At 31.3% G+C, this 46921-nt stretch carries 54 protein-coding genes and 1 pseudogene (1 of these 55 running past the window's edge); 51 read left to right on the forward strand and 4 right to left on the reverse strand.

The window, feature by feature from the left end:
• The 23 genes from rplE to HMPREF3125_RS10185 all read left to right on the forward strand — a co-directional run.
• Positions 1 to 345: the 3' portion of a 50S ribosomal protein L5 gene (gene rplE / locus HMPREF3125_RS10075; RefSeq protein WP_026083545.1), read on the forward strand. Its footprint begins 195 nt before the window's first position; the window shows 345 of its 540 coding nt (coding positions 196-540); its start codon lies beyond the left edge, outside the window; it ends in the stop codon at positions 343 to 345.
• 22 nt (positions 346 to 367) lie between these two features.
• Positions 368 to 553 carry a type Z 30S ribosomal protein S14 gene (locus tag HMPREF3125_RS10080; protein WP_001829713.1) on the forward strand — a complete coding sequence of 62 codons (186 nt, stop codon included), beginning with the start codon at positions 368 to 370 and terminating at the stop codon, positions 551 to 553.
• Between the two features lie 30 nt (positions 554 to 583).
• Positions 584 to 982 (forward strand): 30S ribosomal protein S8, encoded by a 399-nt coding sequence (rpsH, locus tag HMPREF3125_RS10085; protein WP_002450517.1) that lies wholly within the window; start codon positions 584 to 586, stop codon positions 980 to 982.
• 24 nt (positions 983 to 1006) lie between these two features.
• On the forward strand, positions 1007 to 1543 hold the full coding sequence (gene rplF / locus HMPREF3125_RS10090) for a 50S ribosomal protein L6 (protein WP_070453668.1): 537 nt from the start codon (positions 1007 to 1009) through the stop codon (positions 1541 to 1543).
• A 31-nt stretch (positions 1544 to 1574) separates the two neighbouring features.
• A complete protein-coding gene (gene rplR / locus HMPREF3125_RS10095; RefSeq protein WP_070453671.1) occupies positions 1575 to 1937 on the forward strand; it encodes a 50S ribosomal protein L18 in 363 nt (120 codons plus the stop codon).
• Positions 1938 to 1957: 20 nt separating this feature from the next.
• Positions 1958 to 2458, forward strand: a complete 501-nt coding sequence (rpsE, locus tag HMPREF3125_RS10100; protein ID WP_002450514.1) for a 30S ribosomal protein S5 — start codon at positions 1958 to 1960, stop codon at positions 2456 to 2458.
• A 16-nt stretch (positions 2459 to 2474) separates the two neighbouring features.
• Positions 2475 to 2654, forward strand: a complete 180-nt coding sequence (rpmD, locus tag HMPREF3125_RS10105) for a 50S ribosomal protein L30 (protein ID WP_002432330.1) — start codon at positions 2475 to 2477, stop codon at positions 2652 to 2654.
• Between the two features lie 16 nt (positions 2655 to 2670).
• Positions 2671 to 3111: a 50S ribosomal protein L15 gene (gene rplO, locus HMPREF3125_RS10110; protein WP_070453674.1), complete on the forward strand. Its 441-nt coding sequence runs from the start codon at positions 2671 to 2673 to the stop codon at positions 3109 to 3111.
• Positions 3111 to 4406: a preprotein translocase subunit SecY gene (gene secY / locus HMPREF3125_RS10115; RefSeq protein WP_017638508.1), complete on the forward strand. Its 1296-nt coding sequence runs from the start codon at positions 3111 to 3113 to the stop codon at positions 4404 to 4406. Before rplO ends, secY begins: the two co-directional genes overlap by 1 nt.
• 17 nt (positions 4407 to 4423) lie before the next feature.
• Positions 4424 to 5074: an adenylate kinase gene (locus HMPREF3125_RS10120; RefSeq protein WP_029055863.1), complete on the forward strand. Its 651-nt coding sequence runs from the start codon at positions 4424 to 4426 to the stop codon at positions 5072 to 5074.
• Positions 5075 to 5268: 194 nt separating this feature from the next.
• Positions 5269 to 5487, forward strand: coding sequence for a translation initiation factor IF-1 (infA, locus tag HMPREF3125_RS10125; RefSeq protein WP_001829792.1), 219 nt, complete (start codon positions 5269 to 5271; stop codon positions 5485 to 5487).
• 31 nt (positions 5488 to 5518) lie between these two features.
• Complete coding sequence (rpmJ, locus tag HMPREF3125_RS10130; RefSeq protein WP_000868342.1) at positions 5519 to 5632, forward strand: 50S ribosomal protein L36; 114 nt, start codon at positions 5519 to 5521, stop codon at positions 5630 to 5632.
• Between the two features lie 22 nt (positions 5633 to 5654).
• Positions 5655 to 6020 (forward strand): 30S ribosomal protein S13, encoded by a 366-nt coding sequence (gene rpsM / locus HMPREF3125_RS10135; RefSeq protein ID WP_002450510.1) that lies wholly within the window; start codon positions 5655 to 5657, stop codon positions 6018 to 6020.
• A gap of 23 nt (positions 6021 to 6043) precedes the next feature.
• Complete coding sequence (gene rpsK, locus HMPREF3125_RS10140; protein WP_002450509.1) at positions 6044 to 6433, forward strand: 30S ribosomal protein S11; 390 nt, start codon at positions 6044 to 6046, stop codon at positions 6431 to 6433.
• Positions 6434 to 6509: 76 nt separating this feature from the next.
• Positions 6510 to 7454: a DNA-directed RNA polymerase subunit alpha gene (locus HMPREF3125_RS10145; RefSeq protein WP_002450508.1), complete on the forward strand. Its 945-nt coding sequence runs from the start codon at positions 6510 to 6512 to the stop codon at positions 7452 to 7454.
• A gap of 16 nt (positions 7455 to 7470) precedes the next feature.
• Complete coding sequence (gene rplQ, locus HMPREF3125_RS10150; RefSeq protein WP_070453678.1) at positions 7471 to 7839, forward strand: 50S ribosomal protein L17; 369 nt, start codon at positions 7471 to 7473, stop codon at positions 7837 to 7839.
• Positions 7840 to 8170: 331 nt separating this feature from the next.
• Entirely contained in the window at positions 8171 to 8980 is an 810-nt protein-coding gene (locus tag HMPREF3125_RS10155) for an energy-coupling factor transporter ATPase (RefSeq protein ID WP_070453681.1), read from the forward strand.
• Positions 8977 to 9837 (forward strand): energy-coupling factor transporter ATPase, encoded by an 861-nt coding sequence (locus HMPREF3125_RS10160; protein ID WP_070453685.1) that lies wholly within the window; start codon positions 8977 to 8979, stop codon positions 9835 to 9837. Before HMPREF3125_RS10155 ends, HMPREF3125_RS10160 begins: the two co-directional genes overlap by 4 nt.
• Complete coding sequence (locus HMPREF3125_RS10165; RefSeq protein WP_017638503.1) at positions 9827 to 10633, forward strand: energy-coupling factor transporter transmembrane component T family protein; 807 nt, start codon at positions 9827 to 9829, stop codon at positions 10631 to 10633. The genes HMPREF3125_RS10160 and HMPREF3125_RS10165 overlap by 11 nt, the downstream gene beginning before the upstream one ends.
• A 5-nt stretch (positions 10634 to 10638) precedes the next feature.
• Positions 10639 to 11442: a tRNA pseudouridine(38-40) synthase TruA gene (gene truA, locus HMPREF3125_RS10170; protein ID WP_070453689.1), complete on the forward strand. Its 804-nt coding sequence runs from the start codon at positions 10639 to 10641 to the stop codon at positions 11440 to 11442.
• 268 nt (positions 11443 to 11710) lie between these two features.
• Positions 11711 to 12148, forward strand: coding sequence for a 50S ribosomal protein L13 (gene rplM / locus HMPREF3125_RS10175; RefSeq protein ID WP_029055868.1), 438 nt, complete (start codon positions 11711 to 11713; stop codon positions 12146 to 12148).
• A 19-nt stretch (positions 12149 to 12167) separates the two neighbouring features.
• Positions 12168 to 12560 (forward strand): 30S ribosomal protein S9, encoded by a 393-nt coding sequence (gene rpsI / locus HMPREF3125_RS10180; RefSeq protein ID WP_002450501.1) that lies wholly within the window; start codon positions 12168 to 12170, stop codon positions 12558 to 12560.
• 264 nt (positions 12561 to 12824) lie between these two features.
• Positions 12825 to 13556, forward strand: a complete 732-nt coding sequence (locus HMPREF3125_RS10185; RefSeq protein WP_070453692.1) for a MerR family transcriptional regulator — start codon at positions 12825 to 12827, stop codon at positions 13554 to 13556.
• A gap of 46 nt (positions 13557 to 13602) precedes the next feature.
• Here the strand turns inward: HMPREF3125_RS10185 and HMPREF3125_RS10190 are convergent, their stop codons facing one another.
• Positions 13603 to 14331, reverse strand: coding sequence for an NAD-dependent protein deacylase (locus HMPREF3125_RS10190; protein ID WP_070453695.1), 729 nt, complete (start codon positions 14329 to 14331; stop codon positions 13603 to 13605).
• Between the two features lie 272 nt (positions 14332 to 14603).
• Here HMPREF3125_RS10190 and HMPREF3125_RS10195 point away from each other — a divergent pair, with 272 nt between their 5' ends.
• From HMPREF3125_RS10195 to HMPREF3125_RS10260, 14 genes and pseudogenes are all read left to right on the forward strand, one after another.
• Entirely contained in the window at positions 14604 to 15359 is a 756-nt protein-coding gene (locus tag HMPREF3125_RS10195; RefSeq protein WP_070453698.1) for a DeoR/GlpR family DNA-binding transcription regulator, read from the forward strand.
• A gap of 285 nt (positions 15360 to 15644) precedes the next feature.
• Positions 15645 to 16073, forward strand: a complete 429-nt coding sequence (lacA, locus tag HMPREF3125_RS10200) for a galactose-6-phosphate isomerase subunit LacA (protein ID WP_017638472.1) — start codon at positions 15645 to 15647, stop codon at positions 16071 to 16073.
• Between the two features lie 17 nt (positions 16074 to 16090).
• On the forward strand, positions 16091 to 16606 hold the full coding sequence (gene lacB, locus HMPREF3125_RS10205; protein WP_070453701.1) for a galactose-6-phosphate isomerase subunit LacB: 516 nt from the start codon (positions 16091 to 16093) through the stop codon (positions 16604 to 16606).
• Between the two features lie 12 nt (positions 16607 to 16618).
• Positions 16619 to 17551: pseudogene (gene lacC, locus HMPREF3125_RS10210) on the forward strand (tagatose-6-phosphate kinase).
• Positions 17552 to 17554: 3 nt separating this feature from the next.
• Positions 17555 to 18526 (forward strand): tagatose-bisphosphate aldolase, encoded by a 972-nt coding sequence (gene lacD, locus HMPREF3125_RS10215; protein WP_070453704.1) that lies wholly within the window; start codon positions 17555 to 17557, stop codon positions 18524 to 18526.
• A 31-nt stretch (positions 18527 to 18557) separates the two neighbouring features.
• Positions 18558 to 18869, forward strand: a complete 312-nt coding sequence (locus HMPREF3125_RS10220) for a PTS lactose/cellobiose transporter subunit IIA (RefSeq protein ID WP_023373578.1) — start codon at positions 18558 to 18560, stop codon at positions 18867 to 18869.
• A gap of 5 nt (positions 18870 to 18874) precedes the next feature.
• Positions 18875 to 20596: a lactose-specific PTS transporter subunit EIIC gene (locus HMPREF3125_RS10225; protein ID WP_141738055.1), complete on the forward strand. Its 1722-nt coding sequence runs from the start codon at positions 18875 to 18877 to the stop codon at positions 20594 to 20596.
• Positions 20597 to 20614: 18 nt separating this feature from the next.
• Positions 20615 to 22027, forward strand: a complete 1413-nt coding sequence (gene lacG, locus HMPREF3125_RS10230; RefSeq protein ID WP_070453709.1) for a 6-phospho-beta-galactosidase — start codon at positions 20615 to 20617, stop codon at positions 22025 to 22027.
• A gap of 106 nt (positions 22028 to 22133) precedes the next feature.
• Complete coding sequence (locus HMPREF3125_RS10235) at positions 22134 to 22994, forward strand: alpha/beta hydrolase (protein WP_070453712.1); 861 nt, start codon at positions 22134 to 22136, stop codon at positions 22992 to 22994.
• Between the two features lie 226 nt (positions 22995 to 23220).
• On the forward strand, positions 23221 to 24228 hold the full coding sequence (locus tag HMPREF3125_RS10240; RefSeq protein ID WP_070453715.1) for an NADP-dependent oxidoreductase: 1008 nt from the start codon (positions 23221 to 23223) through the stop codon (positions 24226 to 24228).
• Positions 24229 to 24294: 66 nt separating this feature from the next.
• Positions 24295 to 25302, forward strand: a complete 1008-nt coding sequence (locus HMPREF3125_RS10245; protein ID WP_070453718.1) for a zinc-binding alcohol dehydrogenase family protein — start codon at positions 24295 to 24297, stop codon at positions 25300 to 25302.
• Positions 25303 to 25648: 346 nt separating this feature from the next.
• A complete protein-coding gene (gene amaP / locus HMPREF3125_RS10250) occupies positions 25649 to 26185 on the forward strand; it encodes an alkaline shock response membrane anchor protein AmaP (protein ID WP_017638481.1) in 537 nt (178 codons plus the stop codon).
• A gap of 12 nt (positions 26186 to 26197) precedes the next feature.
• Entirely contained in the window at positions 26198 to 26437 is a 240-nt protein-coding gene (locus HMPREF3125_RS10255) for a DUF2273 domain-containing protein (protein ID WP_002450482.1), read from the forward strand.
• An 84-nt stretch (positions 26438 to 26521) separates the two neighbouring features.
• A complete protein-coding gene (locus HMPREF3125_RS10260; protein ID WP_017638482.1) occupies positions 26522 to 27037 on the forward strand; it encodes an Asp23/Gls24 family envelope stress response protein in 516 nt (171 codons plus the stop codon).
• 138 nt (positions 27038 to 27175) lie between these two features.
• On the opposite strand, the gene HMPREF3125_RS10265 is transcribed toward HMPREF3125_RS10260, so the two are convergent.
• Positions 27176 to 29134: an IucA/IucC family protein gene (locus HMPREF3125_RS10265; RefSeq protein WP_070453721.1), complete on the reverse strand. Its 1959-nt coding sequence runs from the start codon at positions 29132 to 29134 to the stop codon at positions 27176 to 27178.
• A 102-nt stretch (positions 29135 to 29236) separates the two neighbouring features.
• Here HMPREF3125_RS10265 and HMPREF3125_RS10270 point away from each other — a divergent pair, with 102 nt between their 5' ends.
• From HMPREF3125_RS10270 to HMPREF3125_RS10300, 7 genes are all read left to right on the forward strand, one after another.
• Positions 29237 to 30409 carry an MFS transporter gene (locus HMPREF3125_RS10270; RefSeq protein WP_070453725.1) on the forward strand — a complete coding sequence of 391 codons (1173 nt, stop codon included), beginning with the start codon at positions 29237 to 29239 and terminating at the stop codon, positions 30407 to 30409.
• On the forward strand, positions 30409 to 32166 hold the full coding sequence (locus tag HMPREF3125_RS10275) for an IucA/IucC family protein (RefSeq protein WP_070453728.1): 1758 nt from the start codon (positions 30409 to 30411) through the stop codon (positions 32164 to 32166). Before HMPREF3125_RS10270 ends, HMPREF3125_RS10275 begins: the two co-directional genes overlap by 1 nt.
• Positions 32167 to 32169: 3 nt before the next feature.
• On the forward strand, positions 32170 to 33237 hold the full coding sequence (locus HMPREF3125_RS10280) for an alanine/ornithine racemase family PLP-dependent enzyme (protein WP_046467174.1): 1068 nt from the start codon (positions 32170 to 32172) through the stop codon (positions 33235 to 33237).
• Positions 33238 to 33495: 258 nt separating this feature from the next.
• Positions 33496 to 34494, forward strand: a complete 999-nt coding sequence (locus HMPREF3125_RS10285) for an ABC transporter substrate-binding protein (protein WP_070453731.1) — start codon at positions 33496 to 33498, stop codon at positions 34492 to 34494.
• An 11-nt stretch (positions 34495 to 34505) separates the two neighbouring features.
• Positions 34506 to 35537 (forward strand): FecCD family ABC transporter permease, encoded by a 1032-nt coding sequence (locus HMPREF3125_RS10290; protein WP_070453735.1) that lies wholly within the window; start codon positions 34506 to 34508, stop codon positions 35535 to 35537.
• Positions 35534 to 36499 carry a FecCD family ABC transporter permease gene (locus tag HMPREF3125_RS10295; RefSeq protein WP_070453737.1) on the forward strand — a complete coding sequence of 322 codons (966 nt, stop codon included), beginning with the start codon at positions 35534 to 35536 and terminating at the stop codon, positions 36497 to 36499. Before HMPREF3125_RS10290 ends, HMPREF3125_RS10295 begins: the two co-directional genes overlap by 4 nt.
• 288 nt (positions 36500 to 36787) lie before the next feature.
• Entirely contained in the window at positions 36788 to 38158 is a 1371-nt protein-coding gene (locus HMPREF3125_RS10300; RefSeq protein ID WP_070453739.1) for a YjiH family protein, read from the forward strand.
• Positions 38159 to 38265: 107 nt separating this feature from the next.
• Here the strand turns inward: HMPREF3125_RS10300 and HMPREF3125_RS10305 are convergent, their stop codons facing one another.
• Positions 38266 to 38586 (reverse strand): heme oxygenase, encoded by a 321-nt coding sequence (locus HMPREF3125_RS10305; protein ID WP_017638491.1) that lies wholly within the window; start codon positions 38584 to 38586, stop codon positions 38266 to 38268.
• Between the two features lie 169 nt (positions 38587 to 38755).
• Entirely contained in the window at positions 38756 to 39016 is a 261-nt protein-coding gene (locus HMPREF3125_RS10310; protein ID WP_017638492.1) for a SunI/YnzG family protein, read from the reverse strand.
• Positions 39017 to 39216: 200 nt separating this feature from the next.
• Here HMPREF3125_RS10310 and HMPREF3125_RS10315 point away from each other — a divergent pair, with 200 nt between their 5' ends.
• The 7 genes from HMPREF3125_RS10315 (at position 39217) to HMPREF3125_RS10345 (ending at position 46561) form a co-directional block, all read left to right on the forward strand.
• Complete coding sequence (locus tag HMPREF3125_RS10315) at positions 39217 to 39738, forward strand: metal-dependent hydrolase (protein ID WP_046467176.1); 522 nt, start codon at positions 39217 to 39219, stop codon at positions 39736 to 39738.
• A 69-nt stretch (positions 39739 to 39807) separates the two neighbouring features.
• The gene (locus HMPREF3125_RS10320) at positions 39808 to 40995 is read left to right on the forward strand and encodes a UTP--glucose-1-phosphate uridylyltransferase (protein WP_070453741.1); all 1188 of its coding nucleotides are present in this window, start codon (positions 39808 to 39810) and stop codon (positions 40993 to 40995) included.
• Between the two features lie 18 nt (positions 40996 to 41013).
• Positions 41014 to 41700, forward strand: a complete 687-nt coding sequence (locus HMPREF3125_RS10325; protein ID WP_070453743.1) for a PAQR family membrane homeostasis protein TrhA — start codon at positions 41014 to 41016, stop codon at positions 41698 to 41700.
• A 133-nt stretch (positions 41701 to 41833) separates the two neighbouring features.
• The gene (gene sdrM, locus HMPREF3125_RS10330; RefSeq protein ID WP_046467179.1) at positions 41834 to 43165 is read left to right on the forward strand and encodes a multidrug efflux MFS transporter SdrM; all 1332 of its coding nucleotides are present in this window, start codon (positions 41834 to 41836) and stop codon (positions 43163 to 43165) included.
• A 198-nt stretch (positions 43166 to 43363) separates the two neighbouring features.
• Positions 43364 to 43831, forward strand: a complete 468-nt coding sequence (locus tag HMPREF3125_RS10335; RefSeq protein ID WP_017638497.1) for a SepA family multidrug efflux transporter — start codon at positions 43364 to 43366, stop codon at positions 43829 to 43831.
• 69 nt (positions 43832 to 43900) lie between these two features.
• Entirely contained in the window at positions 43901 to 45349 is a 1449-nt protein-coding gene (locus HMPREF3125_RS10340) for an MDR family MFS transporter (protein WP_254388047.1), read from the forward strand.
• Positions 45350 to 45496: 147 nt separating this feature from the next.
• Complete coding sequence (locus HMPREF3125_RS10345) at positions 45497 to 46561, forward strand: P-loop NTPase (RefSeq protein WP_070453747.1); 1065 nt, start codon at positions 45497 to 45499, stop codon at positions 46559 to 46561.
• Positions 46562 to 46921: the final 360 nt, after the last annotated feature.

Raw genomic sequence — 46921 nt, forward strand, 5'->3', positions numbered from 1 at the left:
TTAGTAACTAAAGCTAAAAAATCAGTTGCAACATTCCGTTTACGTGAAGGTATGCCTATCGGTGCGAAAGTTACACTTCGCGGAGAAAGAATGTATGAATTCTTAGACAAACTAATTTCAGTATCATTACCACGTGTACGTGACTTCCAAGGTGTTTCTAAAAAAGCATTCGATGGTCGCGGTAACTACACATTAGGTGTTAAAGAACAATTAATTTTCCCTGAAATCGATTATGATAAAGTAAGCAAAGTAAGAGGAATGGATATTGTTATCGTAACTACTGCTAACACTGACGAGGAAGCTCGTGAATTGTTATCAAACTTCGGTATGCCATTTCGTAAATAATCTCTAAAAGGAGGCTAATTAAGTGGCTAAAACTTCAATGGTTGCTAAGCAACAAAAAAAACAAAAATTCGCAGTTCGTGAATACACTCGTTGTGAACGCTGTGGTCGTCCACATTCTGTATATCGTAAATTCAAATTATGCCGTATTTGTTTCCGTGAATTAGCTTATAAAGGCCAAATTCCTGGCGTACGTAAAGCTAGCTGGTAATAAAAAGAGTCTGAAAGGAGGCAACAATCAATGACAATGACAGATCCAATCGCAGATATGCTAACTCGTGTAAGAAACGCTAACATGGTTCGTCACGATAAATTAGAATTACCTGCATCTAATATCAAAAAAGAAATTGCCGAAATCTTAAAAAATGAAGGTTTCATTAAAAACGTTGAATACGTAGAAGACGATAAACAAGGTGTTATTCGTTTATTCTTAAAATATGGTCAAAACAATGAACGTGTTATCACAGGATTAAAACGTATTTCAAAACCAGGTTTACGCGTATATGCTAAAGCTAACGAAGTACCTAAAGTACTTAATGGTTTAGGTATTGCATTAGTATCAACTTCTGAAGGTGTAATCACTGATAAAGAAGCAAGAAAACGTAATGTTGGTGGAGAAATTATCGCATACGTTTGGTAATAAATAATAAGGAGGTGCCATAACATGAGTCGTGTTGGTAAGAAAATTATTGACATCCCTAGTGACGTAATAGTAACTTTTGACAATAATCATGTCACTGTTAAAGGTCCAAAAGGTGAATTATCAAAAACATTAAATGAAAGAATGACATTTAAACAAGAAGAAAACACAATTGAAGTTGTAAGACCATCTGATTCTAAAGATGACAGAACAGATCATGGTACAACTCGTGCTTTATTAAATAATATGGTACAAGGTGTTTCTCAAGGTTTCGAAAAAACACTTGAACTTGTTGGTGTAGGTTACCGTGCTCAAATGCAAGGTAATGATTTAGTACTTAACGTTGGATACTCTCACCCAGTAGAAATTAAAGCTGAAGACGGCATTACTTTCGCTGTTGAGAAAAATACAACTGTTAAAGTTTCTGGTGTATCTAAAGAGCAAGTTGGAGCTATCGCTTCTAACATCCGTTCAGTAAGACCTCCAGAACCTTATAAAGGTAAAGGTATTCGTTACCAAGGTGAATACGTACGCCGTAAAGAAGGTAAAACTGGTAAATAATAGATAACACTCTAAAGAAAGGAGTATTAAAATGATCAGTAAAATTGATAAAAATAAAGTGCGTTTGAAAAGACATTCACGTGTTCGTACTAAATTATCAGGTACAGCTGAAAAGCCACGTTTAAATGTATATAGATCAAACAAACACATTTACGCACAAATCATCGATGATGTTAAAGGCGAAACATTAGCTCAAGCTTCATCTAAAGATAAAGATATCGCTAGCGAAACAGCAACTAAAGTTGATTTATCAACAAAAGTTGGCGAAACAATTGCTAAAAAAGCAAATGATAAAGGAATTAAAGAAATCGTATTCGATCGTGGAGGTTACTTATACCACGGACGCGTTAAAGCATTAGCAGAAGCTGCTAGAGAAAACGGTTTAGAATTTTAATTTAAAGGAGGGACAAATACATGGCTCGTAGAGAAGAAGAAACGAAAGAATTTGAAGAACGCGTTGTTACAATCAATCGTGTTGCTAAAGTTGTTAAAGGTGGACGTCGTTTCCGTTTCACTGCATTAGTAGTAGTTGGAGACAAAAATGGTCGTGTAGGTTTCGGTACTGGTAAAGCTCAAGAGGTACCTGAAGCAATCAAAAAAGCTGTTGAAGCAGCTAAAAAAGATTTAGTTGTAGTTCCACGTGTTGAAGGTACTACACCTCACACAATCACTGGCCGTTATGGCTCAGGTAGCGTATTTATGAAACCTGCAGCTCCTGGTACTGGTGTAATCGCTGGTGGTCCAGTTCGTGCGGTATTAGAATTAGCAGGTATCACTGATATCTTAAGTAAATCATTAGGTTCTAACACACCAATTAACATGGTTCGTGCAACTTTAAATGGTTTACAAAACCTTAAAAACGCTGAAGATGTTGCGAAATTACGCGGCAAAACAGTTGAAGAATTATATAATTAAGGAGGGAAAATAAGTTATGGCTAAATTACAAATTACCCTCACTCGTAGTGTTATTGGTCGTCCTGAAACACAACGTAAAACTGTTGAAGCTTTAGGTCTTAAAAAGACTAACAGTTCAGTAGTTGTTGAAGATAACCCTGCTATTCGTGGGCAAATCAACAAAGTTAAACATTTATTAACTATAGAAGAAAAATAATTAAGGAGGTGCCGACATGAAATTACATGAGTTAAAACCAGCAGAAGGTTCTCGTAAAGAACGTAACCGTGTAGGTCGTGGTGCAGCAACTGGTAATGGTAAAACAAGTGGCCGTGGACATAAAGGTCAAAAAGCACGTTCAGGTGGTAAAGTAAGACCTGGATTTGAAGGTGGACAATTACCATTATTCCGTCGTTTACCAAAACGCGGTTTCACTAACATAAATCGTAAAGAATATGCTATTGTTAACTTAGACCAACTTAATCAATTCGAAGATGGTACTGAAGTAACTCCAGCTTTATTAGTAGAATCTGGTGTTGTTAAGAATGAAAAATCTGGTATTAAAATACTAGGTAATGGCTCACTAGATAAAAAATTAACAGTGAAAGCTCATAAGTTCTCAACTTCAGCAGCAGAAGCTATTGATGCTAAAGGTGGAGCACACGAGGTGATCTAATGTTTCAAACGCTTGTGAGCTTCTTTACAACTAAAGAAGTTCGAAACAAGATTTTCTTTACTCTAGCAATGTTAGTTATATTCAAGATTGGGACTTACATTCCAGCTCCTGGAGTAAATCCTAATGCTTTTGATCAAGCAGCAAAAGGTTCTCAAGGTGTCACTGATTTACTTAATACATTCGGTGGAGGAGCCTTGAAGAACTTTTCAATATTTGCGATGGGTATTATGCCTTATATTACTGCATCTATCGTAATGCAATTATTACAGATGGATATCGTTCCTAAGTTCTCAGAATGGGCGAAACAAGGTGATGTAGGTAGAAGGAAAATCAACAATGTAACACGTTATTTCGCTATAATATTAGCATTCATTCAGTCAATTGGTATGTCATTTCAATTTAATAATTTATACGGAGGACGCTTAATTGTAAGCCAATCTGTACTAACTTATTTATTGATTGCACTTACTTTAACAGCAGGAACTGCATTCTTGATATGGCTTGGTGACCAAATCACTCAGTTTGGTGTTGGTAATGGTATTTCACTTATCATCTTTGCAGGTATTTTATCAACTTTACCTTCAAGTATTATTCAAGCAGGTCAACAAGCATTTGTTGGTCAAGAAGATACTTCATTAGCTTGGTTAAAAATAGTAGCATTAATTGTAGCATTAGTATTGTTAACAGTAGGTGCTATATTTGTACTTGAAGCAAAACGTAAAATTCCTATCCAATATGCGAAGAAACAAACAGCTCAACGATTAGGTTCACAAGCAACTTATCTACCTTTAAAAGTTAACTCAGCTGGTGTTATTCCTGTTATTTTTGCGATGGCATTTTTCTTATTACCAAGAACGTTGACGCTATTCTTCCCTAAAGCTGAATGGGCTCAACAAGTTGCAGATACTGCAAATCCATCAAGTAACATAGGAATGGTAATCTATATTGTATTAATTATTGCGTTTGCATACTTTTATGCATTTGTACAAGTTAATCCAGAAAAAATGGCTGACAACCTTAAAAAACAAGGTAGTTATGTCCCAGGTATCAGACCTGGTGAACAAACGAAAAAATATATTACTAAAGTTCTTTATCGCTTAACGTTTGTTGGTTCTATTTTCTTAGCAGTCATTGCGATTTTACCGATCTTAGCTACGAAGTTCATGGGCTTACCAAGATCTATTCAAATTGGTGGTACTAGTCTTCTTATCGTTATCGGTGTTGCTATTGAAACTATGAAATCTTTAGAAGCACAAGTAAATCAAAAAGAATATAAAGGCTTTGGTGGTAGATAATTTGTAGGAGGGCACTTATGAATATCATTTTAATGGGCTTACCTGGTGCAGGTAAAGGTACTCAAGCGAGTGAAATTGTTAAGAAATTCCCAATACCACATATATCGACTGGTGACATGTTCAGAAAAGCGATTAAAGATGAGACTGATTTAGGTAAAGAAGCTAAATCATACATGGATCGTGGAGAATTAGTCCCTGATGAAGTTACTGTGGGTATCGTTAAAGAAAGAATTTCTGAAGACGATGCAAAAAAAGGATTCTTATTAGACGGTTTCCCTAGAACTATTGATCAAGCAGAAGCTTTAAATTCAATTATGGCTGAACTTGATAGAAGTATTGATGCTGTCATCAATATTGAAGTCCCAGAGGAAGAACTAATGAATCGTCTTACAGGTCGTCGTATCTGTGAGAAATGTGGTACGACTTATCATCTTGTATTTAATCCTCCAAAAGTTGAAGGTATTTGTGATCTTGATGGTGGTAAATTATATCAACGTGAAGATGATAATCCGGAAACTGTTTCAAATCGTTTGAAAGTTAATGTTAAACAATCTAAACCAATATTAGAGTATTACGATAATAAAGGTGTATTGAATAACATTGATGGTTCAAAAGATATTGAAGAGGTTACTACTGATGTCATTGATATCTTAGATCAATTACAATAGATCAGCTTTTACGATCTATGATGATGTGAATGTTTAATTAAACTGTAGTATAAAATTTAATATGAGTGACAAATGACGATAATAATTCCCGTAATTTTTGTTAAACTTATTAAAACTAGTCACAAATAGATTCGTATCGTTGAAGTTGTCTATTGACGATAACCTTACTATTGCAAAAAGGGGGAAGTTAATCAATGGCTAAACAAGATGTTATTGAATTAGAAGGTACTGTATTAGATACTTTACCAAACGCAATGTTTAAAGTAGAATTAGAAAATGGTCATGAAATTTTAGCACATGTAAGTGGTAAAATTAGAATGAACTACATTCGAATTCTACCTGGCGACAAAGTAACTGTTGAGATGTCTCCGTATGATTTATCACGCGGTAGAATTACTTATCGTTATAAATAATCGTCACTCCATAATATAGGGAGGTATTAAAATGAAAGTAAGACCATCAGTAAAACCAATTTGCGAAAAATGTAAAGTCATTAAACGTAAAGGTAAAGTAATGGTAATTTGTGAAAATCCTAAACACAAACAAAGACAAGGTTAATAAAAGAGAGGTGTAAATGTATATGGCACGTATTGCAGGAGTGGATATTCCACGTGAAAAACGCGTTGTTATTTCTTTAACTTATGTATATGGTATCGGTACTTCTACTGCGAAAAAAATCGTTGAAGAAGCTAACGTATCAGCAGACACTCGCGTAAAAGATTTAACTGACGATGAATTAGGTCGCATCCGTGAAGTAGTAGATAGCTACAAAGTTGAAGGTGACTTACGTCGTGAGCAAAACTTAAACATTAAACGATTAATGGAAATTTCATCATACCGTGGTATTCGTCACCGTCGTGGCTTACCAGTTCGCGGTCAAAAAACTAAAAACAACGCTCGTACGCGTAAAGGCCCAGTTAAAACTGTAGCGAACAAGAAAAAATAATCGGTAAAGGAGGCAAAAAATAAATGGCACGTAAACAAGTATCTCGTAAACGTAAAGTGAAAAAGAATATTGAAAGTGGTGTTGCACACATCCGTTCAACATTCAATAATACAATTGTAACGATTACTGATGAGTTTGGTAATGCATTATCTTGGTCATCAGCTGGTGCATTAGGATTCAAAGGATCTAAAAAATCAACACCATTCGCAGCGCAAATGGCGTCTGAAACAGCTTCAAAAACAGCTATGGAACATGGCTTGAAAACTGTAGAAGTAACAGTTAAAGGACCTGGACCAGGCCGTGAATCTGCTATCCGTGCGTTACAATCAGCAGGACTAGAAGTAACAGCAATTAGAGACGTTACTCCAGTACCTCATAATGGTTGTCGTCCACCAAAACGTCGTCGCGTTTAATTTATTGTTGTGTTGTTACAGGTCACTGAGCAAACATTATAAATCTAGTCGACGTATATAAGGAGGATATTTGTAAATGATAGAAATCGAAAAACCTAGAATTGAGACAATTGAAATTAGTGAAGATGCTAAATTCGGTAAGTTCGTTGTTGAACCACTTGAACGTGGCTACGGTACTACACTAGGAAACTCCTTACGTCGTATCCTACTATCTTCATTACCAGGATCAGCAGTAAAGTACATCGAAATTGAAGGCGTGTTACACGAATTCTCAGCAGTAGATAATGTAGTTGAAGATGTTTCTACAATTATTATGAACATCAAAAAATTAGCATTAAAAATCTATTCTGAAGAAGATAAAACTTTAGAAATCGATGTTAAGGATGAAGGCGAAGTTACTGCAAGTGATATTACTCACGACAGTGATGTAGAAATTCTAAATCCAGAACTAAAAATTGCTACTGTTTCTAAAGGTGGACATTTAAAAGTTCGTCTTGTTGCTAATAAGGGTAGAGGTTACGCATTAGCTGAAACAAATAATACTAGTGATTTACCAATTGGTGTAATTCCAGTAGACTCACTATATTCACCTGTTGAACGTGTAAACTATACAGTTGAAAATACACGTGTAGGTCAAAGTAGTGATTTTGATAAATTAACTTTAGATGTTTGGACTAATGGTTCAATCACTCCTCAAGAATCAGTTTCATTAGCAGCAAAAATAATGACTGAACACTTGAATATCTTTGTAGGTCTAACTGATGAAGCTCAAAATGCTGAAATCATGATCGAAAAAGAAGAAGATCAAAAAGAAAAAGTATTAGAAATGTCTATCGAAGAATTAGACTTATCTGTACGTTCATATAACTGTTTGAAACGCGCAGGAATCAATTCTGTACAAGAGTTAGCTGATAAATCTGAAGCTGACATGATGAAAGTGCGTAATTTAGGTCGTAAATCTCTTGAAGAAGTTAAATACAAATTAGAAGATTTAGGATTAGGATTAAGAAAAGAAGATTGATAAAGGAGGTTAACTCATGGGTTACAGAAAATTAGGTCGTACTTCTGATCAACGTAAAGCTATGTTACGTAACTTAGCTACAGCACTTATTGTAAGTGAACGTATTGAAACAACAGAAGCTCGTGCAAAAGAAGTTCGCAGTGTAGTAGAGAAATTAATCACTTTAGGTAAAAAAGGAGATTTAGCTTCTCGTCGTAATGCAGCTAAAATATTACAAAATGTTGAAATCTTAAATGAAGATGAATCAACTCAAACTGCTCTTCAAAAATTATTCGGTGAAATCGCTGAACGTTATACAGATCGTCAAGGTGGTTACACTCGTATTCTTAAAGTAGGCCCTCGTCGTGGTGACGGTGCTGAATCAGTAATTATCGAATTAGTATAATTTAATTATAAATACACTAACTACTTATATATAAAGCAAATGAGTGCAACGATAAAATCTGCCACATACAGATTTTGTCTAGCTCAGAGTACCCCATCAAACTAAATATTAAATTAAAGCGTGAACTCAACAAAACTGATGGGGTGCGCGCTTTTTTATTTTAAGCTGAGATACTATTTCTCAGCTTTTTTAATTATAAAATTATTTTAATTGGTCTTTAATCATTTAAATAAGAAAATGAAAATGTTAATAAACAAATTGTGGAAGTATACAAATGTTTATAAATCATGTAAAATATTAAAGGTAATTACTACATTGGGGAGGAATAAATGTGATGGATCAAGATAATATTATTGAATTTAGTAATGTATCATTTAAATATCAAAGTGATTCTGCCTTCACGTTAAACGATGTATCATTTAATATTCCTCGTGGCCAATGGACAAGTATAGTAGGGCATAATGGATCTGGTAAATCAACAGTTACTAAACTCATGGTAGGAATTGAAAACTGTGATGAAGGTCATATTATTCTAAATAACCAACGTGTGACTAAAGAAACGATTACACAAGTAAGAAAACAAATAGGCATTGTCTTCCAAAATCCAGATAATCAGTTTGTTGGTTCAACTGTTAAATATGATGTTGCATTTGGTTTAGAGAATCTGTCTATACCATATAATGAGATGCATGAAAAAGTAGACAAAGTTTTAAAACAAGTTGATATGTTTGATTTAGCTGATTACGAACCTCACTCATTATCTGGTGGTCAGAAACAAAGAGTAGCTATAGCTAGTGTGTTAGCTTTAAATCCTTCTATAATTATTTTAGATGAAGCTACTTCAATGTTAGACCCAGTGGCAAAGAAATCTTTACTTGATTTAGTAAGAGCATTACAACGTGAACAACACATAACTATTATTTCTATTACACATGATTTATCAGAAACAATGAGTGCTGATAATATTATAGTTATGAATCAGGGTAAAGTGTATAAACAAGGTAAACCTAATAAAATATATGATGATATAGTTAATTTAAATAAAATTGGTCTTGAATTACCGTTTTCAATGAAGATGAATCAACTGTTAACTGGAAAATCAACATTCGTTACATATGAAGGGTTGGTTGATTTATTATGAGTTTTAAAATGAATAATGTGAGTTATACTTATCAAGTTGGTACACCTTATGAATATACTGCTATAAAAAATATTTCAGTTGAATTTGAAAAAGGTCATTATTATACGATTGTCGGTCAAACTGGTAGTGGTAAGTCAACGTTAATTCAACATATTAATGCTTTATTAAAACCGACTAGTGGTGATATAAATTTTAATGGTATTTATATTAATCACAAATCAAAGGATAAAGTTTTGAGACCAATACGCCAGAATGTTGGAATGGTTTTTCAATTTCCTGAATCACAGCTTTTTGAAGATACTGTTGAAAAAGAAATTGAATTTGGGCCTAAAAATTTTAATATGAATATTCAGCAAGTTAAAGAAAAAGCATTTGATATGTTACTTGATTTAGGGTTTTCAAGAAATGTGATGTCGTTATCACCATTTCAAATGTCTGGAGGTCAAATGAGAAAAATAGCTTTAGTTTCAATATTAGCTATGGATCCAGATATTATAGTAGTCGATGAACCAACAGCTGGTTTAGACCCTAAAAGTAGACATCAAGTAATGTCATTGCTTAAAAAATTACAAAATGAACAAAATAAAACTATTATTTTAGTTACGCATGATATGAATGATGTAGCAAGATATGCTGATGAGGTCATTGTGATGCAAAAAGGTGAAATCAAGGTTAAAACAAGTCCTCGCAAGTTATTTAGTGAACCAGATAATCTAAAAAAGTGGAATATAACTATGCCTGATGTTGTCCGCTTACAGCAAGATTTTGAAACTAAATATCAAACTAAACTATCTTCAACCGCGTTAACTGAAGAAGAATTTGTTGATTTATATAGGGAGTGGCAAAATGAAAAATAAATTAATTATTGGACGTTATCTCCCTAGCAATTCATTTATACATCAGTTAGACCCAAGAGCAAAATTGATATTTGTATTTGCTTTTATTATATTTATTTTTCTATGTCACTCTTTCGGAACATATGCATGGCTTTTTGTTCTTATTTTAATCATTATGAAAATGGCTAAAATTAATTTTATGTTTTTGATTAAAGGTTTAACACCTATATTTATCTTTTTAATTTTTACATTTTTAATGCATGTATTCTTTACTAAAGGTGGTATCATTCTTTTTCAATGGAACTTTATAACTATTGAAAGTAAGGGGATATTGGAAGGTATTTTTATCTCTTTAAGATTGATATTTATTGTAATGATAGCTACAATAATGACTTTATCGACTAGTCCAATAGATTTAACTGACGCATTTGAAAAGTTATTAACGCCACTCAAATGGCTTAAAATACCTGTACATCAATTAAGTATGATGATGTCTATTGCATTAAGGTTTATACCTACATTAATGGACGAATTAGATAAGATTATTTTAGCTCAAAAATCTAGAGGTTCAGAGATAAGTTCAGGTGGATTAGTAGCAAGAATTCAGGCATTTGTACCGTTACTGATTCCATTGTTTATTTCTGCGTTCCAGAGAGCCGAAGAATTAGCGATAGCTATGGAAGTGAGAGGGTACGATGCTCATGCTGAGAGAACTAGCTATAGAATGCTCCAATGGCGTCTGAGAGATACATGTACATTATTATTACTCATTCCTATATTAGCTATCCTATTGTTAATTAAATATTTTGGAGTGTAAAAGCATTGCGTATATTAGTAGAAATAGAATATCAAGGTAATCAATTTTTAGGATTTCAAATTCAACAACAAGGTCGCACAATACAACAACAATTTGAAAAAATTCTTAAAAGAATGCATAAACGTCATGTAAGAATACATCCTTCTAGTCGAACGGATAGAGGAGTGCATGCTTATCAACAGTATTTTCATTTTGATACTGACTTAAATATTGAAAATAATAAATGGCAATATGCAATGAATAGTGCATTGCCGGATGATATATATGTTAAAAGCGTTCAACATGTAGATGAAGATTTTCATTGTCGTTATGATTGTGTAGGTAAAAAGTATAGATATAAAGTATATCAAGCCGAACATCGGAATCCATTTGAAAGTGGATTAAAAACGTATGTATCTGAAACATTAGATCTAGATAGCATGAATAAAGCAGCACAATTATTTATTGGAACTCACGACTTTACTGGTTTTTGTTCCCAAAAAACTGAAGTTCAAAGTAAAGTAAGAACATTATATGAAAGTAAAATTATTAAAACAGAAGATGGTTTTGATTATATAGTAACTGGTTCAGGATTTCTGTATAATATGGTTCGTGTATTAGTGGCATTTTTAATAGAAGTTGGAAAAGGTAAAAGAAAACCTGACGAAATACCGGTATTACTTGAAGAGAAAAACCGCAATAAAATTCCTTTTACTGCACCATCTGATGGTCTATATTTAGAGAAAATATATCTATCTGATTGTGAATTAATGGATGAATTTGGTAATCATATTAAAATCCATTATAAAAAATCATTACAAAATGATTGAATTGCATTGACAAAAGGTCTATGAAATTATAAGATTATTAACGGTATTGTTTTATATCCACCCCACGATAAGCCCCGGAATCTTATTGTGTTACAAGATATATAAGCAAAATAGAACAACAGTTAACAAAATAAATGAAATCTACGCTTTAAATCGTAACAAATTTTTAATTCAAACAAATAGAATTTAGACAATACAAAGTAACTTAGGTTAAGCAATTTTGTCTAGAGACTAAAACGAAGCATTTATTTTTAGGAGGACAATTATTATGCGTCAAACATTTATGGCAAATGAATCAAACATTGAGCGCAAATGGTATGTTATCGATGCTGAAGGCCAAACATTAGGTCGTTTATCATCAGAAGTAGCATCTATCTTACGCGGTAAAAATAAAGTAACTTATACACCACACGTTGATACAGGTGATTATGTAATCATCATCAACGCTTCAAAAATCGAATTCACTGGTAACAAAGAGCAAGACAAAATGTATTACCGTCACTCAAATCACCCAGGTGGTTTAAAATCAATCTCTGCTGGTGAATTAAGAAGAACAAACCCAGAACGTTTACTTGAAACTTCAATTAAAGGTATGCTACCAAGCAGCCGTTTAGGTGAAAAACAAGGTAAAAAATTATTTGTATATGGTGGCGCTGAACATCCACACGCTGCACAACAACCAGAAAACTACGAGTTACGTGGTTAATTAGAAGGAGGAAATTACATTGGCACAAGTTGAATATAAAGGCACAGGCCGTCGTAAAAACTCAGTAGCACGTGTACGTTTAGTACCAGGTGAAGGTAACATCAAAGTTAACAACCGTGACGTACGTGACTACTTACCATTTGAATCATTAATCTTAGACTTAAACCAACCATTCGATGTTACTGAAACTAAAGGTAACTATGACGTTTTAGTTAACGTTCACGGTGGTGGATTCACAGGACAAGCACAAGCTATCCGTCACGGAATCGCTCGTGCATTATTAGAAGCAGATCCTGAATACAGAGGTTCTTTAAAACGCGCTGGATTATTAACACGTGACCCACGTATGAAAGAACGTAAAAAACCAGGTCTTAAAAAAGCTCGTCGTTCTCCTCAATTCTCAAAACGTTAATATATACAAATTATTGCGAAGTTTTTCGCTATCAGATTTGTTTACAATTAATAAGAACGATAAATCAAGCACTTCTCGAATCTTCGAGAAGTGCTTTTTTTGTTGGGATAAAATAAATTTTAAATTAATACTTGAAAGTGACGTTACGTTATCCCTTATGTTTAATTTATGGAGGGATTAAGATGAATAGTACTAATCAAGTTATGAGTTATTTAGTTAGTTTAAAGGAAAAGAAAATAAAATTTTTAAGCGAGGTGAGAAATTTTGGAATTTCAATATAGTTTAAAACAAATTATGGATATTACTGGAGTAACAAAGCGAACATTACATTATTATGATGAGATTGGTTTATTAAAAGTACAAAAGAACGAAAATAATTATAGGGTTTATAATCAAAATGATTTAGTTAGACTTCAAAAAATATTATTACTTAAAAATTTAGATATGAGTATAAAAGAAATATATGAAGTTATTGATTATAATGATGAACAATTAAAATCTGTATTAGAAAATCAAAAAGTGAGTCTAACTCAAAAAATAAATAATTTAGAAAATTCGAGAATAGCAATTGAAAAATTCATTAATAATATACCAATTGTAGAAATTGAAGAATTGAATCATGTACCTTACAAACAATATCAAGAAGAAGCAAAGATAAAATATGAAAATTTAGATGTTTACAAAACGTATACTAATAAACATAATGATCAATTACTTTCAAATAAAGAAAATATAGAAAGATTAGATCAAATTTTTGAAAAGTTTAATGGCTTAGCATTAAATAAAGTTAATATTAGTGAAATGAAAGATGTTGTATATGAGTGGAAAGAACTGATGAATCTATATACTCATTTTGATAATGAATTACTATGTTTGATTGCTGACACTTATCATAACGATGTGAGATTCAAAAATTATTTCAAGAAATTTAATAATCCTCAGCTTACCCGTTTCATATCTAAAGCCGTCAATTATCATTTATCGCAAGTTCAATAATAAAATAAAAGCACTTCTCGAAAAAGTCGGGAAGTGCTTGTTAATTTTAACTATTCAGTTGGTCAATGACTTCAACCATATCCTCATTGATGACAAGTGAGGCATCATTGTCATAAGGAGTTGCATCTTTATTGATAATAACTAGATTGTCACCTTTAAAATTTGATACTAATCCAGCAGCAGGTTGCACAACTAGTGAAGTACCAAGTACAACCAACGCATCTGCATTTTCGATTTTTTGTAATGCATTCATAATCACTGATTGGTCCAACATTTCACCATACAGAACAATGTCAGGTCTAATAGTACTACCACATGCGTCACATTGTTTTAACTGTCTATCAAGCACGTCTTTTTTAGTGTATGACTTATGACATTTAGGACAATAGAATCTGTTTAATGTTCCATGTAATTCATCAACATGCTTACTGCCTGCATCTGAATGAAATCCATCAATATTTTGAGTAATAACCCCTAGAGATTGACCGTTGTGTTCTAAATGAGCAATCCATTCATGTACACTATTAGGTAATTTATCAGCATAAATTAATCTTTTATGACAAAAATTGATAAATCCATCAGGATCGTCTTCAAAATAATCATGGCTTAATAGATATTCTGGTGAATAGCCGTCTTTTGAAATTTCATCAAATAGGCCTCCCATAGATCTGAAATCTGGAACGCCACTTGCTACAGATACACCAGCACCCGTAAAGAATACAATTTTCTCAGAGTTATCAATTAGTTGTTTTAAACTTTCAATTTTATTATTCAAAAATACACCTTCTTGTAAAAAATAGATTATACAGCATATCACTTTTAACATATGACTTCTTTACATTTATATATTATAGTAATAATGTTAAAGATATTGAAGTGATTTTATACATACTATTAAAATACAGTTGAACAATGTATTTTGCATACAATTAAAATTAGTAAATGATTAGGTAGATTCAGTATTTTTACTATTGAATAATCATGAATATTGATAAAAGATGGAAATTGAATGATGACACTGGCCTAATGTAAGGAGGTATTTATTTAGTGAATAAGCACGAACGTTTAGATGAGATTGCTAAGCTAGTCAATAAAAAAGGAACAGTGAGGACCAATGAAATCGTTGAAGGTTTAAATGTTTCTGATATGACAGTAAGAAGAGATTTAGTTGAATTAGAAAACCAAGGTGTTTTAACGAAAATACATGGTGGAGCACGTAGTAATTCAAATTTTCAATATAAAGAAATGTCACATAAAGAAAAGCACACACACCAAATTGAAGAAAAAAGATATATTGCTAAAAAAGCAGCCAGTTTAATTGAAGATGGTGATACATTATTTTTTGGACCAGGAACGACGATTGAAGTTCTTGCCGAAGAAATAAACCATCATTCTTTAACGTTGATAACAAATTGTTTGCCCGTTTATAAGATATTATTAGAGAAACAAACAACCAATTTCAGAGTTTATTTACTAGGTGGAGAAATGAGACATTTAACAGAAGCGTTTGTAGGTGAAATGGCAAACTCAGTATTAGAGAAGCTTCGTTTTTGTAAAATGTTTTTTAGTAGTAATGGTGTTAATAAAGGTAGTGTTATGACGTCTTCTTTAGATGAAGCCTACACACAGCAACTTGCAGTAGAACATTCAGTTGAAAAATATTTACTAGTAGATCATACCAAAATAGGAAAAAATGATTTTACTTCAATTTGTCACTTGGATGATCTGACCGCAGTTATAATGGATAATCAAGATCAAGAGAAGCTAGAACAAATTAAAACATATATAGAAGTAGTAGAATAATATATTACTTTCAGAATAAATGACCTCGAATCAAACGATTCGAGGTTTTTTGTTTGAAATAATTACTTATTAAACGAATTTCAACATAATAAAACATTTTTCTGTGAAAAATCGAATATTTAGCTACAAATGTTTGGAAAAGTGTTTAATTCAAACAAAATACAAACATATTATGTTGAATTTATGTTGGTTTAAGTTTATAATTTAAACGTAAAGATTTGAAAGCCTTTTCTTTAAATATATATAAGATGCTTTTAATGACTATATTTGATAAGGAGAATTGCTATGACAATCATAATTGGATCAGATGTGGATGGTAAGCGTTTAAAAGATTTAATTAAAACATATTTAGTAGAAAGTAATTTTGATATTTTAGACGTTACTGAAGGTAAAGATTTAGATTTTGTAGATTCTACACTTGCCATTGCTAAAGAAGTACAAAAGAATGATGACAATTTAGGAATCGCAATTGATGCGTTCGGAGTTGGGAGCTTTATGGTTGCTACAAAAATTAAAGGTATGATCGCTGCGGAAGTGTCAGATGAAAGATCTGCATATATGACAAGAGGTCATAATAACTCAAAAATGATTACGTTAGGTTCAGAAATCGTAGGGGACACATTGGCACAAAATGTAGTTAAAGGTTTTGTTAATGGACACTACGATGGCGGGCGTCACCAAATACGCGTAGATATGCTTAATAAAATGTGCTAATTAGAGGAGGATTAACAATGAAAATAGCATTAGGTTGCGATCATATTGTAACTGATACAAAAATGGAAGTTTCACAGTTTTTGAAATCAAAAGGTCACGAAGTTATCGATGTAGGAACATATGATTTCGCGCGAACTCATTACCCAATTTTTGGTAAAAAAGTGGGTGAACAAGTAACAAGTGGGAATGCGGATCTAGGTATTTGTATTTGTGGAACTGGTGTTGGTATAAACAATGCAGTTAATAAAGTACCAGGTGTTAGAGCCGCACTTGTAAGAGATATGACTTCTGCCCTCTATGCCAAGGAAGAGCTAAATGCAAATGTCATTGGTTTTGGAGGTAAAATCATTAGTGAACTTTTAATGTGTGACATTATCGAAGCCTTCATTGAAGCAGAGTATAAACCTTCTGAAAAAAATGAAAAATTAATTGCGAAAATTAAACATTTAGAAACACATAACGAAGACCAAACGAACCCTAATTTCTTTAATGAATTTTTAGAAAAATGGGATAAAGGCGAATATCACGATTAAAGGAAGACACATATGATATTAACACTAACTTTAAATCCGTCTGTAGATATTTCATATGCTATTGAAGATTTTCAGCTTGATACTGTGAATCGAGTATCGAACATTGATAAAACTGCTGGCGGAAAAGGACTCAATGTAACTCGAGTATTGAATCAACTAAACGAATCAGTTATAGCTAGTGGATTAATCGGTGGTCAACTGGGCGAATTTATTGAACAACAATTAGAAGACTCACATATTAAACATTCTTTTTTCAAAATTAAAGATGTTACTAGAAATTGTATTGCTATTTTACATCAAGGTAAGCAAACGGAAATTTTGGAAAAAGGGCCAACTATTAGTAAAAAAGAAGGACAAAACTTCTTAGAACACGTTGATGAATTGATTCGACAAACTAAAGTGGTTGTTATTTCAGGAAGTCTACCTAAAGGTTTAAATAACAATTACTATTTGAAGATTATTGGAAAATGTCATGATGAACAGGTTCCATTAATACTAGATAGCTCTGGAGAAACATTAGTATCTTCTTTAAAAGGATTACATAAGCCAACTGTTATAAAACCCAATATTGATGAACTATATTAGTTATTAGGTCAACCTGTTGATGAAAGTATAGATGGGCTAAAACAAGCAGTAAATGATTCATTATTCAAAGATATAGAATGGGTCATTGTTTCATTAGGAGCAAAGGGTATGTTCGCTAAGCATCATAATCAATATTACAAAGTCAACATACCTTCTATTAAAGTATTAAATCCAGTTGGTTCTGGAGATTCTACAGTTGCCGGTATAGCTTCTGCATTGTTAAACAATGAAAGTGATGATGAACTTCTCAAAAAAGCTAACACCTTAGGTATGCTCAATGCTTAAGAATCACGTACAGGATATGTCAATATCAAAAACTATGACGAATTATATCATCAAATTGAATTATTAGAGGTGTAAATAATGGTAAAAACTCAAAATAAAACGACAGCAATTTCACAATTAAGTAATGAAAATGGTGTTATTTCAGCATTAGCATTTGACCAACGTGGTGCTTTAAAGCTAATGATGTCTAAATTCCAAACAACTGAACCAACAGTTGAACAAATTGAAAAATTAAAAGTACTTGTAGCTGAAGAACTTACACAATATGCATCATCTATTTTATTAGACCCAGAATATGGTTTACCAGCTACTGAAGCTAGAAATAAAAACTGCGGATTATTATTAGCATATGAAAAAACAGGTTATGACGTAAATGCTAAAGGTCGCTTACCTGACTGTTTAGTTGAATGGTCAGCTAAACGTTTAAAAGAACAAGGCGCGGATGCAGTCAAATTCTTACTTTACTACGACGTTGATGATGATGAGTATATCAATGTTCAAAAACAAGCATATATTGAAAGAATTGGTTCTGAATGCGTTGCAGAAGACATCCCATTTTTCTTAGAAGTTTTATCATATGATGACAATATTTCAGATAATAGCAGTGTTGAATACGCAAAAGTTAAACCTAGAAAGGTTAACGAAGCTATGAAATTGTTCTCTGAACCACGTTTTAACGTGGACGTACTAAAAGTTGAAGTACCAGTAAATATGAAATATGTTGAAGGATTTGCTGATGGAGAAGTTGTTTATAGCAAAGAAGAAGCGGCTCAACATTTTAGAAATCAAGAAGCATCAACGAATCTTCCATACATTTATTTAAGTGCAGGTGTTTCTGCAGAATTATTCCAAGAAACATTAAAATTTGCACATGAATCAGGGGCTAAATTTAATGGTGTACTATGCGGCCGTGCAACATGGGCTGGTGCAGTTCAAGTATATATTGAACAAGGTGAAGCCGCTGCACGTGAATGGTTAAGAACAACAGGATTTAAAAATATAGATGATCTTAACAAAGTACTAACTCAAACAGCGACATCTTGGAAATAACATAATTTAAATTGAGGGGAGTATATCGCTCATGAATAGAGAAGAAGTACAATTAATTGGTTTTGAAATAGTTGCTTTTGCAGGAGATGCACGGTCTAAATTTTTAGAAGCATTGACTGCTGCACAAAATAAAGACTTCGATAAAGCTGAAGCTTTAATTGAAGAAGGAAAAGGTCTTATTGCAGACGCGCACAAAGCACAAACAAGTCTTTTGGCTAAAGAAGCCCAAGGAGAGGATATCGCATATAGTGTGACAATGATGCATGGTCAAGACCATTTAATGACAACTATATTATTAAAAGATGTGATGTCACATTTAATTGAATTATATAAAAGAGGGTGAAGACCTTGATGAAAAAGTTAATTGCTCAAATTGAAAAGGGTAAACCATTTTTTGAAAAGTTATCGAGAAATATTTATTTAAGAGCCATTCGTGATGGCTTTATATCAGCAATGCCTGTTATTTTATTTTCAAGTTTATTCCTATTGATTGCATTTGTACCGAATGTATTTGGCTTTAAGTGGGATAAAGAGATGGAAGGCATTTTAATGAAGCCTTATAACTACACAATGGGTCTTGTAGCATTATTAGTTGCTGGAACAACTGCCAAATCTTTAACAGATTCATATAACCGCAAGTTAGAAAGTACGAATCAAATTAACTTTATTTCTACTATGCTTGCGTCAATTTGTGGATTTTTATTCTTAGCAGCAGATCCTGCTAAAGAAGGTGGATTCTTAAACGCATTTTTAGGAACAAAAGGTTTATTAACAGCGTTTATTTCTGCATTTGTAACTGTTATTGTTTATAACTTCTTTATTAAACGTAATATTACTATCAAAATGCCTAAAGAAGTACCTCCAAACATATCTCAAGTATTTAAAGATATTTTTCCATTTTCAGCAGTCATTTTAATTCTTTATGGATTTGATTTAACTGTTAGAGCAACAATCGAAACTAATGTTGCAGCAGCGGTTCTTAAAGTATTCGAACCATTATTTACTGCAGCAAACGGATGGATTGGAATCACAATTATCTTTGGTGCATTTGCTTTGTTCTGGTTTGTTGGTATACATGGTCCATCTATTGTAGAAACAGCTATTGCAGCTATTACATATGCAAACATTGAAGCAAACTTTAAGTTAAATCAAGGGGGTGAACACGCAGACAATGTTATTACCTCTGGTACTCAAATGTTTATCGTAACTATGGGTGGTACAGGTGCAACATTAGTAGTTCCATTTATGTTTATGTGGATAGCAAAATCTAAACGAAACAGAGCTATTGGTCGTGCGTCAGTGGTACCTACATTCTTTGGTGTTAACGAACCAATTTTATTTGGTGCACCTTTAGTATTAAACCCTGTATTCTTTATTCCTTTTGTTTTAACACCAATTGTTAACGTATGGATCTTTAAATTTTTCGTAGATGTATTAGGGATGAATAGTTTTTCTGTTAATTTACCGTGGACTACACCGGCACCTTTAGGTATCGTCATGGGTACACAATTTGCATTATTATCATTTGTCTTAGCATTAGTATTAATTATTGTGGATATTATTATTTATTATCCATTCTTAAAAGTTTATGATAATGAAATTTTAGAAGAAGAAGCTGGTAATAAAGAAAGTAATAGCGAATTACAAGATAAAGTAGCAGCTAACTTTGATACTAAAAAAGCAGATGCAATATTAGCTTCACATTCTAATAGAGAAGCAGAGTCAACACCTGACTTAACTAATAATATTACAGAACAAACGAATGTATTAGTCCTTTGTGCTGGGGGAGGAACAAGTGGATTACTAGCTAATGCACTTAATAAAGCAGCAGAAGAATATCATGTTCCAGTTAAAGCAGCTGCTGGAGGATATGGTGCACATAACGATATTATGAAAGATTATCAATTAATCATTTTAGCACCTCAAGTAGCATCCAATTTTGAAGATATTAAACAAGACACTGATAAATTAGGTATTAAATTAGTTAAAACTCAAGGTGTCGAATACATTAATTTAACACGTGATGGACAAGCAGCATTAGCATTTGTACAAAAACAATTTGAAAATTAGATAGGAGCGTTTTTCATAATGACTAAACAATTACCTGAAGATTTTATTTTTGGTGGAGCGACTGCCGCATATCAAGCAGAAGGAGCAACTCAAACTGATGGTAAAGGACGTGTTGCATGGGATACTTATCTAGAAGAAAATTACTGGTATACTGCTGAACCAGCAAGTGATTTTTATCATCGATACCCAATTGATTTAGAATTAAGTGAAAAGTTTGGTGTTAATGGTATCCGTATATCAATTGCATGGTCAAGAATTTTTCCTAAAGGATTTGGCGAAGTTAATCCAAAAGGAGTAGAATACTATCATAATTTATTCAAAGAATGCCATAAACGTCATGTAGAGCCATTTGTTACGTTACATCATTTTGATACGCCAGAAGTATTGCATAAAGATGGTGATTTTTTAAACCGTAAAACCATTGAATATTTTGTAGATTATGCTGAATATTGTTTCAAAGAGTTTCCAGAAGTAAAATACTGGACTACTTTTAATGAAATTGGACCTATTGGTGATGGACAATACTTAGTTGGAAAATTCCCACCAGGAATTACATACGATTTCGGAAAAGTATTTCAATCACATCATAATATGATGGTTGCACATGCTAAAGCAGTAAAGTTATTTAAAGATGGTGGTTATAAAGGAGAAATTGGTGTTGTACATGCATTGCCGACTAAATATCCATTAAATCCTAACAACCCAGAAGACGTTAGAGCAGCAGAATTAGAAGACATCATTCACAATAAATTTATTTTAGATGCAACATATTTAGGTAAATATTCAAGAGAAACTATGGAAGGTGTTCAACATATTTTAGCTGTTAATGGTGGTAAATTAGATATTAAAGAAGAAGATTATCAAATCTTAGACGCTGCTAAAGATTTAAATGACTTTTTAGGTATCAATTACTACATGAGTGACTGGATGAAAGCTTATGATGGTGAATGTCTCATCACACATAATTCAACTGGAGATAAAGGTGGATCAAAATACCAATTAAAAGGTGTTGGTCAAAGAGAATTTGATGTCGATGTACCTAGAACGGACTGGGATTGGATGATTTATCCTCAAGGTTTATATGATCAAATTATGAGAGTTGTAAAAGATTATCCGAATTATCATAAAATCTATATCACTGAAAATGGATTAGGCTATAAAGATGAATTTATTGAATCTGAAAAAACAGTTTATGATGATGCTAGAATTGACTACATTAAGCAACATCTAAATGTTATTGCTGATGCAATTAAAGATGGCGCTAATGTAAAAGGTTATTTCTTATGGTCATTAATGGATGTATTCTCATGGTCAAATGGTTATGAAAAACGATATGGATTATTCTATGTAGATTTTGACACACAAGAACGTTATCCGAAGAAAAGCGCATATTGGTATAAACAAGTAGCTGAAACAAGAGAAATAAAATAACCTATAAGAACAAGGTGTATTTAAAATAATGCGCCTTGTTTTTATGTGCGGTGGTTGTAAAAATACTATATACTAATAGAATATATAAAATAGAAGAGGTAATCTAATGAAAGCAAAATGGCTATTAATTATAAGTATTTTAATCATCGCATTCATTGCAATTGCTACAGTGATGATTACACGTCAACATCATTCTACTAAAGTAAACGATCAACGTTTTATAAAAAGTCATACGGCTACTATCTTTTTACATGGATATGGTGGAAGCGAAAAGTCTGAAACGTTTATGGTAAAACAAGCAACTCAACAGGGTGTAACCCAAAATGTAATTACAGCTAAGGTAGATAGCAATGGTGAAGTTAACTTCAAAGGACATATGAAGTCAAAAGCTATAAACCCTATTATTAAAATAGAATTGGAAGATAATAAAAATGGGGACACATCACAAAACGCAAAAAATATTAAAAATGTTTTATCCCAATTAAAGTCAAAATATGAAATAAAGAAATACAATTTCGTAGGTCATTCAATGGGCAACTTATCCTTTGCATATTTCATGAAAATGTATGGTACAGATAAAAAGTTACCACAATTAAATAAAGAGGTTAATATAGCAGGTACTTTTAACGGCGTATTAAATCTAAATGAAAAAGTAAATGAAATTAGCGTTGATAAAAATGGTAAGCCAAACAAAATGACTGATAATTTTAAAGAATTATTACCGCTGAAAAATATTTATAAAAATAAAGATATCAAGGTATTGAATATATATGGAGATTTAAAAGACGGCACACATTCGGATGGACGTGTCTCTAATAGTTCATCAAAGTCACTTCAATACTTAATTGGTAATAGTGTTAAAAGTTATAAAGAATCTAAATATACAGGTAAATCTGCTCAACATAGTCAATTACACGAAAATAAAAAAGTTGCCGATGAAATCGTAGAATTTTTATGGGCTAAATAAAAAAAGGTACAGTTTCTAACTGATATGAATTCGTACTTAATTGTTAGAATTAAACGGTTAAGTCGAAAACAGCTAGAGATTGTACTTTTTTATATTTTTTAAGAAATCAGTAACACGATTCATTCTTAATTTAAAATTTTATTTTCTTATACAATTAAGTTGGCATGATTTAGACATCTTGAATTGAGGTATTTAAATATTATCAATAATTAAAAAGGATGATTTCATGGATAATAAACAAATTATTTTTAATAAATACCCTGAAGGTATGCCACAAGATGATACATTCAAATATGAAGACATAGATATTACTGAGCCTAAAAATGGTGAAGTACAACTAAAAACATTATATATTTCAGTGGATCCATATATGCGTGGAAGAATGTCTAAAGGAGATTCTTATGTTCAACCATTTGAAATAGGACAAACTATAGAAAGTCATGTTGTAGCACAAGTAACTGCATCACAAGTAGATGGATTTAAACAAGGTGATATTGTTACCGGCGTATTACCATGGAAAAAATATAATACTGTAACTAGTGATAAAGTACGAGTTGTACCATCTACAGAGGTACCGCTAGAATTATATTTAAGTGTATTAGGTATGCCAGGACAAACTGGTTATCATGGGTTATTAGATATCGGTCGTCCACAAGAAGGTGAAACCGTTGTTGTATCAGCGGCATCTGGAGCGGTCGGTTCTGTTGTAGGTCAAATTGCTAAAATTAAAGGATGCCGCGTTGTTGGTATTGCTGGTGGATCAGAAAAAGTATCTTACCTAACAGACACATTAGGATTTGATGCAGGTATTGATTATAAAGACAATCAATTTTCAAGTAATCTAGAACAAATATTACCTGATGGCGTTGATGTATATTATGAAAACGTTGGCGGCCAAATTAGTGATGAAGTATTCAAACATTTAAATCGTCATGCGCGTATACCTGTATGTGGTTCTATATCTGCATATAATCATCCTGAGGAAGACATTGGTCCAAGAATTCAAGGAACATTAGTGAAAAAACAAGCTATGATGAGAGGATTCTTAGTAGCCGAATTTGCCGATGATTTCAAAAATGCAAGTGAACAATTAGCAGAGTGGGTACAACAAGGTAAAATTAAAACACAAACATCAGTTGAAGAAGGTTTTGATAAAGTTCCTAATGCTTTCAGAAACTTATTTACTGGAGATAACTTCGGTAAGCAAGTAATTAAAGTAGCAGATGTTGAATAAATTCTTTAAAATTAAAAGAAAACAAAACTCATATTTATTTATAAATATTGATAGAGGTGGCTTAATATGAAAGCAATAGGATTTGAAAAACCATTTACTTTAGATCAAGGTAATCAGTTTAAAACTTTTCAGTTGAATACACCCTCACCTTCAGGACATGATATTTTAGTGAAAGTACAAAGTATAAGTGTCAACCCAGTTGATACGAAACAAAGACTGTTGCCTGTCGAACAATCACCTAGAATACTAGGCTTTGATGCAGTTGGCACCGTTGAAGCTGTTGGAAATGAGGTCACAATGTTCAAAGTAGGAGACACTTTAATGTATTCTGGTTCACCGAATCAACATGGTTCTAATGCTGAATATCAATTGATACAAGAAAACTTAGTTGCACACGCACCTAATAATATTTCAGCTGAACAATCAACGAGTTTGCCTTTAACAGGGCTCACTGCATCAGAAACATTATTTGACTGCTTTAATATCTCATATAATCCAGACGATAATAAAGATAAGTCTTTATTGATTATTAATGGTGCAGGTGGAGTTGGAAGTATCACTATACAAATAGCTAAATATTACGGATTACATGTGATAACAACTGCATCTAGAGAAGAAACCCAAAAATGGTGTTATGATTTGGGCGCTGATATTGTTTTAAATCATAAAGAAGATTTAAAACAACAACTGATAGAACATGATATTAATGAAGTAGATTATATCTTCTGTACATTTAATACTGATATGTATTATGAAAAAATGATTGATATGATTAAACCACGAGGTCATATTGCAACTATAGTAGCCTTTAATGATAAACAAGATTTAAACTTACTTAAGCCTAAAAGCATTACGTTCTCACATGAATTTATGTTTGCTAGACCTATTCATCAAACAAACGACATGATTAAACATCATGAATATTTAAAAGATATAGCTATTAAAGTAGAACAGGGACATTATCAACCAACTACGACACAAGTATTAAATGGTCTAACTGAAGATAATTTATATAAAGCGCATCAAATATTAGAGAGTCAATCAATGATAGGTAAGTTAGTCATTAATATTTAAATTGAATAAAAATAAGTTGACTAAAGGAAAGTCGATTGAATATCACGAGTATTCAATCGACTTCTTTAGTTAATATATGGTTTAAAGATTATATTATGAAATAATAGTAAAACGTATTTGTTCTATTAGTAATTAATAATACTAAAGATAAAAAATATTTTAAGATTTTTTGAAATAAACGTTTTCAATAACAATTAATTGGGAATAAAGCATATAAGTAGTACTTAATTAAATATTAAAACTGATAAATTAGTTTTAAATTATTGGTTTTACTTTATTTATGATAGGGTACTCATTTTGTGTGATACTAAAAAGTAAAATATTAATTGAGGAGGTGTCATACGAGGTGAAAAGACTTAAAAACTTTATCCTTGGCTTACTTATCGTAGTCATTGTTGGTTTCTTATTGTTTATGTATGTTAAAGACAGTCGTATTTCTCAATACCAAGACTACTTCTTACAATTCAATTGGTTCCAACCACTATTGATTGGGCTAGCAGGATTATTAATATTAATCGGTTTAATATTAGTATTAAGCATATTCAAACCTACGTATCGAAAACCTGGATTGTATAAAGAATTTGATGATGGACATGTATATGTATCAAGAAAAGCTGTTGAAAAAACTGTTTACGATACTATTGCAAAATACGATCAAGTTAGACAACCTAATGTTGTCTCAAAAATGTACAATAAGAAAAAGAAATCATTTATTGATATAAAAGCAGATTTCTTTGTTCCAAACAATGTACAAGCTACATCTTTAACAGAAAGTATTCGTTCAGATATTAAACAGAATGTTGAACACTTTACTGAAATGCCTGTAAGAAAATTAGAAGTAAACGTCAAAGATCAGAAAACTTCTGGTCCAAGAGTGTTGTAAGGGAGGGATATCATGGCTAACAATAATAACCAAAATGGACAAGACTCTACGCAACAGCTTATTAACATATTGAAAACTTTTAAATGGAGAATCATTGGATTTTTAGCATTTTTACTTATAGCTATATTATTCCTAACTTTAGGTTTTTGGAAAACAATCTTAATAATTGTTTTATGTTTAATAGGAATTGGTATTGGGTATATTAAAGACCGTACACAAGACTTTTTGAATTTTCTAAATAGATGGAGTTAACGTAACTCTAGACATTTAAGATATTCATATTAACTTTTTATAAAACTAACAATTAAACATTTTATTGATAAAGGAGAATGCAAAATGGCAGTAGATAACAATAAAGCAAAACAAGCATACGATAACCAAACAGGTGTTAACGAAAAAGAAAAACAAGAACAACAAAAACAACAACAAGAAAATCAACAACCACAATTTGAAAATAAATTAACTTTCTCTGATGAAGTTGTTGAAAAAATCGCTGGTATCGCAGCTCGTGAAGTTAAAGGTATCTTAGACATGAAAGGCGGATTCACTGATAGCTTTACTAACGCTTTCTCAAGTGGTAATAACGTTACAACAGGTGTTTCTGTTGAAGTTGGCGAAAAACAAGCTGCAATCGACTTAAAAGTAATCTTAGAATATGGTGAATCAGCACCTAAAATCTTCCGTAAAGTAACAGACTTAGTTAAAGAACAAGTTAAATATATTACTGGTTTAGAAGTTGTAGAAGTTAACATGCAAGTTGACGATGTAATGACTAAAAAAGAATGGCAACAAAAACATGAAAAAGATAACAACCAAAACAACAACAATAACGACAGACAAGGTTTACAATAATCTGTCATTCAAGTTAGTTGGTTGAACAATCATTAAATAAAAGAATCCGAGAGACCTTCATATGAGTGTCTCTCGGATTTTTTTATTTGTTATATGGTTTATTAATAACAATCTGATAACCGTTATACATTCTATATATTAAACATGTAATGGATTGTTCACTTTGATATAAGTATATTCATGTGCTTCATCTTCTAAGCGCATTGTTGTAACACATTTATAATCAATCGTTTTGGCAAACATAACGTCTTTAATTTCTGAAATTCTTTCTTCTGAAATATGAGTAATATCGTTTAAAATTTGCTCTATGATAGTTGCAATATCTTTCCAAATATTTGCTTCTAAATCATTAGAATTTGATGATTGTGCAACAGTTAATACTAACTCACCTAAATGATTTTGTACTGTTGAATAGAATGCTTTATTAAATACAGTTGTTTTAGAGTTAGTTAAAATGCGAGATTTTTCATGAAAATCATCTGTTGAATATCCCATATCATTTAAATATGCTTTATCAATGCGTAATCCTTCAAAATCTCTTACATATAAGTGATTTAAAGAACCATCTTCATTAAAATGAACAATTGAATTTTGTAAATGTGCTTCAAGCGCAATTCCATATTTGGTTAATAGCGGCATTACAATACCTAAAAGCGCTTTACTATATTCTTTCATCCATGCTCGAGCAGCACTTTCATATGACGTATGTTGATAATGAGTTTGATATAACTTTATCAGAGATACGATTGGTGCTTCTGTATTGTATGGATAATAAGATACTAAACTAGATGGAATCATAGATATTATTCCATTTTTAAGTTGACTATTAATATTTGTTCTGAATAATGTACCTAGTTGTTCGCTACGTTCTGTTTGTAACGGATCTTGATCATGAGAATTATAAAAGTGAATGCCAGCAATTTCATCAACAATTGATGAATCATACGGTTTGAATGTTGCATCAGTATTTAAAATTTGATTTAAAATTTTTGTCATAAGAGGACCGTTATGTGTTGTTTGTTCAGACAATGTACGAATCTCGCCTGTGATATGAACATTGGTTGATAGTTTGATATGTGGATCACTATTAGGCGCTTTAGGCATTAAAGTTCTAAATGATAAACCGGCATAATAAGGTAAAGTATATTGTGATTTGATAATCATTTGTTGAGCAATTTCATCGTGATAATCTCGGTCTAGAACTTCATCATATTGCCAAGGGTGGACAATCATAACTTGATAATCATCTATATTAAGCTGATGATGTTGTTGCATTTCCTCTTGAAGTTTTTGATACATACTTGGGAACAATTGCTTAATAGTGTCGTTATATGACATTGATAATGATTGAACATTACAAAAACGATGATGTATCAGTATTACTTTAAGCGAAATAGGTTGTGAGAATTCTGATGAATACATAAATATTTCATTTGAATTCATACCTTTTCTCAATTTAGCACCGGGATGTAGTGGGTGACCTTCTATAACAGCTTGTTCAGATCGTAAATAGCTGTCCTCATCACTTTTTATAATGTCGAATAAAGTTCTTGACTCGTCTTGCATTGAATACGACTGGTAGCTCATTGCGAATATCATATTAGCCGCACTATTATTTAAATCATCTTTAAATTGATTACTTGCCTCATTATTTAATTCTGGTGCTTCAATTAATATCCAATCTAGAATATCATTTGGATGTTCTACGCGATGAAATGTCTGATTTGATTCTGTATTAGATTTATAAAAAAATGGACCTTTCACATCTACACGATTGAAAGCATGCTGACCACTAATAGGGGCATATAGTAATTTTTGTGCAGACTTAAATTCTATTTCTAAAACATTAGTAGTTTCGCAAGGTAAGGATTCAATTTTATCAGAATTAAGTATTCTACTATGATCATTACCATGAACAAGATTTTCTCTATGTATAGATGTAACTAATCGCTGTGTAACCTTATCGCGACCATTAGCAATTTGATTAATAAAATGGTTTGCCCATTCTGGATGTGATTGACTTAAGAAATCATATGCATCTTGCTCATCCTTAGTCATATATAAATTATTTTTATTTGTGTTTTTAATTGAATTCATATTTCACCTCTAAAAAAATATTTTACAAAAATTAATAAGATTTGTATAATCCATATTAATGATAATGATTATTATTATCAATTAAAAAGACAGGTGAAATTTATGGCAAAATTTTTCTTTTCCAGTTCATTTCTTCTGTTTTTGGGGAATTGGATTGGGCAAATCGGTCTCAACTGGTTTGTGCTTACTACATATCATAACGCAGTTTATTTAGGTTTAGTTAATTTTTGCCGACTCGTACCGATTTTGATATTAAGTGTATGGGCTGGTTCTATTGCTGATAAATATGATAAAGGAAATTTATTACGTATTACAATATCTTCATCATTTTTAGTTACAGCAATATTATGTGTATTAACTTATACCATCGATAATATTCCTGTGTATTTTATCTTAATATATGCTACGTTACGTGGAATGTTAAGTGCTGTTGAAACACCGGTTAGACAAGCCGTTTTACCAGAGTTATCTAATAAAATTACAACAACACAAGCTGTCTCATTCCACTCATTTATTATCAATATTTGCCGTTCAATTGGTCCTGCAATTGCTGGTGTTATATTAGCAGCTTATCATGCACCAACAACGTTTTTAGCCCAAGCACTTTGCTATCTCTTAGCAGTTGGTCTATGTATACCGATTCATATTAAAGCAACAGAATTAGGTAAAAATAATAAAGAGATGTCACTTAAAGTAGTGATGAATTATTTCAAACACAATTTAGAAGCAAGTAAAATCTTTATCACATCTCTATTAATTATGGCAACTGGTTTTTGTTATACGACAATTTTACCTGTTCTTACTAATCATGTATTTCCAGGTCAATCTGAAATATTTGGTATAGCTATGACTTGTTGTGCGGTAGGCGGTATTGTTGCCACTATTATTTTACCTAAAATACTTGATCATATTAATGCAGTCAAAATGTATTATTTGAGTTCTTTTCTATTTGGCTTAGCATTATTAGGAATTATTATTCACAATTTAGTTGTGATGTTTATTTGTATTTCGTTAATTGGATTGTTTAGTCAATGGGCAAGAACAACCAATAGAGTTTACTTCCAAAATAGTGTTAAGGATAACGAAAGGGGTAAGGTATTAAGTATTGTTATGATGGATCGCGGCATGATACCTTTAGGAAGTTTAATTATGAGCTTCTTTGCGGATCAATTCGGTGTATTAAATACATTTTTAATTATGAGCATTAGTACTGTAGCTATTTCAGTCATCTTTTACTTAATGCAACGAATTACTAAAATTGGAGGAATTTCATAATGGAGCGCAATGAATGGTTACTTGCGGATGAAAATATTCAGCATCGGATATTGAATGCAATCATCAAAGAACAGATATGTCCAGAAGATGCCAAAATAAATAAATCATTTGAAAACATTGAGTTACAATATCATGGCCGTGTATTAACTGGCCGTATTTTAAGAAAAAGTATGTTGGAAAGATATGTATTTGATGGACAGTTTACATATCAATGTGCTGAACAAAAAATCCAAATTAGTAACCTAGAACAGCTACTAAAAATATTAAATGACCAATTTGATATCAAAATATCTGATCGTTTATACCGAGAATTAATTCATAGTAGAGACAGTTTTGTCGAAACATATAAACAATTCAATAATAGAAAATCACTTATACATCAGAGTATGAAATTTTCTATGTTACCAGATACTATAAACTTTTTTACTTGGTTACAACATTTAAATGATAATGATACTACTGATGATTTAAGTTATTCAGAAAGTTTAGTTATTGAAGGACATCCAACTCACCCTCTAACTAAAACGAAATTACCGCTGACTAAGGATGAGGTTCGTAGATATTCACCGGAATTCGAAAAAATTATACCATTACATATTATGCTAGTTTCTTCTTCGAAAATGGTTACGACATCCATGGAAGGGGATGACCAATTTATAATAAATAATGTCATCCCAGAATTAAAAGATAAAATACAACATTTTTTAAATCCTTTTGATTTGAATGTGGATGACTATAGAGCAATATTTGTCCACCCTTGGCAGTATGACCATGTGATTGGAGATAAATTTAAAACGTGGATAAGTGAAAAAATATTAATCCCAACTCCATTTACAGTAGATTCAAAAGCAACATTATCATTTAGAACTATGGAATTATTAAAACGACCTTTCCATGTTAAGCTTCCAGTAAATGTTCAAGCTACTAGTGCTGTACGAACTGTATCTACTGTAACAACTGTAGATGGTCCGAAATTAAGTTATGCATTACAAGATATGCTGAATATTTATCCTGAGTTAAAAGTAGCTGCAGAACCATTTGGAGAATATATTAATACAGATCCTGATTTAGCTCGACAACTCGCTTGTATTATTCGAGAAAAACCAGAATTAAATCAAGTAGGTTCAACGATTGTCAGTGCGAGTTTAGTTAATCGTAATCCAGTTGATCTTGAAGTGGTTGTAGATAGTTATATTAAATGGCTGGACAATGAACTTACTAAAGATAATATTGAACGTTTTATGCGTGAATATACACGTACTTTAGTGAAACCACTCATTGCGTATATTCAAGATTACGGTATTGCATTAGAAGCTCATATGCAAAATACAATAGTTAATCTTGGGCCTGACTATCAAATTACATTTTTAGTAAGAGATCTAGGTGGATCACGTATAGATATCAAAACGCTTCAGCAAAAATTACCGCACATTGAAATAACAAATGAAAGTTTAATAGCTGAAAATATTGAAGCGGTTATAGCTAAATTCCAACATGCAGTGATTCAAAATCAATTGGCTGAATTAATCCATCATTTTAATCAATATGATTTTGTTAATGAGAATATCTTATTTAAGATTGTGCAACAAGAAGTAGAATCAGCTATTGATAGTAATAAAAATCATGCGCATGCATTATATCAAGTACTATTTGGTTCAACGATTTCAGTTAAAGCATTATTAAGTATGAGAATGGAAAATAAAGTTAAAAAGTATTTAAATACAGAATTAGACAATCCAATAAAAAAAGAGGTGTAGTACATGGCAAATTTAAAAATAAATTTATCAAAAATACAATATAATGCCAAAGTACTTCAAACAATTTTAGATTCTAAGCAAATACATTTTACACCAGTGATTAAATCTATAGCTGGAGATAGACAAATTGTACAAAAATTAATTGATTTAGGAATCACACATTTCGCAGATTCCAGATTAGAAAATATCAGTCAATTAAATGATTTTAATTGTTCTTATACTATATTGCGATCCACAAAACAATCTAAGTTAGCTGACATGATTCAATGTACAAAAATAAGTATACAAACTGAATTAAACACTATTTTTGAAATCAATCGTATTGCTAAAAAACTAAATATAAAACATCAAGTGATTTTAATGGTTGATTGGAAAGATGGTAGAGAAGGCATATTAACTTATGATGTCGTAAAATATATTGAACAAATTTTACAACTATCTCATATTCAATTGGTAGGAGTATCATTTAACTTCATGTGTTTCAAATCAAAATTACCAATTGAAGATGATGTGTTTATGATTAATAAATTTGTTAGTGCTATAGAACGAGAATTAGGTTACCGTATGACCATAGTTTCAGGTGGCAACTCAAGTATGTTACCGTTAACAATGTATAATGATTTAGGTAAAATAAATGAATTACGAATAGGAGAAACACTATTTAGAGGTGTCGATACTACTACAGATAGAGCAGTAGCACATTTATATCAAAATACCATTGTACTCGAAGCGGAAGTTATAGAAATTAAACCACGTTTAAATCACATAACAAATCAATCATATTTACAAGCTATTGTTGATATTGGATATATAGATACAGATACTACTCACATTACTCCGATAGCAAATGATATTCATATATTAGGTGCGTCTAGTGACCATTTAATGATTGATTTAAATAATCAGGATCATTATCAAGTAGGTGATATGATTCAATTCGAATTAAGTTATGAAGCATTATCACGCTCAATGTATAATAAAAATCTTGAAAAAGTTTATATACTAGATTCAAAAGTAGAAACCCTCATAGAAAGTTTTAATCAGTCTTTATGTTCAATGCATAAATCATAATTAAATATAAATTTTAATAATTAAGAGTACCGACACATGCAAACTTAGTTAAATTTGCACACAGTGTTGATTACTCTTTTTTTATTCTCCTAAAAAATCCAATTCCATCAAATTATTAATACGAAAAGTAATATATATTTTAAATGTATTCAGAGGACTCAAATTAATTTAAAAAATTATAAAAAGTATGTTGACAATGATAATCGTTATCAATAAACTGTTATATGAAAGCATATACATACAATAAGGAGTGGAATCATGAAGGGAATAAAGATTTTTAGCATAATTGGCATATTATTTGCTTTAATTTTAGTTACTGCCTGTGGAAATAACGACAGTTCAAATAGCTCTAGTAGTAAAGAACCTAAAGATGGTGTGAAAATTAAACACGCTGAGGGCACTACTAAAGTACCTAAGCATCCTAAACGAGTAGTTGTACTTGAATACTCATTTGTTGATGCATTAGCAGCATTGAATGTAAAACCAGTGGGTATTGCTGATGATAATAAAAAAGAACGTATTATCAAACCACTTAGAGATAAAATTGGAAATTATACTTCAGTAGGTACACGTAAACAACCTAACTTAGAAAAAATTAGTAAATTAAAACCAGATTTAATCATTGCAGATAGCAACAGACATAAAGGTATCTACAAAGATTTAAGTAAAATTGCGCCGACAATAGAATTGAAAAGCTTTGATGGTGACTACGATGATAATATAGATGCTTTCAAAACAATCGCTAAAGCACTAGGTAAAGAAAAACAAGGTGACAAACGTTTAGAAGAACATGACAAGAAAATTGCTAAGTACAAAAAAGAAATTAAATTCAACAAAGATGAAAAAGTATTACCAGCTGTAGCAGCAAAATCAAGTTTCTTAGGACATCCAAGTGAATCATATGTAGGTCAGTTCTTAAAAGAATTAGGATTCAAAGAAGCCTTAACTCCTAAAGTAACTAAAGGTTTAAGTAAATACTTAAAAGGACCTTATCTTGAAATGAGTTCTGAAACATTATTAGATGTTAATCCTGGACGTATGTTTGTTATGACTGATAAAGCAAGTCCAGATGAACCAACATTCAAAAAAATGCAAAAAGATCCAGTTTGGAAAAAATTAGATGCAGTTAAACATGATCGAGTAAGTGTTGTAGACAGAGACCTATGGGCAAGAGCGCGTGGTTTAATTTCTTCTGAAGAAATGGCTAAAGAATTAGTAGAAATTTCTAAAAAGGATCAAAATAAAGAAGATAAGTAAGGTGGAAAATTATGACTATGAAGCATCAAAGTAGTCAATCCGCTATATTACAAAATAAAAGAAAACGCACTACACTCACATATATTGTGAGTGTGTGCTTTCTTTTTATTTGTATTTATTTAAATTTAGCGATTGGTTCTTCTCATATAGTATTTAAAGATATTGTTCATTATATTACAGGACATACGGATACGGAACAGACATTTTTAATACATAATTCAAGAATGCCTCGTATGTTAGCAGGATTATTAATAGGTGGCGCTTTAGGTCTAGCAGGACTATTAATGCAATCTATAACTCGAAATCCCTTAGCGTCACCACAAATATTTGGTGTTAATGGTGGGGCATCTTTTGTCATTGTACTAATCACTGTTCTTATGCCAGCTCTTGAAAATTATTCAATGATATTAGCAATGATTGGTGCATTTCTAGGTGGTTTAACCGTGTATACTTTGTCAGGTTCAACTAGATCTATGACACCAGTCAAACTTGCACTAGCTGGTATGGCAGTCCATCTATTTTTTAGTAGTATGACACAAGGTATTATCTTATTAAATGAAGATTCAAACTCATCTGTTATGTTTTGGTTAGTAGGTTCATTGTCTGGCGTGAAATGGCCAGAAATTATTGTCATTTCACCATGGTTAATTGTAGCAATGATTATCACTATGCTTATGGGACGTCAATTAACAATCATGGAATTAGGTGATGATATTGCTAAAGGACTAGGTCAGAAAATTCAAATCGTTAGATTAATATTAGGTTTATTAGTTGTTATATTAGCAGGTTTATCAGTATCAATTGCTGGTCCAATAGGTTTTGTAGGGTTAATTGTGCCACACATAGTAAAACGTTATATCAATAATAACTATATTTTAATGATTCCGCTCACTATAATCATTGGTGCAGATTTATTATTATTCTCAGATGTGTTATCAAGACTAGTCACTTATCCATTTGAGTCACCTGTAGGTATAGTAACTTCTTTCGTTGGTGCATTTTACTTCTTATTAATTACTGTTAGAGGGGTGAAACGCATATGACAAAAAAGAAGCATATGATTAGATATAGCATTGTATTTATACTATTAATACTAAGTACTTTATTTAGTTTGTGTGTGGGTTCAGTAATCGTTAATCCTATTGAAGCAATACAAGGTATATTTACACAAGATAATTTTATTTTGAATGAGTATAGAATTCCAAGAACTTTATTGGGATTGATTATCGGATGTAGTTTAGCGATATCAGGTGCAGTAATTCAAGGCGTTGTTAGAAACCCTCTTGCTTCTCCTGATGTAATAGGTATATCTAAAGGTGCAAGTTTAGCAGCAGTCATTATCATTATGCTATTTCCATCAGCACCCTTAGCAGTATTGCCAATCGGATCGTTCTTTGGCGCATTAATCATTAGTTTGATTTTATCATTCTTGATTTCTAAATTTGATGTCAAAGGTTCTAACTTAGCTTTAATTGGTTTAGCTATTGGTGCCATTTGTACAGCTATCGTACAATTTTTATTAATTAGAAATCCTATGGATGCAAATAATGCATTAGTATGGTTAACAGGAAGTTTATATGGACATAATATTTCGAACTTTTTATCTATTGTTCCTTGGTTTGTAATTACACTTCCAATTATTCTAATTCTTAGTTATCAATTAGATATTTTAGGTTTAGGAGATAACGTTGCTTTAGCTTTAGGTGCAAGAGTCAAACTGCTAAAAATGGTGTTACTTATTTTATCTGTAATGTTAGCAGGAGCTTCTATTGCAGTTGTGGGTGGTATTAGCTTCTTAGGTTTAATTTCACCACATATTGCTAGACAACTAGTCGGACATAAAAATATGCATGTTGTTATTATGTCAGGTTTTATTGGAGCAATATTATTAACATTTGGCGATGGTTTAGCACGAGGTATACATCCACCGTTAGATATTCCTGTGGGTGTCATTATCGCAATCATCGGTGCGCCATATTTCTTATTCCTATTAAGAAATATGTAATAATGAACGAACAGTACAGCATAAATTAATAAGATGCACCAAGCAGCATCGTATGATGTTGCTTGGTGCATTTTCAATTTAAAGTTAATCATACGTTGATTGTTAATGGATAAATAATAATAATAATTAGCGGAATGTCATTGCACTTTGAACATAAATCGAGTATAGTTATAAATACTTAATTATTCATAAAAGTATATATATATTAATAAAACATTCAATGATTTTATTGAAATGGATGAATACATAAAATTGCAATTATAAATAGAGAGAAATGGATGACATAAAATGAATGGACACACTAAGCAAGAGATTATTAAAGGTAGAATAAAATTTATTACAATGTCGCTTATCGGAATTATACTATTTTTAATTCCTATACCAGTTGAACAAGATGGCAAAAAGCAAACAACATTACCTGTCGCATTTTTAGCCAATTGGTTAAAAGATGTTGTCGGTGATGCTATGCCTATTATTATCGTCACAATTATTACATTATCAGCAATATTAACACTACTTTGTTCTACAGTTTTAAAAAGTAAATTGAATCCAACAGGTTTAATGTATAATGCATTCAATGTTAATATCAGCTGGATGATTTTAAGATTGTTAGCAGTGATATTTGCCTGGGTTACTTTCTTGAAAATAGGTCCTAAGATGATATATTCAGAAGACACTGGAGGTCTTGTATTTTCAAGTCTATTACCTACATTAGTTGCTGTGTTTTTATTTGCAGCATTATTTTTACCATTGTTAATGGAGTATGGATTACTAGAACTATTGGGACCATTATTTAAACCCATTATGCGTCCATTGTTCACATTACCGGGAAGATCAACAGTAGATAATTTAGCTTCATTTATAGGTGATGGTACAGTAGGAGTATTAATTACAAGCCGTCAATATGAAGAAGGGTTTTACTCTAGAAGAGAAGCAACTGTGATATCCACGACATTTAGTGTTGTTTCAATTACATTTGCGATAATTATAGCTGACACAGTTAAAATGCAAGATAAATTTTTCTTATTCTATTTAAGCGTGATTATATCATGTTTAATTGCGGCAATGATTATGCCTAGAATTTGGCCATTAAATAAAATTCCTGATGAATATGCAAAAGAAGTTTCAAGTGATGCTAGAACTGAACAGTTGCCAGAAGGTAAAACAGCAATTGGTCATGGCTTCGATATGGCAACTGAAGTTGGAATCAAAGCACCAGGTTTAAAAGACTTTTTTAAATCAGGATTTAAAACGGTTATAGATATGTGGTTTGTTATTTTACCTGTAGTTATGAGTATAGGAACAATAGCAACAATAATAGCTAATTACACACCTCTATTTGAATATATTGGAAAACCTTTTGTTCCATTTTTACAATTACTTCAAATTCCAGAGGCGACACATGCATCTCAAACCATATTAATTGGTTTTGCTGACATGTTTTTACCATCAATTTTAATTGAAAGTGCACACAGCGAAATAACTCGTTTTGTTATCGGGGCGTTGAGTATTACACAATTGATTTATTTATCTGAAGTAGGTGGCGTTATTCTAGGTTCTAAAATACCGGTCAATATAGGGAAATTATTTATTATCTTCTTAATCAGAACGGTTATCACTTTACCTATCATAGCTTTAATTGCACATCTATTTCTATAATTAAAAAAGCCAAGTAGTCATTTAATATAAGTGTATAAGTGTTAGTAACAAAACTTAACATATACATTTTAAAATGCAGCTACTTGGTTTTTATTATAAATTAAAGTTTAAGGATTAAGAACAGAAAGAACATTCGCTTTTACAATTTCACTTTTTATAACTGGGGAAGCTTCTTTATTATCTGATTGTTTAGGACGTTGATGTGCTTCTTTAAATGCATCGCTATTTAACCAATTTTTGAAATCTTCTTCAGTATCCCACCATGTGTTAACATACATATCTTCAGTGTCATCATCTTTCTCTACTTGCCAAACTTCAATCTTGTTAAATCCTTTTAACGATTCGATTTTCCCACCTTTTGTAAATCTTGGTGCCATTTTTTCAGCAAATCCCTGTTTGACAGTAATACGATTAGTTACTACGAACATTTATATCACTCCTCTATTAATATTAAATACTATTATTATTACTTAAGTTTATATAAATTATAATACTTGTTACAGCATTAATAAAAACAAAAGGGGACAATAACTTAAAACATTATGAAATGCTAAGTTATTGCCCCGATATATACAGAAGTAAACCTATTTTTAGAGTTTACTTAGTTAGCTCATTATAAACTTTTTGATCATTTTGAGTATAAATAATGTATTCATGGTCAGCTGTATCAATTACAACTCGATTTGTTTTGCCAAAAGTAGAACCGATTCTAGAGATTTCTCTACCTTCAGCGTTTGGAACAGCATGGATGTCTTGGTCTTGATAAATATTTTTAATTTCGTTTGTAGGTATTTTAATATCTGCAACTCTCCATTGAATTCTTACTTCGTTATTATCTTTTTTTACTGTCATTGCCATGATTCAATACACATCCTTTAATTATTTTTGTACATATATCATATATTATTTTGGAAACGTTTTCAACACATAATGTGATACTTTTTATAAATTAAGTCATACTAATTGGAATGATGTTGTTTTGGTGAATAGTAACCGAAAATACGTTCGTATAAAATGGTTAAATATGATAAAATATTGCTATTAAAGGAGAGGTAATTATGACTGGAAAGACACATGCATCGTGTGGTTTATTAGTAGGCGCATTAACAACTCAGTATTTTCATACAGACTTATTTTCATCAGTAACAGTGGTTGTCTTATCAGTGATTTCTAGTTTGTTACCAGATATTTGTCATACACAAAGTAAAATTGGACAGAAATTTAAATTACTTAGTTTTTTCATTCGACTTATTTTTGGACATCGAACATTCACCCATTCCTTATTATTTATTGGTATTATAGGTTTTTTATTATATCTCATCGATACGCCTAAGTATTATGGGGTAGCTATTATCATTGGACTGGTTTCACATGTTATACTAGATATGATTACGCCTAAAGGAGTAAAGTTTTTATATCCTTTACCAATCACAATTAAAATGCCGATTAACTTTAAAACAGGTGGGCTTGTAGATTTATCTCTTGCTACTGCATTAACAGTTGGTGCTGTTTATGTGTTTTTTCAAATTGGAGTAAATGATATCATACATTATTGGAGATACTTTTTTGCGAATGATTAAAAATTGTATAGTGTATTTATGATAAGGTTATCGAGCGAAAATTTATATTTTACATAAGGAGACTAATTGATGTTAGACAAAAACAAATTAGAGAAATTTAATCAACAGCATATATATGAATATGAAAAATTAATGAGCACTAATGAAAAACAAGCACTTGAAGAGAAAATTGAAACACTAGATTTAGAAGACATTCAAAAAATGTATAACAACTTATATGTTAATAGACAAACAATTGATGATACTTCGGATGTTTCAGAAGTTAAGTATTCAGTAAAGTCTAATATGGATAATGAAACGATAAATACATATAAAGAACAAGGCATTGAAGCAATTAGAAATGGGCAGTTTGCTGTTGTGTTGATGGCTGGAGGTCAAGGAACTCGATTAGGTTATTCTGGACCAAAAGGTTCATTTGAAATAGAAGGTGTTAGTTTATTTGAACTACAGGCACGTCAATTAATTGATTTAAAAGAACAAAGTGGTCATACGATAGATTGGTACATCATGACAAGTGATATTAATCATGAAGCAACTAAAGATTACTTTGCTCAACATAACTATTTTAAATATGACCCTGAAAAGATTCATTTCTTTAAACAAGATAATATTGTAGCTTTAAGTGAAGCGGGTCAACTTGTATTAAATGAAACTGGACATATCATGGAAACGCCAAATGGTAATGGTGGTATATTTAAATCGCTTAAAAAAGCGGGTTATCTTGACAAGATGAAACAAGATAATGTGAAATATGTATTCTTAAATAATATTGATAATGTGTTAGTAAAAGTATTAGATCCTATGTTTGCAGGATTCACTGTTGCTAACAATAAAGATATTACATCTAAAACGATTCAACCTAAACATGGCGAAAGTGTAGGAAGACTTGTAAACAAAGATAGTAAAGATACTATACTTGAATACTCTGAACTAGACCCAAATATAGCTAATCAATTTGAAAATGCTAATATCGGAATACATGCTTTTAAATTAGGATTTATTATGAGTGCAGTAGATAGAGAATTACCGTATCATATAGCTATAAAAAATCTGAAACAACTAGATGAAGATTTTGGTGTAATAGAACAACCAACTTTAAAATTTGAACTATTTTATTTTGATATATTCCGTTATGGTACAAGTTTTATCACACTACAAGTTCCTAGAGAAGAAGAATTTTCACCTTTAAAAAACAAAGAAGGTAAAGATAGCGTAGAAACAGCTACTGCTGATTTAAAAAGAATGAACATGATCTAAATTAAGGTGGATAAGCAAATGGCAAATTCAGAAACACATCAAAATAACACTAATAAAAGTTCATTTAGAGACATCATGCCACTGTCATTCGGTGAAGAAATAGGTAATTCTATATCTCACGGTGTTGCCTCACTGATTACAATGATAATATTACCTTATGCTGCTGTTCATAGTTATAATAAGGGTGGCGCGCTTTTATCAACAAGTATATCTATATTTGTAATTAGTATATTTTTAATGTTTATATCTTCAACTATATATCATGCTATGGCTAATCACACATTGCAAAAATATGTGTTGAGAATTATTGATCATAGTATGATTTATATAGCAATTTCAGGAACTTATACACCTATATTATTAAATGTGATTGGTGGTTGGCTCGGTTGGTTAGTGTTTTTACTATTATGGGGTACTACAGTATGGGGGATTTTATATAAATCACTGGCTACTCATGTTAATCACAAACTGAGTTTAATTGTATATTTAGTAATGGGGTGGGTAGGTGTAATCTTTGCACCTATCATCATATTAAGAACATCATGGTTATTTATTTTATTTATTGTTTTAGGTGGCCTTTCATATACTATTGGAGCTTGGTTTTATGCCCAGAAAAACCGTCCATACTTCCATATGATTTGGCACATATTTATAGTGGTAGCTTCTTTTTTCCATTTGATTGGCATTCTATTTTTTATGAAATAAAAGTATGACAAAAATGACGGGGATTGGCCTCGTCATTTTTATTTTCAAAAATTCATACTAATATATGATTGTTTTATCAGCATAAAGTCTATATTATTGTTTGAGTTGAAAGAAAACGAAAGGGAGTAAAATAATGAAATTAAGATCTATTGTTACAGTCATTGCATTAATTATGATTATGTTCATGGCTGCAATTGAAACATCTATTATATCTCTAGGACTTCCTAGTATTAATCGTGATTTAAATGCAGGTAAACATATTTCGTTGGTAGTTACTGTTTACTTTATTGCGTTAGTTATTGCTAACCCAATAGTTGGTGAATTTATATCACGTTTTAAAATCATGTTTGTTGCGATATGCGGTGTGATTTTATTTGGTATTGGGAGTTTGATGTCTGGTTTAAGCGATACGTTTACATTATTAATTATTTCAAGAATTATACAAGGCTTTGGCGCTGGAGTGATTATGTCTCTATCACAAATTGTACCTAAATTAGCTTTTGAAATTCCTTTAAGATATAAAGTAATGGGTATTGTTGGTAGTGTTTGGGGAATTTCTAGTATAGTAGGGCCACTCGTTGGTGGAGGTATATTAGAAGTTGCCACATGGCACTGGTTATTTTTTATTAACTTACCTATAGCTATTATTGCTATTGTTTTAATTATTTTTACCTTTAACTTTAAAGAGGAAGAGGTTAATAAAAATATTAATTTTGATGCTAAAGGTTTAACATTATTTTATATTTTTATTGGTTTATTAATGTACGGTTTATTAAATCAAACGATGTTCATTTTAAATATAGTCAGTTTGATTTTAGCAGTGTGTGTAGCTGTTTTATTATATAAAGTTGAAAAGAAAAGTGATCACCCATTTTTACCAGTAATCGAGTTTAATAAATCAATATCTTTAGTCTTTATTACGGATTTATTAACTGCGTTATGTCTTATGGGATTCAATATTTATATACCGGTTTATCTACAAGAAAAAGTAGGTATAAGCCCATTACAAAGTGGCCTAGTTATATTCCCACTTTCAGTAGCTTGGACAATATTTAATTTTTATTTGGGTAAAGTCGAAGAAAGCTTAACAAGAAAGACTTTATATTTATCGGCTTTTACTTTAATTATTGTATCAAGTATTATCATATTATTCGGTTTAAAATTACCATTACTCATTGCACTTAGTGTTATTTTAGCTGGTGTAGGTTTTGGTTATATTTACACAAAAGACAGTGTTATAGTTCAGGAAGAAACGACTCCAAATCAAATGAAGAAAATGATGTCATTTTACTCTCTAACTAAAAATTTAGGTTCATCAATAGGTTCAACTTTAATGGGCTATTTATATGCAATCAAAGCAGGTTGGTTTGGGTCAGATCTACAAAATATATTAAGTTTTGTAATTGCTGTAGAAATAATTTTAATTATTAGCTGGGCATTAATATATAAAAAACAAAGCAATTAAACTATAAAAGAGCCTAGGGCATATTTAAGTGCCTTAGGCTCTAAACATATATTTGTATTCAACGACGGTAAGACTAATTCATGATTTTGTGATACTTTATATTTACTTCATGTTAGCTTCTCATTTTTTATAATTTTATAAGGTCATTAATTAGTGGTAAAATACATTTGTATTGAATAAATTAGGGGGATAAGTGTAATGAAGTTTTTTAAAGATAAATTTTATAATTTAATATCTACACTTATTGTTCTAACTATTTTTATAATTTCTGGAACGATATTTTTAATGTTTTTAGGATTTGGGTTATATGGGTTAAGTAGGTTACTCATATATTTCAAGTTAGGCTACTTTGGATATAATAAAAGCTTTTATGACAATATTTTTTATTATGGTAGTTATATCGTATTAGGATATTTCACGCTATTTGCAGTCGAACATCTAATGGACTATTTTAGAAAACGTCTCCCACAAAATCCGTATTTTCAAGGAATAACATATCATTTAATTGCTTATTCAGTTACTACAGTATTGTTTTATTTCATTATTCACGTGCATTACACTTATATTGATATTAAATTTTGGGTAATTATGATTATAATAGGCTTCTTATATATATGTAAGGAAATATTTTATCCTGATAGTACTAATCTAAATAATAAAAAATAGTAAGCAGTATATTTGAATAATTATTTAAAGTTTGGTTGAATTGTATACTATTACTGAATAAAGGAGATTATGTACGTGAGCAATATAGAAATTAGTAAAAGACGTAGGAATTTAATTGTTTCTGTAATGCTGATTAGTGCTTTTGTGGCAATCCTTAACCAAACATTACTTAATACAGCATTACCCCATATTATGAGAGGGTTAAAAGTTGATGAGAATACATCACAATGGTTGATTACTGGTTTTATGCTAGTTAATGGGGTCATGATTCCTTTAACTGCATATTTAATGGATCGAATCAAAACGAGACCATTATATTTGTCAGCAATGGGAACTTTCTTGATTGGTTCAATAGTAGCTGCTATAGCACCTAACTTTGGTGTTTTAATGACTGCAAGAGTAATTCAAGCTATAGGTGCTGGCGTATTAATGCCATTAATGCAATTTACATTATTTACGTTATTCACAAGAGAAAGACGTGGATTTGCAATGGGGCTTGCTGGATTAGTTATTCAGTTTGCGCCAGCGATTGGACCTACATTTACAGGTTTGATTATTGATCATGTGAGTTGGAGAGTACCATTCATTATTATTGTAGGTATTGCTTTAGTTGCACTTATCTTTGGTTTTATTTTTATCTCAAGCTATAACAATACTAAGAAAACGAAACTTGATAAACGCTCAATTGTATATTCAACATTAGGATTCGGTATGATGTTATATGCATTTAGTAGTGCAGGTAGTTTAGGCTTTAGTAGCCCGGTTATTATTTGTACATTAATCATTAGTGTTTTAATTATATTAGTATTTGTTAGAAGACAATTATCTATATCTAATCCATTATTAAATTTGAAAGTATTTAGTAACAAAGTATTTTGTTTTAGTACAATTACTTCAATGATTGTGATGATGTCCATGGTTGGCCCAGCATTACTTATTCCATTATATGTACAAAACGCATTAGCATTATCTGCATTATTATCAGGATTAGTGATTATGCCTGGTGCAATTATTAATGGGTTAATGTCTGTATTTACTGGTAGTTTTTATGATAAATATGGACCAAGACCATTAATTATTACAGGATTTATAATATTAACTATATGTACATTCTTATTGTGCTTCCTAAAAGCGGACACATCATATACGTATTTGATTGTGATTTATGCTATTAGAATGTTTGCAGTTTCATTACTTATGATGCCTATTAATACTGCTGGTATAAATGCGTTAAAAAACAGCGACATTTCACATGGTACAGCTATCATGAACTTTGGACGAGTTATGGCAGGTTCTTTAGGTACGGCTTTAATGGTAACCTTTATGAGCATGGGTTCAAAATGGCTAGGATCAACAATTGCTACATCAGGTAGTAAAGAAATGATACAACGTCAAACTGTTGCTGCTGGTGTAGATGTGTCATTTGCACTTGTTACAGTCTTTGTAGTTATTGCATTCTGTTTTGCTTTATTCATTAAAGAATCAAGAAATAAGTCAAAAAATATTAGAGATATTTAATAGGATTAGTTTTATTAAGAAGTTAGTTATTAAATTAAGCTAACTTCTTTTTTTATTTTAAAAAAAGTCTTATACTAAAAAAGATAGACTAGGTAATGACAAAATATGTTTATTTAGTTAAGACAATATAAATAAGGGGGATTTACTTTGTTAACGGTAAATCAAGTCAAAGAATTAGTTGGAGAGTTAAAAGATGCAATTATTGATGTACCTTTAAAAGAAACAGACGGTATAGTAGATGTTTCTATTAAAGAAGAAATTGAACATGTAAGTGTCAAAATTGCTATGGCTCAATTAGGAGGTCAACCTCAATTAGACCTTCAAATGGCAATAGTTAAAGTATTAAAAGAAAACGGCGCTAAAACTGTTGGAATTAGATTTGAAGAATTACCTGCTGATACAGTAGAACAATATAGAGGCAAAGGCACAGAGAAACCAAAAACAATAGAAGGACTATTATCTAAAAATAACCCAGTAGAATTTATTGCAATTGCTTCTGGTAAGGGCGGCGTTGGTAAATCTACGGTTGCCGTTAACTTAGCTGTTGCTTTAGCAAGAGAAGGTAAAAAAGTAGGTTTAGTAGATGCTGACATTTATGGATTTAGTGTTCCAGATATGATGGGTATTGATGAAAAACCAGGTATAGAAGGTAAAGAAGTGATTCCTGTAGAAAGATATGGCGTTAAAGTTATATCAATGGCATTCTTTGTTGAAGAAAATGCTCCAGTTATTTGGAGAGGACCTATGCTTGGTAAAATGCTTACTAACTTTTTCACTGAAGTAAGATGGGGAGATTTAGATTATTTAATACTTGATTTACCACCTGGTACAGGAGATGTAGCGTTAGATGTTCATTCGATGTTACCGTCAAGTAAAGAAATAATAGTAACAACTCCACACCCAACAGCAGCATTCGTAGCCGCAAGAGCAGGTGCTATGGCTAAACACACTGATCACTCAATTTTAGGCGTGATTGAAAATATGAGTTACTTCGAAAGTAAAGAAACAGGTAACAGAGAATACGTATTTGGTAAAGGCGGAGGTACTAAATTAGCTGATGAGCTAAATACACAATTGTTCGGAGAGTTACCTTTAGAACAGCCAACCTGGAATCCAAATGACTTTTCTCCATCTATTTATCAACCTGAAGATCGTTTAGGTAAAATTTACCAAACTATAGCACAAAAAGTAATAGCAACTACACAAAAATAATCAATTGTAAAAAGGCGTATAAAATTAATAAAGATTTTATGCGCTTTTTCTATTGCATTTTAGAAAAATCCTGTTAGAATAATTTCTTGTGAGTTATTAATTCACATATAGCAATTCAAAAAGATTTAAATTAATTATTGACTTTAAATCTTAAAGTTGATATTATATAAAAGTCGTCAAAAACGGCAAGTTAAGTTTATTAAAACTTCGTTAAAAAAGTGTAAAACTTACTATTGCGAAGATGAATTAAATCAATTAAACTTATAAAAGTAATCTTAATTAAATGTTGACTTTCGATTTTGAAAGTAATATAATGTAAGAGATTGCGACAAAATGAACATTGAAAACTGAATGACAATA

It is taken from the genome of Staphylococcus sp. HMSC13A10, from assembly GCF_001808005.1.
GTDB classification, from domain to species: domain Bacteria; phylum Bacillota; class Bacilli; order Staphylococcales; family Staphylococcaceae; genus Staphylococcus; species Staphylococcus pasteuri.

Excerpts from the sequence above, each read along its gene's own strand:
- rpsH (WP_002450517.1), top strand. The coding sequence starts at position 584 with ATGACAATGACAGATCCAATCGCAGATATGCTAACTCGTGTAAGAAAC.
- rplF (WP_070453668.1), top strand. The coding sequence starts at position 1,007 with ATGAGTCGTGTTGGTAAGAAAATTATTGACATCCCTAGTGACGTAATA.
- rplR (WP_070453671.1), top strand. The coding sequence starts at position 1,575 with ATGATCAGTAAAATTGATAAAAATAAAGTGCGTTTGAAAAGACATTCA.
- rpsE (WP_002450514.1), top strand. The coding sequence starts at position 1,958 with ATGGCTCGTAGAGAAGAAGAAACGAAAGAATTTGAAGAACGCGTTGTT.
- rpmD (WP_002432330.1), top strand. The coding sequence starts at position 2,475 with ATGGCTAAATTACAAATTACCCTCACTCGTAGTGTTATTGGTCGTCCT.
- rplO (WP_070453674.1), top strand. The coding sequence starts at position 2,671 with ATGAAATTACATGAGTTAAAACCAGCAGAAGGTTCTCGTAAAGAACGT.
- secY (WP_017638508.1), top strand. The coding sequence starts at position 3,111 with ATGTTTCAAACGCTTGTGAGCTTCTTTACAACTAAAGAAGTTCGAAAC.
- HMPREF3125_RS10120 (WP_029055863.1), top strand. The coding sequence starts at position 4,424 with ATGAATATCATTTTAATGGGCTTACCTGGTGCAGGTAAAGGTACTCAA.
- infA (WP_001829792.1), top strand. The coding sequence starts at position 5,269 with ATGGCTAAACAAGATGTTATTGAATTAGAAGGTACTGTATTAGATACT.
- rpmJ (WP_000868342.1), top strand. The coding sequence starts at position 5,519 with ATGAAAGTAAGACCATCAGTAAAACCAATTTGCGAAAAATGTAAAGTC.
- rpsM (WP_002450510.1), top strand. The coding sequence starts at position 5,655 with ATGGCACGTATTGCAGGAGTGGATATTCCACGTGAAAAACGCGTTGTT.
- rpsK (WP_002450509.1), top strand. The coding sequence starts at position 6,044 with ATGGCACGTAAACAAGTATCTCGTAAACGTAAAGTGAAAAAGAATATT.
- HMPREF3125_RS10145 (WP_002450508.1), top strand. The coding sequence starts at position 6,510 with ATGATAGAAATCGAAAAACCTAGAATTGAGACAATTGAAATTAGTGAA.
- rplQ (WP_070453678.1), top strand. The coding sequence starts at position 7,471 with ATGGGTTACAGAAAATTAGGTCGTACTTCTGATCAACGTAAAGCTATG.
- HMPREF3125_RS10160 (WP_070453685.1), top strand. The coding sequence starts at position 8,977 with ATGAGTTTTAAAATGAATAATGTGAGTTATACTTATCAAGTTGGTACA.
- HMPREF3125_RS10165 (WP_017638503.1), top strand. The coding sequence starts at position 9,827 with ATGAAAAATAAATTAATTATTGGACGTTATCTCCCTAGCAATTCATTT.
- rplM (WP_029055868.1), top strand. The coding sequence starts at position 11,711 with ATGCGTCAAACATTTATGGCAAATGAATCAAACATTGAGCGCAAATGG.
- lacA (WP_017638472.1), top strand. The coding sequence starts at position 15,645 with ATGACAATCATAATTGGATCAGATGTGGATGGTAAGCGTTTAAAAGAT.
- lacB (WP_070453701.1), top strand. The coding sequence starts at position 16,091 with ATGAAAATAGCATTAGGTTGCGATCATATTGTAACTGATACAAAAATG.
- lacD (WP_070453704.1), top strand. The coding sequence starts at position 17,555 with ATGGTAAAAACTCAAAATAAAACGACAGCAATTTCACAATTAAGTAAT.
- HMPREF3125_RS10220 (WP_023373578.1), top strand. The coding sequence starts at position 18,558 with ATGAATAGAGAAGAAGTACAATTAATTGGTTTTGAAATAGTTGCTTTT.
- lacG (WP_070453709.1), top strand. The coding sequence starts at position 20,615 with ATGACTAAACAATTACCTGAAGATTTTATTTTTGGTGGAGCGACTGCC.
- HMPREF3125_RS10235 (WP_070453712.1), top strand. The coding sequence starts at position 22,134 with ATGAAAGCAAAATGGCTATTAATTATAAGTATTTTAATCATCGCATTC.
- HMPREF3125_RS10240 (WP_070453715.1), top strand. The coding sequence starts at position 23,221 with ATGGATAATAAACAAATTATTTTTAATAAATACCCTGAAGGTATGCCA.
- HMPREF3125_RS10245 (WP_070453718.1), top strand. The coding sequence starts at position 24,295 with ATGAAAGCAATAGGATTTGAAAAACCATTTACTTTAGATCAAGGTAAT.
- HMPREF3125_RS10255 (WP_002450482.1), top strand. The coding sequence starts at position 26,198 with ATGGCTAACAATAATAACCAAAATGGACAAGACTCTACGCAACAGCTT.
- HMPREF3125_RS10260 (WP_017638482.1), top strand. The coding sequence starts at position 26,522 with ATGGCAGTAGATAACAATAAAGCAAAACAAGCATACGATAACCAAACA.
- HMPREF3125_RS10265 (WP_070453721.1), bottom strand. The coding sequence starts at position 29,134 with ATGAATTCAATTAAAAACACAAATAAAAATAATTTATATATGACTAAG.
- HMPREF3125_RS10270 (WP_070453725.1), top strand. The coding sequence starts at position 29,237 with ATGGCAAAATTTTTCTTTTCCAGTTCATTTCTTCTGTTTTTGGGGAAT.
- HMPREF3125_RS10275 (WP_070453728.1), top strand. The coding sequence starts at position 30,409 with ATGGAGCGCAATGAATGGTTACTTGCGGATGAAAATATTCAGCATCGG.
- HMPREF3125_RS10280 (WP_046467174.1), top strand. The coding sequence starts at position 32,170 with ATGGCAAATTTAAAAATAAATTTATCAAAAATACAATATAATGCCAAA.
- HMPREF3125_RS10285 (WP_070453731.1), top strand. The coding sequence starts at position 33,496 with ATGAAGGGAATAAAGATTTTTAGCATAATTGGCATATTATTTGCTTTA.
- HMPREF3125_RS10290 (WP_070453735.1), top strand. The coding sequence starts at position 34,506 with ATGACTATGAAGCATCAAAGTAGTCAATCCGCTATATTACAAAATAAA.
- HMPREF3125_RS10295 (WP_070453737.1), top strand. The coding sequence starts at position 35,534 with ATGACAAAAAAGAAGCATATGATTAGATATAGCATTGTATTTATACTA.
- HMPREF3125_RS10300 (WP_070453739.1), top strand. The coding sequence starts at position 36,788 with ATGAATGGACACACTAAGCAAGAGATTATTAAAGGTAGAATAAAATTT.
- HMPREF3125_RS10305 (WP_017638491.1), bottom strand. The coding sequence starts at position 38,586 with ATGTTCGTAGTAACTAATCGTATTACTGTCAAACAGGGATTTGCTGAA.
- HMPREF3125_RS10310 (WP_017638492.1), bottom strand. The coding sequence starts at position 39,016 with ATGGCAATGACAGTAAAAAAAGATAATAACGAAGTAAGAATTCAATGG.
- HMPREF3125_RS10315 (WP_046467176.1), top strand. The coding sequence starts at position 39,217 with ATGACTGGAAAGACACATGCATCGTGTGGTTTATTAGTAGGCGCATTA.
- HMPREF3125_RS10320 (WP_070453741.1), top strand. The coding sequence starts at position 39,808 with ATGTTAGACAAAAACAAATTAGAGAAATTTAATCAACAGCATATATAT.
- HMPREF3125_RS10325 (WP_070453743.1), top strand. The coding sequence starts at position 41,014 with ATGGCAAATTCAGAAACACATCAAAATAACACTAATAAAAGTTCATTT.
- sdrM (WP_046467179.1), top strand. The coding sequence starts at position 41,834 with ATGAAATTAAGATCTATTGTTACAGTCATTGCATTAATTATGATTATG.
- HMPREF3125_RS10335 (WP_017638497.1), top strand. The coding sequence starts at position 43,364 with ATGAAGTTTTTTAAAGATAAATTTTATAATTTAATATCTACACTTATT.
- HMPREF3125_RS10340 (WP_254388047.1), top strand. The coding sequence starts at position 43,901 with ATGTACGTGAGCAATATAGAAATTAGTAAAAGACGTAGGAATTTAATT.